This is a genomic window from uncultured Microbacterium sp., assembly GCF_947489255.1.
GTDB classification, from domain to species: Bacteria; Actinomycetota; Actinomycetes; order Actinomycetales; family Microbacteriaceae; genus Microbacterium; species Microbacterium phycohabitans.
Genome location: NZ_CANLCY010000003.1, coordinates 396996 through 453220, shown reverse-complemented (window position 1 = coordinate 453220; position 56225 = coordinate 396996). Strand labels below are relative to the sequence as shown.

Below are 56225 nucleotides of genomic sequence, written 5' to 3'. Positions count from 1 at the left end.
TGCCCCCGGGAATCGTCTTCGGCTACGCCGAGCCGTCGACGCCGGCGCTGATGGATGCCGTGGCCCAGATCAGTGCGCTCGCGCGGGGCCTCTAGCCCTCCAGGATCTCCAGCGCCGCCATCGCCGCGTTCTGCCCGCCGATGCCGCTGACCGCGCCGCCGCGCTGCGCGCCGGAGCCGCACAGCAGCACCCGCGGGTGCGGCGTCGCGACGCCCCACCGCCCGGCGGGCGTGAAGGCGGGCGCGTCGAGCCAGGGCCACGACAGGGCGCCGTGGAAGATGTCGCCGCCGATCATGTTGAGCGACTCCTCGAGGTCGCGCGTCGTACGCGCCTCGATGCACAGCCGTCCGTCGGGGGCGCGGAGGATGCAGTCGCGCAGCGGCTCGGCGATGACCGACTCGAGAGAGGCCTGCGCGGCCGCGAGCAGCTTCGCCCCCGCGGCGACGGGGTCCATGTCGGCGATGAGTCGGTGCGGCACCTGCAGCCCGAACATCGTCAGGGTCTGGGCCCCGTCGGCGACGAGGTGGTCGCCCAGGATCGACGGATCGGTCAGCGAGTGGCAGTAGATCTCGACGGGGAGCGGCTCGGGGATGAGTCCTCCGGATGCCGCCGCGTACGCGGCATCCACCTGGGTCATCGTCTCGTTGACGTGAAAGGTGCCCGAGAAGGCGGCCTCGGGGGTGACGGACTCGTCGCGCAGGCGGGGCAGCCGCGAGAGGAGCATGTTCACCTTGACCTGGGCGCCCTCGGGCGTCTGGGCGCCAGTCGTCGCGCCCCCGCCCGCGGACAGCAGACGGTCGAGAGCGGCGCGCCCGACACCGCTGAGCACGAGCTCTCCGTGGAACACCTCCGACCGGTCGGTCATGGTGTGCACGTCGCCGTCGGGCGAGATCGAGATGACCTCCACACCGGTGAAGATCTCCGCACCCGCCTCGAGCGCGACCCGTTCGAGTTCTTTCGTGATCGCGCCCATGCCGCCGACCGGCACGTCCCAATCGCCGGTCCCGCCGCCGATCACGTGGTACAGGAAGCAGCGGTTCTGCGCGAGCGAGGGGTCGTCGGAGGTGGCGAACGTGCCGATGAGCCCGTCGGTGAGGGCGATGCCGCGGACGAGATCGCTCTCGAACGACCGCCTCAGCAGATCGCCGAGCGGCCGGGTCGTGAGCGCGTCCCACAGGTCGTCGTCGCCCACCCGGGTGCGCAGCTCGTCCGCCGTCGGCAGGGGATCCGTCATCGTCGGGAACACCGCCTCGGCCAGCGGGGCGAGACGCTCGCCGAAGGCCGAGAACCGCTCCGCCTCCGCGGCGCCCTCGTCGCCGAGGGTCCGCACGAACGACGCGGCCGTCGCCTCGGCATCCTGGGTGTCGATCAGGATCCCGCGCGAGGGGTCGCGTGGATCCGGCGTGTACGAGGAGTACCGGCGCCTCTTGAGGGTGATCCGCAGGCCCAGGTCGTCGATGATCTTCTGCGGCAGCAGGCTCACCAGATAGGAGTAGCGCGACAGGCGGGCGTCGACGCCGAACCACGGGCGTTCCGACACGGCCGCCCCGCCCACGGCCTCGGCTCTCTCGATCACCGCCACGCGGCGCCCGGCCCGGGCGAGGTAGGCCGCGGCGACCAGGGCGTTGTGCCCGCCCCCCGCGATGACGACGTCGTACCGGCGAGAATCCGAAGCGGTCATGCCCCCACGTTAACCAGCTCGACGAATTCCGCGCAGGGGGTGGCGCACTAGCGTGGATGCCATGACCCTTCCCGCAGAACTGCTCGACATCGCCGCGCGCATCGCCCGTGAGGCCGGCGACCTCGCCCACCGCCGTCGGCAGGAGGGGGTGACGGTGGCCGCGACCAAGTCGGCCGCCGCCGACATCGTCACCGCCGCCGACCGCGAGGTGGAGGCGTTCATCCGCGCGGAGCTCGCGCGCGAGCGGCCCGACGACGGATTCTTCGGCGAGGAGTCCGGTGCCGAGGAGGGCACGAGCGGGATCACCTGGGTCGTCGACCCGATCGACGGCACCGTCAACTACGCCTACGGCATCCCGGCGTGGGCCGTGAGCATCGCCGCGGTCGAGGGCACCGCCGAGACGGCGACGTGGACAGCGCTCGCCGGAGCCGTCTTCAACCCCGTCACGGGCGAGCTGTTCACGGCCTCGCGCGGTGGGGGAGCCTGGCTCGGCGACCAGCGCCTCACGGTGAGCGAGGTGGGCCCGGCCGGCGGACTCGTGGCGACCGGCTTCGGCTACAACCCCGAGACCCACGGACCGGCGCTGGCGCAGCTGGCGCGGGTCATGCCGATCGCGCGCGACGTGCGCCGTATCGGCGCGGCCTCGCTCGATCTCGCCTCGGTCGCCGCGGGACGCGTCGACGCCTACTACGAGCGCGGCACGCAGCCGTGGGATCACGCGGCCGGATCGCTGCTCGTGCAGGAGGCGGGCGGCACGGTGGGCGGAGCCCCCGGCGGACGACCCGGCAACGGCATGGTCATCGCGGCAGGACCGGCGTTCTTCGACCGTCTGGAGCCCCTGCTCGATTACGACAGGTGAAAAGGCGGGGCGTTCATGGCATTCCCAGACCGCCCGGGGTAGGGTGTTTACCAGTTCGTTATTTTTCGTGACCCGAATCCACGGAAAACGGCCAAGCCCCCAAAGCCCGAAGCCGTCGCGCCTGCGACACGACACGAGAGCCCCCGCGCGTTGCCGTCAGAAGCCCCCGAGACTGAGCCCGCCCCGACCCGGCGGTCTCGTCGCCCCCTCACCACGCCTGCCGCTGAGTCCGCTCCGCGATTGACCCGCGCCGAGATGCGCCGTCTCTCCGCGAGCGAAGCGCCCACCGCCGTTGTCGATGAGCCCGCCCCGAAGCCCGCCGATCCCGCTCCGGTCGACGCCGAGTCCGCCTCTCAGCCCGAGCTGATCGAGAACGTCGCGGTCGCCGTCATGGAGACCGTGATCGCCGCGACGATCGAGCCGACGCTGCCCGACCGTGAGGCGGCCGTCGACGCCCCGGCCGTCGAAGCCCCGGCCGACGACGCCCCGGCCGACGAAGCCCCGGCCGACGAGGCGTCCGACGCCCTCGAGGTCACCGTCGTCGAGGAGCGCCGCTCCGACGACGTCGCCGTCATCCTGCAGAGCGCCGACAGCGACGTGGCCACCACGCCCGTCTCGCTGCCGACCTCGCCCATCACCCTCCCGGTCTCGCGTCGCTCGCGTCGCCGTCCGGCATCCTCGGTCATCATCGACTCGACCGTCGACGACGCCGTCGCCGCCGAGCAGATCGACGAGACCCCCGATGCCGCGATCCCCGCGCCCGCGGCATCCGTCGACTCCGCGTCCGTCGCTGCCGAGTCCGCCGCGTCGGCCTCGACCGATGAGGCCGACGAGTTCGCCACCGCCGCGCGCCTCTTCTCCTTCACGGGCGAGACGGCCATCCAGGCGCCCGTCGTCGCCCCGCGCGAGCCCGTCGCCGAGGGGCTGCCCGCGGCCGCGGCCGCTCCCCGCACTCGCCGCAACGTGCGTCGCATCGCGACGACGTCGTTCTCGGTGGGCGTCATGGGCGTCGTCGGACTGCTCACCGTCGGCATGACCATGCCCGTCAACGCCCTCGCCTCGGCGAGCGGCACCGACAGCGTCACGGCCCCCGCCGCTTCCGCCACGACCCGCCTCGCGGTCGGCGGTAGCGACGTCGCCGCGGGCGACGGCGAGATCCAGGCGTACGTCGCCCCCGCGCAGGCATCGGCCGGCGTGGTCGACCGCACCGACGACGGCTACAGCGCCACCACCTACGCGAAGATGGCGCTCGATTCGGGCATCACCCGCCCGTCCGACTTCTACGTGAACGACCCGACGTCGCCCATCCAGTGGCCCTTCGCGGTGGGAGTGTCGATCTCGTACGGCTTCGGCATGCGCGACGGCGGCTTCCACGAGGGTGCCGACTTCGTGCCCGGCGAGGGCTCGCCCGTGCAGGCCATCGCCGACGGCACCGTGCGCATCGCGACCGAGCAGGGCGGCGCCTTCGGCGTCACCGTGCTGATCGACCACGAGATCGACGGACAGCTCGTCTCGAGCCGTTACGGTCACATGCAGTACGGCTCGCTGCAGGTCACCCAGGGCGAGAAGGTGCACGTGGGTCAGTTCCTCGGCCGCACCGGGAACACCGGTCGCTCCTTCGGTGCCCACACCCACGTCGAGATCCTCCAGAACGGCACGACGCCGATCGACCCGATCGCGTGGCTGCGCCAGCACGCCGGAGGATGACCCTCGATTCGTAAGAGAGTGTCTCGGTCTGATATTCTCTTCTAGTTGCCCGGAGCGATCCGGGTACGCCCCGATAGCTCAGTGGCAGAGCACTTCCATGGTAAGGAAGGGGTCGTCAGTTCAATCCTGACTCGGGGCTCAAGCATCCTTCCGGATGCCGCGCGGCGGGGTAGCTCAGTTGGTGAGAGCGCACGACTCATAATCGTGAGGTCGCGGGTTCAAGCCCCGCTCCCGCTACAGTTCTGCAGGATCAGCCCCGGTCTCACCGGGGCTTTTCTTTTTCTCTCATGCGGCCGCGCACGTCGCTCCCGACGAGTGCAAGCGGAGGCCGGGAATCGGCGGAGGTCCCGCCGCGAGGTGACCGCGCACAACGGCGGAACTTCTCGTCGACACGCCGTGGCGGTCGATCGGGCGCCGGCGTGTCGGTGATGATCTCCGCCGTACGGCAGGGGCCGCCGCTCGACGGCGTCCCGAACCGGTGGGCCCGGCGCAGGCGTGTCGGTGACGATCTCCGTCGTACGGCACGGGCCGCCGGTCGACCGGCGCCCCGCGCCGGTGGGCCCGCGCGCCGGCGTGTCGGCGAAGATCTCCGTCGTACGGCACGGGCCGCCGATCGAGGACGCCCCGCGCCGGTGGGCCCGCGCGCCAGCGTATCGGTGACGATCTCCGTCGTACGGCACGGGCCGCCGCTCGACGGCGTCCCGCGCCGGTATGCCCGCGCGCCGGGTCACTTCATCGTGTCGAGGATCCCCACGAGGTCGTCGAACGTCGTGCGGGGGTTCAGGATCGCGAAGCGGGCGTTGACGCGTCCGGCGTGGCTCGACGGGGTGACGAAGGCATGCTGGCCGTCGAGCAGCTGCGCCGACCAGCGGTCGTAGTCCGCCTTCTCCCAGCCGACGCGCTCGAAGACGACGACCCCGAGCTGGGGGCGGCGCACGAGCGTCAGCTCGGGGCGGCCGTCGATCTCTTCGGCGATGCGCTCTGCGAGATCGATGGCCACCGTGATGGCTTCGCGGTAGACCGCGGCGCCGTAGGTGGCGAGGGAGAACCACAGCGGCAGTCCGCGGGCGCGGCGAGTGAGGTGGGCGGCGAAGTCCGAGGGGCTCCAGTCGCTGGTCTCGGTGAGGGTGTCGAGGTACTCGGCGTGCTGCGTGTGGGCGCGGCGACCCAGCTCGGGATCGCGGTAGATGAGTGCGCACGCGTCGAAGGGGGCGAACAACCACTTGTGCGGGTCGACGACGAGAGAGTCGGCGTGCTCGACTCCGGCGAACCGGTGTCGGGTGCGGGGCGACAGCATGCCGGTCAGCCCGTAGGCGCCGTCGACGTGCAACCACGCGTCGGTACCCTCGATCGCCCGGGCGATGTCGGCGATGTCGTCGACGATGCCGAAATTGGTGGAGCCCGCCGTGGCGACCACGGCGAAGACGCTGTCGCCGTGCTCGTCGAGCGCGGCGCGCACGGCGTCGCCGCGCAGCACGCCGTCCTCTCCCACGGGCACGCCGACGACCTCGACGTCCATCACCCGCGCCGCCGAGGCGATCGAGGAATGCGCCTCGACGCTGCAGACCACGCGCCACGCGTCGGGACGCGGTGTGCCGGCATCCGCGAATCGATCGCGCGCCGCCTCGCGCGCGGCGACGAGGGCCGACAGATTGCCGAGCGTCCCGCCCTGCACGAAGACGCCCCCGGCGCCCTCGGGGAGCCCGAACTCGGCGGCGAGCCAGCGGAGCACCTCGTTCTCGGCGTGCACGGCACCCGCGCCCTCGAGCCAGGAGCCGCCGTAGAGCGCGCTGGCGGAGACGACGAGGTCGAACGCCGCGGCGGCCTTGGTGGGAGCGCTCGGGATGAAGGAGAGGTAGCGAGGATCGTCGGTGGTGATGCACGCGGGGGCGAGCACGTGCTCGAAGATCCCGAGCGCCTTGCGCGCGCCGATACCGTTCTCGTCGATGGTGCGACCCGCGAGGCGGCGCAGTTCGGCGGCCGGCAGCGGCTTGTCGAGCGGGGTGTCCTCCGAGGTGAGACGACCCCGCGAGTACTCGAGCACCATGTCGACGATGGCGCGGGTCTCGTCGCTGACCTCGTGCATGCGCGCGGCGGGGGAGTGGGTCATCGAAACCTCCGGGATCAGGATGCCGATCGCGGCCGCGACGGGAGGCGGCGTCGGCGTCGACAGGGGTGGGGGAGCGCGGGGCGGGTGGCGATCGGCTCGTGGGAGTCAGCTTATTCGCCGCCGTCGCCGACGGCGCGACGAGGCCTGTAGGGGAGGACCGGGTGCGGCCTCGGGCAGCGGGGATCGTCTCGCCCGGGCGTCGCGGCACAGGCTCACGCCGCGGTGAGCTGCGGCGCGACGCGGGCGATGCGCGTGCGGAGCTCGGCGACGGTGCGGTCGAATTCCTCGGCGTTGCCGATCTGCGCGGGATCGCGGATCGACCAGTGCACGTCGTCGCGACCGCCGAGGGTCTCGTGCGCGTGATCGCACACACTGATGACGAAATCCCCGGGCCGGGCGACCTCGTCGAGCGACCGGGGGCGGGCCGTGTCGTCGAGGTGCAGACCGTGCCGGGCCGCGGCGGCGATGGCGCCGGCGTGCACGTGCGCGCCGGGGTCGGTCCCGGCCGACTCCGCCGGGATCGCGCTGTGGGCGTCCCAGATGGCGCGGGCCAGTTGCGAGCGGGCGGAATTCGCCGTGCAGACGAAGAGCACGCGGCCCTCGACCTTGCGCGGGGCGAGGGTGAGGTCGGAGAACGCCTCGGGAACCAGCTGCAGGTAGCTGCGGCGGCCGTCCGACTCGGACCGCACACGCCTGGCGATCCCGCGGTCTTCGAGCACGTTGGCGTGGAAGGCGACGAGGTTCGACTTCATCCCGAGCACGGAGGCGATCTCGCTCGACGACATGTCGCCCATCGCGAGCAGGTCGACGATGCGCAGGCGGCCGGGGTCTCCGAGGGCGGCGAACGCCTCGGCGCGTCGGTGAAGGTCGCTCATTATGCCCCCGTCCGCTCGTTCTGTCATCCGTCAGCGGAAATCGCTATTGCTCAGTAAAGTTTGAGCGACCGCAACGGGCGGGCGCCCCCCAATAGTGCGCCCGTTGCGGTCTCTCACAGCCTCGGGCTAGAGGAGTTTCTCATGCGGCAGCGGCTCATCGGGTGCCGGATCACGGCGTGTGTCGGGAGCCCGCGATGACGGCGGCCGTCCCCCGGGAGGGTGGGCGACGAGCACTCCGGGCGCAGCGCGTGCCGGATGCCACGGCGCCCTCCGTGCCGGACCTGGGCGCGGTCTTCGCCGGTCGCTACCGCCTCCTGCAGCCGCTGGGTCGCCGGGGGACGGAGGGCCACGTCTTCCGCGCGCGCGACGACATCCTCGCGCGAGACGTCGTGCTGAAGGTCTTCCCCCTCGAACCGGCGGCCGACAGCGAGCCGCCGCGTCGTCTCGAGGGGGCCCGCGTTCTCGCCGCCCTCGACCACCCGTCGCTCGTCACCCTTTACGACGCGCAGCTCGCGCGCGACGGCCGCGGCTACCTCGTGACGGAGTTCATCGACGGACCCACGTTGCGCGAGCGCCTCGACAGCGAGGGACCACTTCCGGCATCGTCCGCGGCCACGCTGGTCGAGGACCTGGCGCGCGGACTCGCCGCCGTGCACGCGGTGGGCATCGTCCACCACCACCTCACGTCGTCGCACATCGTGCTGCGCCCCGTACGTCATCCGAATCGCCCGTTCGTGGGGATCCTGGCCGACTTCGGGGTGGCCCACCTGCTCGCCGGCGGTGCGGGCACGACCGTCGGCGACACCGTCGCGGAGGACGAGGACTACCTGCCTCCCGAGCAGCTGCGCGGAGACGTGCCCGGCGCCGCCGCAGACATCTACGCCCTGGGCCTCCTCGCCGTCGAGGCTCTGACGGGCGAGAGTCCGGTGCTCGGTGGAGAGGTGCAACACGTCGTCCTCGCCCCGCTCGACTTCGACCCCGTCATCCCCTCGCGTTTCGGCTACGGGTGGGAGGTCCTGCTGACCGCGATGACCGAACCCGACCCCGACCGCCGACCCTCGGCCGCGGAGGTCGCCGCCGTCGCGGCCGAACTGCGGGAGGGGACCGAGAGTCGCGACGGGGTCCTCGACCCGGATGCCCCGCTCGAGTCGGAGTCCGAGCCGGTATCCGCTCTCCACGCCGTCGCCCAGTCACGCGAATCGGCGACGCGTCGGCGGCGTCCGCCCATCTGGGCGTGGGTCAGGCACGCGCGATGACCGCCTCCGGGCGGGTGGACCTGGCAATCACCTGACCTTCCCCTCCGCGTGTTCGTCGCAAACCGCGTGTTTCCGCATATTCGGAGGAGAGAACATACGTCGTGGCGCATATGCGCCCCGTAACGTCGACACCAGTCCTCGGCATCCGCCTTTGGCTTTCGGCCTACGCGGTCACCCCGAACCGAGGAGCATCCCATGGCTGCACCCGTCATCGAGTCCCGGATGGGGCCGATCCGCCAAACGTACAAGGGGACCACCGAGTTCCCCCCGATGGCCAAGGCCTACACCGAGCTGTCGCAGGTCGTGCGCGAGACGGGACTGCTCACGCGGGCCCGCCGCTTCTACGCCCTGGTGGGCACGGTCCTCGCCCTCGGCTTCGGCGGCGCGATCACCGGATTCGTGCTGCTCGGCGACAGCTGGTTCCAGCTGCTCATCGCCGCAGCGCTCGGCATCCTGTTCACGCAGGTCGCGTTCCTCGCCCACGAAGCGGCGCACAAGCAGATCTTCGCCTCGGGCAAGGCCAACGAGCGTCTCGCCCTGTGGCTCGCCTCAGGCGTCGTGGGCATGAGCGTGTCGTGGTGGAGTGCGAAGCACACCCGCCACCACGCCAACCCGAACCGTGTGGGCAAAGACCCCGACATCGAGATCGACACGATCTCGTTCCTCGACGTCGACGCCGCCAAGGCGCGCGGCCTGCAGCGGTGGATCACGCAGCGTCAGGGGTGGGCGTTCTTCCCCCTGCTCACGCTCGAGGGTGCCAACCTGCACGTCATCGGGCTGCGTCACCTGCTCTCGCGCGAGCCGGTCAAGGGTCGCTGGACCGAGCTGTCGCTCATCGCCCTGCGCTTCGCGATCTTCGTCGCCCCTGTCTTCGTCTTCCTGCCCCTCGGCATGGCCTTCGCCTTCCTGGGTGTGCAGCTCGCCGTATTCGGCGTCTACATGGGCGCCTCGTTCGCCCCGAACCACAAGGGCATGGCCGTCATCGCCCCGGATGCCAAGCTCGACTTCTTCAGCAAGCAGGTGCGCACCTCGCGCAACATCACCGGCGGCTGGTGGGCGACCTGGCTCATGGGCGGCCTGAACTACCAGATCGAGCACCACCTGTTCCCGAACATGCCGCGCCCGCACCTCAGCAAGGCCCGCGCCATCGTCAAAGAGCACAGCGCCACGCTGAACGTGCCCTACGTCGAGACGACGCTGCTGCAGTCGTACGGCATCGTCATCCGGTATCTGAACCGCGTGGGCCTGGCCGCCCGCGACCCGTTCGAATGCCCGATGACCTCGGCGGCCGCGCGCGCCTGACCGCGTCACCGACCCTTCCGACGGCCTCGGCCGGCGTCCTCACGCCGACCGGGGCCGCGGTGTGTCCGCGGGTGAAGGGGACGTAGCCTGGAGAGACAACCCGGGAGGTCTGGATGGCGCATCGACGGATCTGCGCGTCGGCGGGCCCGACCCGACGTCGGCCCGGTCGACGACTCTGACCGATGGACGCTTCCCCCGATCCGCGCCGGTGGCGCGCGCTCTCCGTCCTGCTGATGGGGCAGTTCGCGTCGCTCCTCGACCTCAGCGTCACCAACGTCGCCCTCCCCTCGATCGGTCGGTCGACGGGCGCCGGAGCGAGCGAGTTGCAGTGGGTGATCACGGGCTACGTCCTGGCCTTCGGGCTCGTGCCGGTGATCGGCGGCCGGCTCGGCGACGGTCGCGGACGCCGACGCATGTTCGTCGTGTCGATGCTCGGCTTCGTGGTCGCCAGTGCCGCGGTGGGTCTCGCCCCGACCCCCGAGGTGCTCATCGCCGCTCGCGTGGTGCAGGGGATCTTCGGCGGCATGATCGGGCCGCAGGTGTCGAGCTTCATCCAGAACGCGTTCCCTCCGCTCGAGCGGGGCAAGGCGTTCGGGCGGCTCGGTCTCACCGTGGGTGCCGGCACCGCGCTGGGCCCCGTCGTGGCGGGACTGCTCATCGCGGTGGGCGGCGAAGCCGACGGCTGGCGTCTGGTGTTCTTCATCAACGTCCCGATCGGCATCGCGGCGGTGCTGCTCGCGCGCCGGTGGGTCGCGGCCGACGCTCCCGTCGCACACGGAGCGGGGCGTCGGCTCGACCTGCTCGGCGTCGTCCTGCTCGGGGCGGGGCTGCTGTGCCTGCTGTTCCCGATCGTCGAGACCGGTCAGGCCGGCGGACCCGTGACGCTCTTGCTGCTCATCCCCGCGGCCGGGCTCCTCACCGCCTTCGTCCGGCACGAAGCCCGTCTCACGCGAGAGGATGCCGCGCCCCTGGTGGATCTGCGCCTGTTCCGCACGCGATCGTTCGTCATCGGGGTGGTGTTCGCGGTGGTGTTCTTCTGCAGCAACACCGGAATCCCCCTCGTGCTCGCGCTCTACTACCAGGACGGCCTCGGCTTCACGGCCTTGCAGTCGGCACTGGGGGTCACCGCCTACGCCGTGGGCACGGTCTTCGGCGCCCCCATCGCCGGCCGTTTCGTGTCGCGCGTCGGTCGGCCGCTGCTGCTGGGCGCGGTGTCGGTCTTCACGCTCGTCACGATCGTCCTCGGCCTCGTCGTCCGGGTCGCGCCCGAGGCCACCGATCCGACGAGCGTGATCCTGCGCCTGTGCCTGCCGTTGTTCGTCCTCGGCATCGCCGGCGGGTCGATCGTGACGCCGAACCAGACGCTGACCCTCGCCGAGGTCGACCCCGCGCGGGGCGGCGTCGCCGGCGGGGTCGTGCAGACCGCGCAGCGGGTGGGTGCCTCGATCGGTCAGACGGTGCTCGGCACGAGCTTCGTCCTCGTGCTGGCGGGAACCGCGCGCGCGGCCGAGCCGGGTTCGCCCGCGCCCGACCCGAGTGCCTTCGCCGATGCCCTCACGGTGGCGCTCGCGGTGTCGGTCGTCTTCTCGGCGGCCGCGGCCGTCCTCAGCGGCGTCGAGGTGCGGCGCTCGCGGACGCGGTAGCGCTCAGCCCTCGTCGTCCCAGCGAGAGCGGGGGCGTTCGTCGTCGTCCCAGCGCGAGCGGGGGCGTTCATCGTCGTCCTCGTCGCTGCGCGCGACACGTCGCGGTTCCGGCCACTCGAGCTGGAATCCGCACTCCCGGCACGCGTCGGCATCCTCGCCCTCGTCGAGCAGCGGGTGCATCGTGATGCCGCAGGCCGGGCAGATCGGCTGGCGGTCGTCGGCGGTGGTGTCGAGGAAGGTCATGGCGCGTCGCTTTCGGATGCACCGCCGACACCCGTCGACGGCGGACCTTGGAGGCAACAGGCGCCGGCGTCCCGATGTTCCCGCCCCGCTCCCGTCCGTCCCCGCTACCGTCGGATCATGAGCGTCCCCGTTCCCCTCGGCCTCGGCCTCGCCGCCGTCGGCCGCCCCGCCTACATCACCACCGCGCGCGACGCCGACCTCGGCGACCCCGGCGAACGGTCGATCGACGCCCTGCGCACGCGCGCGCACGAGCTGCTCGACGAAGCGTGGCGACTCGGCATCCGGTACGTCGACGCGGCGCGGTCCTACGGTCTCGCCGAGGAGTTCCTCGGATCGTGGCTCACCGCCCATCCCGAGCGCCGCGCGCAGCTCACGATCGGCTCGAAGTGGGGCTACGCGTACGTCGGCGACTGGAGGATGGATGCCACGGTCCACGAGCGCAAGGAGCACTCGGCCGCGATGTTCGACCGGCAGTGGCCCGAGACGCTCGCGGCGCTCGGTACGGCACCGGATCTGTACCTGATCCACTCCGTCACCCCCGAGAGCCCGGTGCTGGCGGATGCCGAGGTGCTCGAGCGGATGCGCCGGCTGCGCGGTGAGGGAGTGCGCGTCGGGCTGTCGACGAGCGGACCGCGGCAGGGCGACGTGCTGCGCGCCGCGCTGACGCTCGCGGACACGCCCTTCTCCGCCGTGCAGTCGACCTGGAACCTGCGCGAGGCCTCGGCAGGCGACGCGCTCGCCGCGGCGCACGACGCCGGCTGGACGGTGGTGCTCAAGGAGGTGCTCGCCAACGGCGCGCTCGCGGCGGCCGAACCGGACGGCGACCTCGAGCGGGCGGCATCCGGCATCGATGCCGATGTCTTCGCGATCGGGGTCGCGCGGGCGCGGAGCTTCGCCGATGTCGTGCTGATCGGCGCGACCACGCGTGAGCACCTGCGGCGCGGCGCCGGAGCGCCGTCGCGGTCGATCGAGAGGGCCGAGCTCGATGCGCTGGCCGTCGACCCGGAGGTCTACTGGAGGGAACGCGCGGAGCGCCCCTGGCGCTGACGCCGCGGGCTCACGACACGCAGCGCACGTCGGCGACCGCGCCCGAGACGTTCGCCGACGACCCCGCGATCGCCGTCGCCAGCACCGATCCCGAGGACGAGCGCGCCTGAGCGTAACCCGCCGAACGGGCATTGGCGATCGAACGCACGGTGATACCCGGCGCATAGGTGCCGCACGTCGACCACGACACGCGGGTTCCCGACAGGCCCGAGCCGCTGAACGCGCACACGTTGCCGGTCGCGCAACTGCCCACGGCCTTGTCGTCCTCGGCGGGCACGTCGATGCTCATCCCGAGCTCGGGCCACACCGCATGGCGGGCGTCGATGACCACGCCGCCGGGGACCTCGGCGAGGGCCGCGGCGACGTCGGGGTGCAGCTCGGCGGACGGATCGTCGGTGCGGCTCATCGGGGGGCATCCTCTCTGTCCTGCGCGTCCCACAGGGCGTATTCGGTCAGCGACCCGGCGGGCAGGTCGAGGTCGGTGTTCGCATCGATCAACGCCGACTCGAACCCGATGATGCGCCCGGTCTCGGTCGACAGCAGGAGAGTCACCTCGGTGTTGGCGGTCACCGATGGGATGCCCGCCAGGCCCACGACCGCGCGACCGAGACGGTCCTCGGTCGTCCCGAGTGCCCGCAGGCCGGGGGAGGCGGCGACGACGTCGAGGAGCGCGGACTGCTGGGCGTTGCTGAGCGTCCATTCGCCCTGCACGCTGCGCACACCGACCAGGGCGTCACCGGCGTTCAGGTCCTCCGCCGCGCCGGTGGCCGTCGTCAGGAGCGCGCGCATGGCCTCGGCCGACGCATCCGGCGGCGTCGGCGACAGCGGCCGGAACTGATTGCGTACGTAGCGCATCTCGCTGACGACGGTCCCGGGGGCGGGGTCGACGTTCGGCACGGTGTCGCCGTCGGCGTTCGTGGCCTCGGCCGCGGTGGTCACCACCGATCCGGAGAAGTCCTCGTTCCAGCGCAGGTCCACCCATTCGCGCCGGAACACCGTCGCCTCGGCCCCGTCGGGAGAGGCGCTGAAGTACCAGCCGAGCGACAGCGAGCGGCGCTCCGCGGCCACCTCGCCGTCTCCGGCGGCGAGCCGTTCCTGCGCCTGCGCGATCACCTCCGCGGCACCGGTTCCGCTGGGCACGGCGGTGTAGACGAGGGGCTTGGGGGTGAGGGCGGATGCCGAGGTCCCCGGCATCCACAGGACTCCCGTGACGATGGTCAGGATCACGACGACGGCGGCGGCCGCCGAGGTCCACGCCAGGGCGGGGCGGCGACGCCGGACGGGCGGACGGTCGAGGATCTGCCGCAGCCGGCGTTCGGCGTCGAGGGGGAGGGGCGCGTCGAGCGGGGTCTCGGCGGGGTCCATCCGGCGCAGCGCGCGCGCGAGGTCATCGTCGGTCATCGCTCACCCCATCCGCGTGGACGACGGCGCCGTCGAGCAGCGGTCGCAGACGCGCCCGCGCGCGATTGAGTCGCGTCCACACCGCGCCGGTGTTCATCTCCATGACCAGGGCCACCTCGGCGGCCGACAGCTCCTCCCAGTATGTGAGCCAGAGGATCTCGCGTTCGCGCTCGGGAAGATTGCGGATCGCGTCGACGAGGCGTTGCGCCATCGCGGGTTCGGCTTCGCTCGCCAGAGCGCGCACGTGGTCTTCGATGTGCGTCCACAATGCCCCCTCCCGGTCGCGTCGCCGATATTCGTTCGCGATGAGGTTGCGCGCGGTGCGGTACAACCACGGCAATCCGAATGGATCACGCGGATCGCGTTTGCGCCACGCGATCTCGAAGCAGTCCATCGTGAGGTCGGCGGCGGCCTCGCGATCCGATACGCGCCGTTCGATGAACCGCCGAACGGCGTTGTGGTGCTCGCGGAAGAGCGCCGCGAATTCCGTCTCGTCGATCACCGGCGTGCATCTCCGTGCGTTCGAAGAGGCTGTGTCGCAACGCGCGCGATCCTTACGTGGCGGCGGGAGGAAAAAGATCTGCGGCCCCGTGTAAGGAATGCCGACCGATCGACACCACATAGATGGGGGTGGGTGTCGTCTCCGGCTTCGAGACGACGCCCATACGCCCGTCGAGAGATGTTCGGGACTGAATTCGACGGGCGAGGGAGTGCACTGCATGGGGGCGGTGCACTCCCTCGGATCCTCGTCATGTCACCCAGGATGCCAGAGCCCGGTGCCCGGACCCTTTCCGCGCTCGCGGTGCGCTCGTGGGAGACGACGCCGCAGCGACCCCGTCCGCTGCGCGGATCGTGACCACCGCCGGCATCCCGGGGCGTGCTGCGCGGGCCGTGGCTGCTCCGCGAGGCCGCCGCGCTCACTCCGGATCGACGAGCAGGTTCGTGATGCGCGCCGTCGCGACGAGCCGGCCCTCGTCGTCGCTCACGCGCACGTCGTAGGTCGCGATGCGACGCCCGCGGTGGGCGGCGGTGGCGACGGCGTGGATGCGACCCTCGCGCGCGCCGCGGTGGTGGGTGATGTTGAGATCGACACCGACGCACACCTTGCCGAAGGTCGAGGCGTGGATCATCGCCGCCCAGGATCCCGTCGCCTCGCAGAGCGCGGCGGTGGCTCCGCCGTGCAGCCGACCCAGCGACTGGGTGTTGCCGTCGACGGGCATCGAGGCGCTCACGCCGTCGACGGATTGCTCCGTCACGACGATGCCGAGACGCTCGTCGAGGGCGCCGGGGACGATGGTCCAGGGTGTCATGACGGCTCCTTCCGCCGTCCTCTTGTCGGACGGGCGCGCCTCTGACACTATTACTGAACGCTCGGTCGGTAACAGGTGCCGCCGAGATTCCCCTGCCCACAGAACGACGGAGTTCTCATGGCCTCGCAGACAGCGGCATCCACCCGTGCCACCACGACCGGCATCTCGCGAGAGGAGCGGCGCGTGCTCGCCGGCACCCTCGTGGGCACCTCGATCGAGTGGTACGACTTCTTCATCTACGCCCAGGCGGCCGGCCTCGTGCTCGCGCCGCTGTTCCTCGCCCCACTCGCGCAGTCCGACCCGGCCATCGCCCAGGTGCTGTCGTTCGCGACGATCGGCATCTCGTTCCTCTTCCGCCCGCTCGGCGCGATCGTGGCCGGCTACCTGGGCGACCGCCTCGGCCGCAAGAAGATGCTCGTCCTCACGCTCATCATGATGGGCGTGTCGACGGCCCTCATCGGCGTGCTGCCGACCTACGCCGCGATCGGTGTGGCCGCCCCCGTCCTGCTCATCCTCCTGCGCGTCTTGCAGGGCTTCTCGGCCGGCGGCGAGTGGGGCGGGGCGGCGCTGCTCTCGGTCGAGCACGCCCCCGTCAACCGTCGCGGCTACTTCGGCGCGTACCCGCAGATCGGTGTTCCGGTCGGCATGATCCTGGCCACCGCGACGCTGTGGATCCTCACCTCGTCGATGTCGGCCGAGGCTTTCCTCGCCTGGGGCTGGCGCGTGCCGTTCCTCTTCTCGATCGTGCTCATCGTCGTCGGCTACGTCATCCGGCGCGCGGTGGAGGAGAGCCCCGTCTTCGAAGACCTCGTGCGTCGCCGCAAGGAGTCGTCGGCGCCGCTCGGCCAGCTCTTCCGCAAGAACTGGCGCCAGGTCGTGCTGACCGCTCTGGTGTTCATCGGCAACAACGCCGCGGGGTACCTGCTCATCGCGTTCTTCGCCACCTACACGGTCACCGTCCTCGGGCTCGAGCGCCCCACCGTCCTGCTCGCCACGACGCTGGCATCCTTCGGCTGGCTCGGGTTCACCCTGTGGGGCGGACGTCTGTCCGACACCCTCGGCCGCGTGCGGACGTTCCAGCTCGGCTACCTGCTGCTCGCGATCTGGGCCGTGCCGATGTGGTTCCTCATCGACACGGGGAACATCGTCTGGTACTTCGTCGCCCTGTTCGTCATGACCCTCGGCCTCGGCCTGTCGTACGGACCGCAGGCGGCGCTGTACGCCGAGATGTTCCCCGCGAACGTGCGCTACTCGGGGGTGTCGATCGGCTACGCCCTCGGCGCGATCCTCGGCGGCGCCTTCGCCCCCATGATCGCCGAGGCGCTGCTGCGCACCACCGGCGCCTCGTGGACGATCGGCGCGTACATCGCCGTCGCCGCTCTCGTGTCGCTGGTCGCGGTCTCGCTCATCAAGGAGCCGAAGGGCGTCGACCTCCGGGCCTGACTCCGGATGCCACGACGGGGCCCTGCGCGATCGCGCGGGGCCCCGTTCTGCTGCCGAGACCTCACGATCGTGACCAGATCGCTCGTCTCGAATCGCACGGATCGGGTGATCTCGCCCCGATCGTGCCGCTTCCCGGCGGGACGCCCGTGGCGGGACCCCGCGCCAGGACGCCCGCGGCAGGACGCCCGCGCGGTCAGGACGTGCGCAGGCCCTCGAGGGCGATCCGCACGATGTCGGCGCCGAGCCGGTCGCCGTCGACGCCGCCCCCGGGCCGGTACCACTCCACGACGGAGTTGATCATGCCGAACAGCAGACGCGCGGCGACGGCGGCGTCGACGTCGTCGCGCACGTCGCCCTCGGCCTGGGCCGCCGCGACGAGGGCGGTGACGCGGTGGTCGAAGACGCGTCGGCGCTCCAGGGCGGCCTGCTCGACGGGGCTGTTGCCGCGCACGCGCAGCAGCAGGGTGACCGCCGGCAGCTGCGCCACGAGCACGTCGGTCGCGCCCGTGAGCACGTGACGCAGGCGATCGGATGCCGAGCCCTCGGCCGCGCGGGGGTCGTCGAGCACCGCCTCGAGCCCGCCGAGGGCCGCCTCGAGGGCGACCGAGAGCAGCTCCTCCTTCGAGGAGAAGTGGTGGTAGAGCGCCGATTTCGCCAGCCCCAGGCGGCGCGCGAGGTCGGACACGCTCGTGGCGTCGTAGCCCTGCTCGTTGAACAGCTGGACGGCGACGGAGAGGATGCCCTCGCGGTCGTAGCCGGGTCGACCGCGCCGGGCGGGCGCGTCGGCGGCGGAGCTCGTGGCGGGATTCGCGGCGGTCACGGTGTCAGTGTGTCACTCCAGCAGCGCCGGGGTGTCGGCGTGCAGCAGGGCGCGCGCGGCGTTTCCGATCACGGCGCTGTAGGTGGGGTAGGCGAAGCGCACGCCCGCCAGCGTCGACACGTCGATGCCGGCGGCCATCGCGGTGGTGACCGACTGGATCACCTCGACCGCATTCTCGCCGACCGCGTGCGCACCCAGCACGAGCTCGCGGCGCCGGTCGGCGATCAGCATCAGGAACCCGTTCTCGCGATCGTCGATGACGGCGCGATCGAGGTCGGCGAAACGCACCGTGGCGACCACGCACGCCGGGTCGCGGTCACGTGCCTGCTCCTCGGTGAGGCCGACGCCGGCGTAGTCGGGGTCGGTGAACCCGCCCGCGGGCAGCAGGTGATGGGGCGTGCGGCGATTAGCCCCCAGGACGGCGTTCTCGGCCGCGGCTTCACCCTCGAACTGCGCCGCCTGCACGAGCATGTCGCGGCCGTTCGCGTCGCCGACCGCGAGGATGTGCGGAACGATCGTGCGGAAGTACCGGTCGACGGGGATCGCCGAGCGCTCCACCTCCACGCCCGCGTTCGACAGGCCGAGATCCTCGACGTCGGCGGGCCATCCGGTGGCCATCACGACGACGTCGACGTCGACGCTCCGGCCGGCGTCGTCCTGCCGCCAGGTCAGGCGGATCGACCCGTCGTCCTGCCGGTCGAGACGCTCGACGGTGTCGATCCCGGTGCGCACGTCGACGCCGTTGCGGGTGAGCGCGTCGGCAATGGCGCGCGAGATCGCGGCGTCGGAGGCCATGAGCACCCGCGGGGCGACGTCGAGCAGCGTCACCTCCGCGCCGAACGAACGGAACACCGTCACCAGCTGCGCGCCGGTGTTGCCCGCGCCGATCACGGCGACGCGGCCCGGCAGCTCGGTGAGCGAAAGCACGTCCTCGGGCACCGTGGCCAGCTCCGCGCCCGGGATGGGCAGGCGACGGGAGTGCCCGCCCACGCAGACCAGGATCGACTCCGCCCGGATGCGCCGGCCGCTGTCGAGCACGAGCGTGTGCTCGTCCGCGAAGCGCGCGCGGCCCTCGTGCACGAGGTCGACACCGGCCTCCGCGAAGCGTTCGGCCTCCCGCTTGATCGAGCGCACGGCATCCACGCGCTCGTGCACCCGCGCCACGACCGCCGACCAGTCGACGCGCGGTTCGTCGACGACGATGCCGTAGTCGTCGGCGGAGCGGGTCTCGCGCATGAGGCGCGCGGCCTTGGCCAGCACGCGGGTGGGGACGCAGCCCGTGTTCACGCACGTCCCGCCGACGCGGCCGGCCTCCAGCACGACGACGCGCGCACCCAGTTCCGCGGCCCGCAGGGCGGCAGCGGTGCCGGCGGGCCCCGCGCCGATGACGGCCACGTCGTAGCCGTCGGCTGCGTCCGTGGTGGGCTCGGGCGTCGAGGCGGGGTGCGCGGTGTCGGTCACGGTGGTCCTCCCGAAGGTCGAGGACCCCAGTCAACCGGCCGCGCGCCGACCGGCGGCGGGGCTTGTGCTCGCGGTCAGAACCGCTCGTACAGGTCGGTGGCGGTGAGGTCGGTGCCCCCGATGGCGTGCACACCGGGAGCAGGGTGCAGCGCGAACGTGTTCCCGTCGTGCAGCAGCGTCGCGGTGTAGTCGCCGCGGGTGTCGAGCTTGACCTCGAACCGCCCGGTGTCGATGAGGCGGAGGATGACTACCGCTCCGCTTCGCGCGAGGAACTTCGTCTCCTTCTCCTGCGCCGTCGGCAGCGGGATCACCGGTTCCCCTGCGGCGGGCGCGGGCGGTGCCGGTGGGGGCGTGGTCGGCTCATCGGCATCCATTCGCCGAGTCTGTCACGCCCCCACGGGCCGCGGGTCAGCGCCCGTCGCGCCAGGAGTGCTGGGGGTCGTACCCCAGCAGGCGCCGCGCCTTGTCGATCGAGAGCAGGGTCGTGTTCTCGCCGAGCTCGCGCGTCTCGACACCCGGGAACACCTCGGCGACGAGTTCGACGTTGGGGCGGGTCATGACCGTGTCGGCCGCGGCGATGATGAACGTCTCGAAGCCCGCCGGGGCGACCTCGAGGGCGCGTTCGATCGCCTGAGCGCCGTCGCGCGCGTCGATGTACCCCCACAGGTTCCACTTGCGGGTGCGGGCGTCGGCGTCGAAGGGGAACTCGGCGTAGTCCTCGGGCACCATGACGTTCGAGAAGCGCAGGGCCGTCACCGACAGGTCGGGGTTCCAGCGCACGAGCTCGGTGGCCATGCGCTCCTCGAGCGTCTTGACGAGCGAATAGACCGACTCCGGCCGCGGCGCGTACTCCTCGTCGACGGGGATGTAGGGCGGCGGCACGTCGAAGGGCAGACCCAGCACCGTCTCGCTGGAGGCGTAGACGATCTTCCGGATGCCGAGACGCACGGCGGCCCAGAACACGTTGAACGTGCTCGTCATGTTGTTGTGGAAGGTCGCGACATCGGAGCGGATGCCGGGGGCCGGGATCGCGCCGAGATGGACCAGGGCGTCGACACCGCTGTGCTGATCGTTCACGCCGGCGAGGGCGTCGATGACCTGGCCGTAGTCGGTGAGATCGACCTGGACGAACCCGGGGCCGCGCTCGCCGCGGACGTCGAGACCGATCACGTCGTGGCCGGCGGAGCGGAGCTCGCCGGCGACGACGGTGCCGAGTTTGCCGGACGAGCCGGTGAGGGCGATGCGCATGGGACTCCTGGGTGTCGGGGTGGGGTGTGGCCGACGATAGCGGTCGGGTCCGACACGGGGGGCTCTCTTGACGCCGCCCGCCGAACGGCTCGCCTCGACGGCAGAGGAAAGGCCCGCGAGCGAGGTGCTCGCGGGCCCGGACGGCACGTCAGTGGACGCGTGCCTCCTCCTGCTCGTCGTCGTCGCTCGGGATGTAGACGTCGACCACGGTCACGTTGATCTCCACGGCCTTCATGCCCACGATCTCGGTGATCGCGCGACGCACGGCCGAGCGGACGTCGTCCGCGACGCGCTGGATGCGCTCGGGGTAGTCGACCTGGATCGCGATGTCGGCGGCGACCTCGGTCTCGCCGACCTCGACGCTCACGCCCTGCGCGTAGTCCTTCGCGCCGACGGCCTGGCGGATGTTGCCGATCACGCGCGCGGCGCCGCCGCCGAGCGCGTGGACACCGGGGACCTCGGCCGCGGCGATGCCGGCGACCTTGGCGACCACGGGGTCGACGATGACGGTCTTGCCGCCGCTGGTACGGGCGTCGGCCGAGAGAGAGGAGTTCTGTGCCATGAGGAGCGTCCTTTCGTCAAGATCCCCGACAGCGGAGGGTGCGGGGTGTTTCGCTATGGGGACGAACCGGATTCGCGAAACGTCACGGTTCGACGCTGAGAATTCGCTGACAGGAAAACGATGCCCTCTTTGTCCACCGCCACCGACGCCTTCCTCGCGTCGCGCGCGGCCGACGGCGACCAGATGGCCTTCGGAGTGCTGGTGCGTCGACACGCGCCGTTCCTCGTCGCCTTCGCCACGCGCCTCACCGGATCACGGGCCGACGCCGACGACTGCGTGCAGGAGGCCCTCATCACGGCGTGGCGTCGCCTTCCAGATCTCACCGATCCGGAGAAGGTGCGAAGCTGGCTGACGACCATCGTGTCGCGCAAAGCCACGGACCGCCTTCGTTCGCGCAAGATCTCTGATCAGATCGACGAGGAGATGGTCTCGGCGGCCGACGACCCGGAGCGCTCGGCCGTGGCGTCGTCGCAGATGGACGCGTTGAAGAGAGTGCTGGCGGAACTGCCCGAGGAGCTCCGTGTGGTGTGGGTGCTGCGCGAGGTCGGTGGGCACAGCTACGACGAGATCGCCGTCGAGGTGGGGGAGTCGGCCGCCACCGTCCGCGGCAGGCTCGCCCGGGCGCGCAAGACCGTGTTGGAACGCATGCAGGAGTGGAGGTGATCGGATTGAGCGAGCACAACGACGACATCGGCGGCTCCGGCTACTCGCTGGAGGATCTCTCCGCGTATCTCGACCGCGGGCGTACCCCCCGCATCTCCGCGATCGAGCGCAACGCCGAGTGCCAGGCGATCCTCGCCTCGATGGAGCGCATGGGCCGGCTGTCCCGCGAGATCGTGGAGGAGCAGGCCGCCGAGCCGCTCGCGGACTCCTGGTACGACAGCATCATGCGGGAGGTGATGCGCGAATTCCGCTCCGGCCGTGACATCCCCCTGGCACGCACCGAGGACGGCACCGAGATCGTCGTCACCGAGGGCGCGCTCTACGAGCTCATCCGTACGGTGGGCGACGGCATCGAGGGCCTGCTCGTCGGTCGGGTGCGGCTGAATCAGCCCGAGCCCGACGCGCCGCTCGACGTGCGCGTGACGGTCAGCGTGCGTTTCGGGCGCGCGATCGCCGCCGCCGTCGACGAGATGCGCGACGGCATCCGTCTGGCGATCGAGCGTCACGGCGATCTGAAGGTGGGCCGGGTCGACGTGACCGTCGGCGACGTGCATCTGGACGAGGGGGAAGACCGATGACCCGCATCACCGCAGCCGAGTTGGCGCCGCGCATCGACCTGGCCGTCACGGCGGTCGAGGGCGTGCGCGAGTGCTATTCCGCGCGGCCCGTGGTCGCTCGGGCGTTCGAACACGTCGCCGACGTCGAGGGATCGCTCTCCGCGGTCGATGACGTGCCGGGAGCGCGGGCCATCACGGTCTGCATCGGCGTCTCCGCGCACGACGACAGCGCCGCCGTGGCCGCGGCGGTCGCGGCGGCGGCCCGGGGTGCCGGCGACGACGACGAGACGGCGACGGTGCGCGTCCGCGTGGCACGTCTGGTGGCGCCCGCGACCTGACGCAGCTCCCCGGCGGCGCGAAGCTCCATCGGTGAGGCAATTCCCGGCCGGGGGAGTGCGCGGCGCAATACGCTGGAGGCACCGCTCACCCCCGGAGGCCGTATGTCCATGCCGCCCGTCATCGCCGTCACCGGATCCACCGGCGCCGTGGGAGGCCGCGTCGCCCGCGACCTCGCCGCCCGCGGCATCCCGCAGCGTCTTCTCGTGCGCGATGCGTCGCGCGCCCCGCGTCTCGACGGCGCCGAGGTCCACGTCGCCCGCTACTCCGACACGGATGCCGCCCGCTCCGCGCTGCAGGGCGTCGAGACCTTGTTGATGGTCTCGGCGTCGGAGACGGCCGACCGCGTGGAGCACCACCGCACGTTCGTCGAGGCCGCAGCCGCCGCCGGCGTGCGCTCGATCGTCTACACGTCGTTTTTGGCCGCCGCACCCGACGCGGTGTTCACCCTCGGGCGCGACCACGCGGCGACCGAGGACATCATCCGCGCGTCGGGGATGAGCTTCACGTTCCTGCGCGACAACTTCTACATGGACATGATGGAGCTCTTCGCCGGTGACGACGGGGTGATCCGCGGTCCCGCAGGCGAGGGGCGCTGCTCGCTCGTCTCGCGGTCCGACGTCGCCGCCACCGCCGTGGCGGTCCTGCGCGATCCGTCCGCCCACGCCGACGTCTCGTACGACCTCACCGGCCCCGAGGCGTTGACCATGGCCGAGGTGGCCGAGAAGATCTCGGCCGTGCGGGGCCATCCCGTCCGCTTCCTCGACGAGACCGTCGACGAGGCGTACGCGTCGCGAGCCGCTTTCGGCGCGCCACGGTGGCAGGTCGACGCCTGGGTCAGCACTTACACCTCCATCGCCAGCGGCGACCTCGCCGGGGTCTCCGACGACGTCGAGCGCGTCACGGGTCGTCCCGCGCAGAGCTTCGACGAATTCCTCGGCGCGGTCTCTTGACGGCGGTCTCGTCGTCGTACCGGTCCCGACGGCATCCGGCTCCGGTGACGCCGCGTGACGCATCCGTATCGCCGCGCTCCCCGCTCGGGTATGCTGACCGCGTGCTGACCTGTCGCTGTTGTCGCTGAACGCCCCCGCGTTCTCTTTCGACGACCCCGTCAGCCGCGCCCGCCTCGGGCGCCCCCAACCCCTCAGGATGCCATCGTGCGTTACGCCCAGAGCGTCGCCGACCTCGTCGGCAACACCCCCCTCGTCCGCCTGTCCCGCGTCACCGACGGCATCGCCGCCACGGTGCTCGCCAAGATCGAGTACTTCAACCCCGGTGGCTCCGCCAAGGACCGCATCGCGGCCAACATCGTGGATGCCGCCGAGCGCGACGGTCTGCTGCAACCGGGCGGCGTGATCGTCGAGCCCACCAGCGGCAACACCGGCGTGGGCCTCGCCCTCGTGGCGCAGCAGCGCGGATACCGGTGCGTGTTCGTCGTCCCCGACAAGGTCGCGGAGGACAAGCGCGCGGTGCTGCGCGCCTACGGCGCCGAGGTCGTCGTCACGCCGACGAACGTCGAGCCCGACGACCCCGACTCGTACTACAGCGTCTCGGACCGTCTCGTGCGCGAGATCCCCGGGGCGTTCAAGCCCAACCAGTACGCCAACCCGAACGGACCGCGCAGTCACTACGAGACGACCGGTCCCGAGATCTGGCGCGACACCGACGGCGCCCTCACGCACTTCGTCGCCGGCGTCGGCACCGGCGGCACCATCACCGGAACCGGACGCTACCTGCGCGAGGTCGCCGGCTCCTCCGTGCGCATCGTCGGGGTCGATCCCGTCGGCTCGATCTACTCGGGCGGCGACATCCACGGCTACGACGTCGAGGGCGTCGGCGAAGATTTCTGGCCCCCCGCCTTCGACCCCACCCTCGTCGACGGGTACGAGCGCGTCTCGGATGCCGAGTCCTTCGCCATGACGCGTCGCCTGGCCCGCGAGGAGGGCCTGCTCGTCGGCGGTTCGAGCGGCATGGCCGTCGTGGGCGCCCTGCGCGTCGCCCGCGACCTCCCGGCCGAGGCCGTGGTGGTCGTTGTCCTGCCCGACCACGGCCGCGGCTACCTCAGCAAGATCTTCGACGACGACTGGATGACCGCCCGCGGTTACGAGGTCGAGCCGTCGGCATCCGTCCTTCCCCCGACCTCCCAGGAGCACTCCGCATGAGCACCCACGACGCCGCCCGCGGTTTCGACAGCCTCGCCGTCCACGCGGGCCAGGCGCCCGACGAGACCACCGGCGCGGTCATCCCGCCGATCCACGTCTCGACGACGTACGCGCAAGACGGCATCGGGGGCCTGCGCGGCGGGTACGAGTACGGCCGCAGCGGCAACCCCACGCGCACCGCGCTCGAGACGCAGATCGCCGCCCTCGAGGGCGGCGCCCGCGCGCTGTCCTTCGCCTCGGGTCTCGCCGGCGAGGACGCCCTGCTGCGCGCCGCCCTCGTCCCGGGCGACGAGGTGCTCCTCGGCAACGACGTCTACGGCGGCACCTACCGCCTGCTCGCGCGCGTGCTCGGCCCCTGGGGCGTGAAGCTGCGCGTCGTCGACATGAGCGACCTGGATGCCGTGACCGCGGCCATCGAGGAACGCGCGCCGAAGATGGTCTGGGTCGAGACGCCCAGCAACCCGATGCTGCGCATCACCGACATCGCCGGTCTCGCGCGACTCGGTCACGCGGCCGGGTCCATCGTCGTCGTCGACAACACCTTCGCCTCGCCCGCCCTGCAGCGCCCGCTCTCGCTCGGCGCCGACGTGGTGGTGCACTCCGCGACGAAGTACCTCGGCGGGCACAGCGACGTGGTGGGCGGCGCCCTCGCGTTCGCCGACGCCGCGCTGGCCGAGAAGGTGCAGTTCCTGCAGTTCGCCGCGGGCGCCGTCTCGGGCCCGTTCGACGCCTACCTGACCACGCGCGGAATCAAGACCCTCGCCGTGCGCATGCAGCGTCACAGCTCCAACGCGCAGGCCGTCGCCGAGCACCTGCTCGCCCACGACCGCGTCGCGAAGGTCTACTACCCCGGGCTTCCCACGCACCCCGGGCACGCGCTCGCCGCGGCGCAGATGAGCGGCTTCGGCGGCATCGTGTCGCTCGAGTTGGCCGACGGCGCGGCCGCGCGCCGCTTCGCCGAGTCCACCCGCCTGTTCACCCTCGCCGAGTCCCTCGGCGGCGTCGAGTCGCTGGTGAACTACCCGGATGCCATGACCCACGCCTCGGTCCGCGGCACCGAGCTGGCCGTTCCCGAGACCATCGTGCGCCTGTCGGTCGGCATCGAGTCGGTCGACGACCTCATCGCCGACGTGGACCAGGCCCTCGCGGCCCTCTGACCGCGCCCGGAAACGACGAAACCCGGCCCTCGCGATTTGCGGGGCCGGGTTCGTTCATTTCTCAGGTGAGTCGGCGGGATTCGTCGCTCCGGGGCCTCCCCGGGAGACGAATTCCGACGCCTCGCGCGAGGGGAGAGGGTCAGCGTTCGGCGCGGGCCAGGTTCTGCTCGAGCTCGGTGCGGGTCTGACGCACGACGTACGCGGGCTGGTCGCGCTCGACGCGCCAGCTCTCGGCGAGCGGGCCGACGTTCACCGTGTCGAAACCGAACTGGTCGTAGATGCGGGTGACGAGGTCGACGGCCTCGTCGGAGTCGCTCGACGTCGCGAGCGCGCGGCGGTCCGCGCTACCGGCGGGGGCACCGTCGGTGAGGATGTCGGCGGCGGGGATGTGGTTGAACGCCTTCACGACGACCGACTGGGGGAGGCGCTCCTGCAGCATCTGCGAGGTGGTGGTCTCCTTCTCATCGAGAGCCGCGATGCGACCGTCGCGCTCGAAGTAGTAGTTGTTGGTGTCGAGAACGGTCTTGCCGGCGAGCGGGGCGACGGGGAGGTCGTCGATCGCCTTCAGGGGCACGGTCACCACGACGATGTCGCCGGCCTCGGCGGCCTCCTCGGCGGTGGCGGCGCGAGCGCGGTCGCCCACCGAGGCGACCAGGTCGCCCAGGGTCTCCGGCCCACGGGAGTTCGCGATGACCACGTCGTAACCGTGATCCGCGAAGCCCTGTGCGAGAGCCGAACCGATGTTTCCTGCGCCGATGATTCCTACGGTTGTCATGCCCGAGGACAACCGCGACGGAACCGGACCCATTCCCGGGAGCGCTACCAAGAGATCAGTGGTCTAAATAGTTAGCAGCTCTAGTAATCAGTGTCAATGGGTCGAATCGCGGCGATCGGGCTCTCTATCGTCATTCCTGTCGCACCCTCACGCGAGTGGTCGCAGTCCGGTGTTCGGGTCACCGTCCTGCTTTGACCTGTGAGGGCGACGGCCCCCGGTGGACGCGGCTTCGGACCACCGGGGGCCGCTTTCGTTTCCGGGTCCGTCCGCGACGACCGGTCGTCGGCGGCGACGGCGCGGAGGAGTGGAAGACTGGGGCGTCGGCGAGACGCGCTCGCCCCCCACGACCCCGAGGACCCCCGTGACGCTCGAGACCCGCCCGCCCCGCACCGCCCGCCTCTACGTCGTCTGCGTCGGAGTCGGACTGCTCGCGGGGCTGATGTCGGGCCTGTTCGGTGTCGGCGGCGGGACCGTCATCGTGCCGCTGCTCGTCCTGCTGCTCGGCTTCGACCAGCGCCTCGCCGCCGGCACCTCCCTCGCGGCGATCGTGCCCACGGCATCCGTCGGAGTCATCACCTACGCCGTCGACGGGCACGTCGCCTGGCTCCCGGCGCTGATCCTCGCGGCCGGCGCGGTCGGCGGGGCGCAGATCGGCACGTGGCTGCTGCCCAAGCTCTCGCAGACCGCCCTGCGATGGGCGTTCGTCGCCTTCCTCGTCGCGGTCATCGTGAGCCTCTACTTCGTCATCCCCTCGCGCGACGCCGACCTCGTGCTCACCTGGGTCACCGGGCCCGGCCTCGCCGTGCTGGGGGTGGTCACCGGCATCCTGGCGGGACTGCTCGGCGTGGGCGGCGGCATCATCGTCGTCCCGGCGCTGCTGCTGCTGTTCGGGACGAGCGACCTCGTCGCCAAGGGCACGTCGCTGCTGATGATGATCCCGACCGCCGTGTCGGGCACGGTCGGCAACCTGCGCCGGAAGAACGTCGATCTCGTCGCGGCCGTGTGCGTCGGCGTCGCCGCGTGCGCGACGACGGCCCTCGGCGCCCAGATCGCCAAGGCGGTCGATCCGTTCGTGGCCAACGTGCTCTTCTCGATCTTCCTCGTCTTCATCGCCTCGCAGATCGCGGTGAAGGCCGTTCGCGGCCGCCACCAGCGCTGACGCCCTGGCGCACCGCGGCGTCGCGCGGTTCGCGGGGGCCCGTCGGTCTCTGCGCACCCTCCCGAGACGGCGGACGGGGAGACGGATGCCACGGGCACAGCCCCACCAGAGCCTCTCGGTAGACTGACCCGGTGCCCGTGAACCCCGAATTGGTCGGCCGAGCCTTCCCGCCGACCGCGCCGTACCTCGTCGGTCGCGAGAAGGTGCGCGAGTTCGCGCGCGCCGTCTTCGCCGCCGCCCCGCAGCACTCCGACCCCGAGGCTGCGCGCGCCCTCGGCTACGACGACGTCGTGGCCCCGCCGACCTTCGCGATGGTCGTGCAAGACCTCACTCTCCAGCAGCTGCTCGGCGACCCCGAGTCCGGCATCGAGCTCTCGCGTCTCGTGCACGCCGAACAGCGTTTCCGCTACACGCGTCCGATCGTCGCCGGCGACGAGCTCGTCGCGACGCTGTCGGTCACCGGCATCCGTTCGATGGGTGGCAACGCCATGATCACCAGCGAAGCGGAGATCGTGGATGCCACCGGCGCCCACGTCGTGACGACGACGAGCGTCCTGCTCGCGGGGGAGGCCGGCGCATGAGCGAGTTCACCGTGGGCGAGGTCATCGCCGAACGCTCGGTCCACCTCACGCGCGAGTCGCTCGTGCGCTACGCCGGCGCGTCGGGGGACTTCAACCCCATCCACTATCGCGACGACGTCGCCGCTGCCGTCGGGCTCCCGGGCGTCCTCGCCCACGGGATGCTCACGATGGGCATCGCCGTCGGCACCCTCGCCGAGGCGCTCGGCGACAGCGGTCGCATCGCCGAGTACGGCGTGCGTTTCACGCGCCCGGTCGTCGTCGACCCCGAAACGGGCGCGGATCTGCACGTGAGCGCCAAGGTCGGCGTCGTCGACGACGAGACCGCGCGCATCGACCTCACCGTGACCTTCGCCGAGACCACCGTCCTGGGCAAGGCGCAGGTGCGGGTGCGGCTGCGCTGATGCCCGAGGTCGCTCCGGTTCCGCTCTCGCAGCTCACGACGCTGCGCACCGGCGGGGCGCCCGCGCGCCTCGTCGAGGCGGCGACGACGGACGAGCTCGTCGCGGCGCTGCGCGAGGCGTGGGCCGACGGCGAGCCGTGGTTCGTCCTCGGCGGGGGATCCAATCTCTTCGTCGGCGATGAGCCGTTCGAGGGCACGGTGATCCGCGTGCGCACCTCCGGCATCGAGGAGCTCCCCGGCTCGCGGCCCGACACCGTGCGTCTGCGCGTGCAGGCCGGACACGACTGGGACGCCTTCGTCGCCGAGACGGTCGCCCGCGGTTACGCCGGAGTCGAGGCGATGTCGGGCATCCCGGGCACCGTCGGCGCGGCACCGGTGCAGAACGTGGGCGCCTACGGGCAGGAGATCGTGCAGACGCTCGTCGAGGTCGAGCTGATCGACGAGTCCACCGGCGAGGTGGCGCGCGTCTCGGCATCCGATCTCGGTCTCGGTTTCCGCACATCGGTCCTGAAGCACCACTACGGCTCCGTGCCGGAGCGGCCCGCCGTCATCCTGTCGGTCACGCTTGAGCTCGAGCGCGTCGGCACGGACGAGCGTCCGATCGCCGGGGAGCAGTTGCGCGGCGCCCTGGGGCTGGATGCCGAGCAGTCCGTGTCGTTGCGATGGATCCGCGACCACGTGCTCGCCACGCGCGCCCGCAAGGGCATGGTGCTCGACGCCGAAGACCCCGACACGTGGAGCGCCGGCTCGTTCTTCCAGAACGCGATCGTCTCGGAGGCGTTCGCGCGCACCCTGCCCGACGCGTGCCCGAAGTGGCCGATGGGCCCGGCCCTCGACCCGGTGACCGTGATCCCGCTCGCCGCGTTCGACGGCATCCTTCCCCCGCCGCCGGTCGAGAACCGCCAGGTCAAGGTGAGCGCCGCGTGGCTCATCGAGAACGCCGGGCTCTCGCGCGGCTTCCGCTTCCCGCGCTCGCGCGCCGGTCTGTCGACCAAGCACACGCTCGCGTTGACCAATCGCGGCGAGGCGACCGCGGCCGAGATCGCCCAGCTCGCCCGCTTCGTGCAGAACCGCGTCGCGGCCGAGTTCGGCCTCGTTCTGCAGCCCGAGCCCGTCCTGGTGAACGTCGAGCTGTAGCCCGTCCCCTCCCGCGCGAGTCGCCAAGATTTGTCGCCTACGTGATCTCTGAAGCGACAAATTCTGGCAGCTCACGCGGGTGCCGCGAGAAGGCGACGGATGCGGGAGATGAGGGCGGCGGGGGCGTCGAAGTCGCGGCGGGTCACGACCGTCATGCGGTACCCGAGAGACTCCAGTTCTGCCCTCCGAATCTGGTCGCGGCTCCACTGGTCGGGATCGCGATGATGATCGCCGTCGTATTCGATGATCTGCCGCGCGGACCGGTAGAGCAGATCCACCCGCGCGACGAAACGTGAACCGTCGTAGATCTCGACGTTGGTCTCCGGTGCGGGCAGCCCCGCCATGATCAGCAGCACCCTCAATTCGGATTCCTTCGGCGACTCCGCCGCCTCGTCGGCGAAGTCGACCGCGAGGCGACGGCGCTTCGATCCGCGACCGCCGAGAAACCGTCGATGGGTTCTCTCGAGGTCCTCGCGAGTGGCCATCGGATGTCGACGTGAGATGAGCCGGTCGGAGACAGCGGTCAGCTGCGCGACGCTGAGCGTCTCGGCGAGCTCTGCCCACGTGCGCAGCGGCGAGGTGCACCGGATGCCGTCCACCTCGACGAGATCGCCCGGGGCGACCAGGAGCGAGCGGCCGACGACGCCCGGACGGCGGATCCGGTTCGACCCGGCGGGCACGCCGATGACGGGGCACTCCCTCGCCCGCACCTCCACCGGTCCGGGTAGGGGAAGGCCGTGAAGGATCGCTGCGGACGGACCGCAGACGAACGAGCGACCCGGCACGGCTCGCAGCAACGCGGCCAGGCTCTCGCGTCCCGAAGCCTCAGGGGCGATCCGGATGCCGCTGTGCGCCGCTGCCCACGCTCTCGAGCGCAAGGTACTCGGTGTGAGCCCGTGCGCGGCGCCCTCGGCGATGGTGAAAGCGGCAGCGGGTCCTTCGGGTCGCGAGTTCGACGGCATCCGTCGATCGTGCCGCGCCGTCCGAGAACGCGGTCGGACTTATCCCCAGCCCCGCGTGAGTCGCCAAGAATTGTCGCTTGAGGTTCCCCGAAGGCGACAATTCTTGGCGACTCGCGCGAGGGAGCTCAGGCGAACAGGCGCTGGAGGCGCTGGACGCCCTCGAGCAGCTGGTCGTCGCCGAGGGCGTACGACAGGCGCAGGTAGCCGCTCGGGCCGAAGGCCTCGCCGGGGACCACGGCGACCTCGGCCTTCTCGAGGATGAGGTCGGCGAGCTCGAGCGAGGTCGTGGGCGTCACGCCCTCCCACGTGCGGTTCAGCAGGCCTTGCACGTCGGGGTAGACGTAGAACGCGCCGAGCGGGTTGGGCACCTCGACGCCGTCGATCTTCGACAGCTCCGAGACGATCAGCTTCCGCCGGCGGTCGAAGGCGAGACGGAACTGCTCGGCCTCGTCCTGCGGTCCGTTCAGGGCGGCCGCGGCGGCGAGCTGGGCGACGTTGTTGACGTTGCTCGACAAGTGCGACTGCAGGTTGCCGGCGAGCTTCATGGCATCCGCCGGTCCCACCATCCAGCCCACGCGCCATCCGGTCATGGCGTACGTCTTCGCGACACCGTTGACGAGGATGGTCTGCTGCGCAAGCTCGGGCACGGCCTCGACGATCGAGACGGCGCGCACGCCCTCGTAGGTGAGGTTCTGGTAGATCTCGTCGGTGATGACCCAGATGCCGTGCTCGAGCGCCCAGCGGCCGATCTCGGCGGTCTCCTCGGGCGTGTAGACCGAACCGGTCGGGTTCGAGGGGGACACGAACACGAGCACCGTCGTCTTGTCGGTGCGAGCCGCCTCGAGCTGGGCGACGGTGACCTTGTAGTCCTGATCAGCGCCGGCGAAGACCTCGACGGGCGTGCCGTCGGCGAGGGCGATGGCCTCGGGGTAGGTGGTCCAGTACGGCGCGGGAAGCAGCACCTCGTCGCCGGGGTTCACCACGGTCTGGAACGCCTGGTACACCGACTGCTTGCCGCCGTTCGTCACGATGACCTGCGAGGGGGCGACCTCGAGACCCGAGTCGCGCAGCGTCTTGGCGGCGATCGCCTCGCGCAGCACGGGGAGTCCGGCCGCGGGGGTGTAGCGGTAGTTCTTGGGATCCTGCAGCGCCTTCGCCGCGGCATCCACGATGAACGACGGGGTGGCGAAGTCGGGCTCGCCGGCCGCGTACGAGATGACGGGGCGACCGGCGGCCTGGAGGGCCTTGGCCTTGGCGTCGACCTTCAGGGTCGCGGACTCGGCGATGGCGGAGAGCTTGCGGGAGAGCGGAGCGCGGGAAGTCACGAGTCCGAGCCTAGTGTTTCCGCGCTTTCGGCCCCAGGGTCATGACGACCAGGGCCCCCAGATCAACGCCGCCGGAACGAGCATCAGGATGCCGAGACCCAGCGCCACGATCGACCACGCGCGCCGACCCTCCCGGCGGGCGGCGACGATCAGGCCGATCACCGAGAGCAGGATCACGACGACGCCGTCGAGCACGAGAAGCGGAAGCAGCACGATGCCGAGCCACCAGATCGCGTTCATCTCGGGGACGAGGCCGATGAGGAAGACGGCGAGGGTCGGCACGATCACGACGGCGGCGATGCACGCGGCGATGATGCCGAGCACGTCGGCGGGGCGGCGGGCGGCGACCGGCGGGGGCGTCATGCGGTCAGGCTACCGCCGGTCGGAACACGAAACATGGGTCGATTAGCGTGGCGGGGTGACCGCTCAGACCGCCACGCCCCTCCGCTCCCGTCGACGCGGATTCGCCTCCCTCACCCGGCTGGGGATCGCGACCCTCGTCGTGGGCGTGACCACGGGGCTCGCCGTGCTGCTGCTCGTGTGGATCGTGCACAGCCTCGAGCACCTGGTGTGGGGCCATGAAGAGGGTCCGTTCCTCGACGGCCTCGCGTACCCGTCGGTGTGGTGGCTCCCGATCGTCACGGTCGGCGGCGCGGGCGTCGTCGCGGCGCTCGGCTGGTACCTGCTCCGCCGCTTCGGGCGAAAGCTCGCCACGGTCGAGCAGGGCGTCGACGGAGCCCGGATGCCGTGGTGGGAGACGCTCGCCGACACCGTCATCCAGGTGGGGTCGGTGGCGATGGGCGCCTCGATCGGCAAGGAGGTGGCCCCACGGGAGCTGTCGGCGATGGCGGGCTCGAAGGTCGTGCGGTGGTTGGGCCTCGACGCACGATGGTGCCGCATCCTCATCGCCTCGGCCGCGGGGGCGGGCCTTGCCGCCGTGTACAACGTGCCCCTCGCCGGGGCCCTGTTCGCGGTGGAGATCCTGCTCGCGCAGTTCAGCGTGGGCGCGGCGGTGGTGGCGCTGACCGTCAGCACCATCGCCACGCTCGTCGCGCGTCCGCTCGTGGGGGACGGGTCGCTCTACTCGGTCGGCTCGGTCGAGGTGAACGCGTCGCTCATCGTCGCCGCGATCCTCATCGGCCCGCTCATGGGATGGGGAGCGACGAGCTTCGCCACGGTGACGAAGAAGCTCGCGCGTTTCCGTCCCGAGGGGTGGAAGCTCCTGGTCGTCCTGCCGCTGACGTTCACGGCCGTCGGGGCGGTCGGGGCGGCCTTCCCGCTGATCCTCGGCAACGGCCGCGCCCTGGCGACCGCCGGTTTCGACCTCTCGCAGCCCGCGCTGCTGCTCATCGCGCTCGCCGTGCTGAAGTACGTCGCGACCGCCCTGTCGCTGGGGTCGGGGGCCATCGGCGGCACCCTGCAGCCCTCGGTCGCCATCGGCGCGGCCCTCGGCGCCGCCGCGGCGGCGGGGTGGGCGTTCGTCTGGCCCGGAGCAGACGGCACGGCGCTGGCGATCGTCGCGGCGGCTGCGTTCCTGGCATCCAACATGAGGGCTCCGTTCACCGCGATCGCCCTCGTCATCGAGTTCACGAACACCGGGTTCGACCTGCTGCTGCCGATCTTCCTCGCCGTCGCGGGATCGCTCGCCGCGTCCAAGCTCACGTCGCGCGAGAGCCTGCGCCCGTTCGCGCCGATCGACCCGGCGCGGCCCTGACGGGTGCGGCCCTGACGGGTGTTGGCCTTGACGGACGTTCGGCTCGGGGCGCCTCGCCGAGCGCGGGGCCCGGCCGGCACGGGTGAGGGGCCGAGGCTCGTGGCCCCGGCCCCTCGGCATCCGGTCAGTCCAGGTGCTTCGCGTACGCCGGCAGGGTGAGGAAGGCCGGGAACTCCTCGCGCAGTGCCACCTCGCGGAACACCGCGGCGGCGTCGTCGAACCGGTCGCCGGCCGCGCGGGGCGCATCGGCCATCACGTCCCGCACCATCGACTCGACGTACTCGCGGGTGATCGGGGTGCCCTCGGCGGTGCGGTGGTCCTGGTGGATCCACTGCCAGATCTGCGAGCGCGAGATCTCGGCGGTCGCGGCGTCTTCCATGAGGTCGTCGATGGCGACGGCGCCCAGGCCCCGCAGCCACGCCTCGATGTAGCGGATCGCCACCGACACGTTGCCGCGCACGCCCGCGGCGGTCACGGGGCGTCCGATGCGCACGTCGAGCAGGTCGGCCGGCTCGACCGACACCTCCTCGCGTGTCCGCCCGAGCTGGTTCGGTTCGTCGCCGAGCACCGCGTCGAACTCGGCGCGCGCCACGGGGATGAGGTCGGGGTGGGCCACCCAGGTGCCGTCGAACCCGTCGCCGGCCTCGCGACGCTTGTCGGCGGCGACCTTCTCGAACGCCGCCTCGGTCACCTCGGGGCGCCGGCGGTTCGGAATGAAGGCGCTCATGCCGCCGATCGCGTAGGCGCCGCGCTTGTGGCACGTCTGCACGAGCAGCTCGGTGTAGGCCCGCATGAAGGGGACCGTCATCGTCACCTCGCTGCGGTCGGGGAGGACGAAGCGGGCCCCCCGGCCGCGGTAGGTCTTGATGATCGAGAAGATGTAGTCCCAGCGTCCGGCGTTCAGGCCCGCGCAGTGGTCGCGGAGGGCGAAGAGGATCTCCTCCATCTCGAACGCGGCCGGCAGCGTCTCGATCAGCACCGTGGCGCGGATCGTGCCGTGCGCGAGCCCCAGACGCTCCTCGGTGAACGAGAACACGTCGTCCCACAGGCGGGCTTCCTCGGCCGACTCGATCTTGGGGAGGTAGAAGTACGGTCCTCGGCCCGCCGCGATCAGGGCGTGCGCGTTGTGGAACACGTACAGGCCGTAGTCGACGAGCGACCCGGATGCCGGCAGCTCCCGACCCGAGCGATCGATGAAGCTCACGTGCTTCTCGGGCAGGTGCCAGCCGCGCGGGCGCATCACGATCGTCGGGGTGCGCTCGGCGGTGACCTCGTAGCGCTTGCCCTCGGGGCTCGTGAACGACAGCTGGCCGCGGATCGCGTCGAACAGCGACAGCTGCCCGCCGATCACGTTGCGCCAGGTGGGGGAGGTGGCATCCTCCTGGTCGGCCAGCCACACCCGCGCTCCGGAGTTGAGCGCGTTGATCGTCATCTTCGGGTCGGTGGGGCCGGTGATCTCGACGCGGCGGTCCTCCAGCCCGGGGCCGGCGCCGGCCACGCGCCACGACGGATCCTCGCGGATGTGCGCGGTGTCGGCTCGGAAGTGCGGGTCGTCGCCCGTGCCGATCTCGAAGCGGCGACGCAGCCGCGCGGCGAGCCGGTCGTGCCGGCGGCGGGCGAAGCGGTCGTGCAGGTCCGTCAGGAACGCGATCGCGGCGGGGGTGAGGATCTCGGCATCCCGGCCCTCGAGGGGGCGTTCGAGACGCAGGTGGGGGGTGGATGCCGGAGCGCTCGGCATCCGGGATCCCTCGGCCGTGCGGTCCGTCGGGGTGCTCGGCGCGAGGCGTCCGTCGCTGCGGGTACCGGTGGGCGGGGGAGAGGTGATGAGGGTCATGGTCCTGGCTTTCTGTCTGTATCGCGCTCCGCCCCTCTCCCGCAGACCATGTCCCGAAAATGGCTACTCGGGGGCGGCCCGAGTGGCCATATGTGGGACATGGTCCGCGATAAGTGGGACGAGGTGGCGGTGCGCAGCGGAGAGGGGCGCGGCGGGGTGGAGCGCAGCGGAGAGGGGCGCGGCGGGGTGGGCCGCGTGCAGACCGTGTCCCGAAGATGGCTCCTCGGGGGCGGCCCGAGTGGCCATGTGTGGGACGAGGTCCGCCATAAGTGGGACGAGGTTCGAGGGAAGGGGCGAGGGCGTCGCCCGGATCAGTGGAACTGGGCGGTCTCGGTCGAGCCGGCCAGGGCGAGGGTCGCGCTGTCGGGGTTGAGCGCGGTGGAGACGACGTCGAAGTAGCCGGTGCCCGCTTCGCGCTGGTGGCGCGTGGCGGTGTAGCCGTCGGCTTCGGCGGCGAACTCGGCCTCCTGCAGCTCGACGTACGCGCTCATGGCGCGCTCGGCGTAACCGCGGGCGAGGTCGAACATCGAGTGGTTGACGGCGTGGAATCCGGCCAGGGTGATGAACTGGAAGGCGTAGCCGAGGGCGGCCAGGTCGGCCTGGAACGTGGCGATCTGCTCATCGTCGAGGTGGCGCTTCCAGTTGAAGCTCGGCGAGCAGTTGTAGGCGAGCTTCTTGCCCGGGTAGCGGGCGTGGATCGCCTCGGCGAAGGCGCGGGCGAGTTCGATGTCGGGCTCGCCGGTCTCCACCCACAGCAGGTCGGCGTAGGGGGCGAAGGCCAGGCCGCGCGCGATGACCGAGTCGAGCCCCGGTCGCACGCGGTAGAAGCCCTCGGTCGTGCGCTCGCCGGTGAGGAACTCGGCATCCCTCGGGTCGACGTCGCTGGTGAGCAGGTCGGCGGCCAGCGCATCGGTGCGGGCGATGATCACCGTCGACACCCCCGCGACGTCGGCGGCGAGGCGCGCGGCGTTGAGGGTGCGGATGTGCTGCTGGATCGGAACGAGCACCTTGCCGCCGAGGTGGCCGCACTTCTTCTCGCTCGCGAGCTGGTCCTCCCAGTGGATGCCGGCGGCCCCGGCCGCGATCAGCGACTGCGCCAGCTCGTAGGCGTTGAGCGGTCCGCCGAAGCCGGCCTCGGCATCCGCGACGATCGGGGCGAGCCAGTCCTGCGTGATCTCACCCTCGGCGCGCTCGATCTGGTCCTGACGCAGGAGGGCGTTGTTGATGCGGCGGACGACCGCGGGCACGCTGTTGGCGGGGTAGAGGCTCTGGTCGGGGTAGGTCTGGCCCGCGAGGTTGCCGTCGGCGGCGACCTGCCAGCCGCTGAGGTAGATGGCCTTCAGCCCCGCGCGTACCTGCTGCACGGCCTGACCCCCGGTGTAGGCGCCGAGGGCCCGGATGTACTCCTCGGTGTGGAGGAGGTTCCAGAGGTTCTCGGCCCCGCGGCGGGCGAGGGTGGACTCCTCCCGGACGCTGCCGCGCAGGCGGACGACGTCCTCGGCCGAGTACGTGCGCTCGATGCCGTCCCACCGCGGATCGTTCTCCCACGCGGCGCGGATCTCATCGGCGGTCTCGGTCTGGTCGCCGGGGCGCAGGGGCTGCTGGGCGGGGGTGGCCTGGATCGTCATGTCGTCCTCCTTCGGGTGGCGGGGCGGCGGTGCCCCGTGACGACCACTGTGAGCGAAGAAACGCGTACGGAACCGGTGTTCATGCGGTGAAGATCGCGCGATCTTCTGTTTTCGTGAGAACCTCGCATATGGACACCGGCGTCACCGCTTCCTCGGCATCCCTCCCGCTCGACGATGGGGAGGTGGACACCCTCACCATCGGCCGCCGCATCCGGCAGCTGCGCACCGCGCGGGGCATGACGCTCGACGACCTCGCCGCCGCGGTCGGGCGCGCCCCCAGCCAGATGTCGATGATCGAGAACGGCCGCCGCGAGGCGAAGCTCACGCAGCTGCAGGCGATCGCCCGCGCGCTGGCGTGCCGACTCGATCAGCTGCTGGATGCCGAGCCCCTCGACGCCCGCGCCACCCTGGAGCTCTCGGTCGAGCGGGCGATGCGCGGTCAGACCTTCCAGGCGCTCGGCATCGCTCCCTTCCGCGTGGGGCGGTCGGTGCCCGACGAAGCACTCACAGCCATGCTCGCGCTGCAGGCCGAGATCGAACGCCTCCGCGAGGAGCGCTCCGCCACGCCCGAAGAGGCCCGGCGCGCCAATGTCGCCCTGCGCCGCCTGATGCGCACGCAGGACAACCACTTCCCGGAGCTCGAGCGCGTGGCATCCGGAATTCTCGAGGCGATCGAGCACCCCGGCGGGCCCCTGACGCAGCGCGGGGCGAGCGACATCGCGGCGCACCTCGGCTTCACCCTGCACTACGTGCCGGACCTGCCGTCGTCGACGCGGAGCATCGCGGATGCCAGGAACGGCCGCCTCTACCTCTCGACCACCGTCGCGAAGGGCGATCCCCGCGCCGCGGTGCTGCAGGCATTGTCGAGCCGCATCCTCGGCCACGGGGAGCCGACCAGCTACGACGAATTCCTGCGCCAGCGCGTCGAGACGAACTACCTCACCGGGGCCCTGCTCATGCCCGAGGCGCACGTCGTCCCGACGCTTCGCGAGGCGAAGGAGCGGCGCACGCTCAGCATCGAAGACCTGCGCGACGCGTATTCGGTGTCGTACGAGACGGCCGCGCACCGTTTCACGAACCTCGCGACAGTGCACCTCGGCATCCCCGTGCACTTCCTGAAGGTGCACGAGTCGGGGACGATCACGAAGGCGTACGAGAACGACGACGTGAACTTCCCGACCGATCGCCTGGGCTCGATCGAGGGCCAGATGTGCTGCCGGCGGTGGACGAGCCGCGTCGTCTTCGACGAGCACGACCGGTTCAACCCGTACTACCAGTACACCGACACCGGCAACGGCACCTACTGGTGCACCGCCCGCGTTGAGCAGTCCAGCGAGGGCGCGCACTCGGTGAGCGTGGGCGTGCGCTTCGACGACACGCGCTGGTTCCGCGGCCGAGACACCCCGAACCGCGGCGTCTCGCGGCACGCCGTCGAGACGTGCTGCCGTCGGCCGCCGGCCTCGCTCGAGAACGCGTGGCGCGGACAGGCATGGCCGAACGTGCGCACGCCGCGGACGCTGCTCGCGACGCTGCCGACGGGGTCGTTCCCGGGGGTCGACACGACCGAGCTGTACGAGTTCCTGGAGGCGCACGCCCCGTTGGAGTGACCGGCGTCGCGGACGTGCGGACCCGTGTCGTCGTGGGGTGTGCGGCTGTGCACAACGGCGGGCCTTCGCCCGGACACGCCGGGGGTGGATGCCGTGCGGCGGCGTGTCGGGGAGATTCCCCGCCGTTGTGCTGCGTCGGGCTCCCAAGGTCGGGGTGCCCGCTGTCGGCGGGCCGTATGCACAGCGGCGGGCCTTCGCCCGGACACGCCGGGGGTGGATGCCGTGCGGCGGCGTGTCGGGGGATCTCCCGCCGCTTCGCCCGGCCGCCCCGCATCGAGTTCGGTCGGTGCGTTTCTCACCGTCGAGCTCGGCCTCCCGTGGGTCTCGTCGCCCGGAGGCCCGTCAAGGAGAACCGCCCGGTGGCGTGTCGGCGCTCGGCTCAGCGAGAGCGGTGCAGTCCGCGATCGACGTAGGCGAGGATGGCCAGCTCGACCGTCGGCCAGTCGTGCACGATGAGCGCGTAGTCGAACCGGAGGGTGACGTAGCCCCACGCGGCCGCGTGCGCGTCGCGGCGCAGGTCGCGGTGTCGCTGGCTCGCGCCGTCGTGGAAGGGCGCTCCATCGGCCTCGATGATGAGGCAGTCGCCGATGAGGAGGTCGACGCGCCCGACCGAGATCACACGCACCTGCGTACGGACGTCGAGCTGGTGGTTGCGCAGTCGCCATCGCACGAGGGACTCGAGGCCGCTGTCGGCATCCGACCGTGCGAATGCCAGCGCCTCACGCCCGAGGTCGTTCACGTTCTCGTGAAGCCACGTGCGGTCGGCGGCGGTGAGAAGGAGCTGACGCAACGACGACTCGAGCGCCACGAAGAACTCCTCCACACCGCGGCACCGCAGGATCTGGCGGAGCACGACCGCGATCGCAGGAGGGGCGAAACCGCGGGCGGTCGACACGTCATCCCAATGCGGTCGACAAGCGCAGGGGTCGTGCGCGCGCACGTGTCCCGCGCCGTGCATCCATACATGGACGTCGTCGGTGGCTTCCAGCACCCACAGCCCGAGGTGTCGTGCCGCCGTCACGCAGGCGAGCGCGCCGCCGTGCCGAGCCGCTGCGACGACGGGCGGACAGGCTCCCGCCTCGGCATACACGCCGCGACGGAGGTGCAACAGTGCGCCGGACGACACCGCAGCCGCGATGGCGCGTCGGGAGAGCCCGTCCGAACGCAGCTCGGCATACCTCCGGATCGGGGTCTGTCGCGTGCACATCCCTCGACGATGCCGCCTCCGACCGCCGCGCACCGGGGCTCGACCACCGGTCGTGGAGAACTCGGCCCTGGGGAGGACAGGTCCGAAACCCCTCGCCCCGTGCACATCGGCGGGGCGTTCAGTCGACACGCCGCGCGACGTCGCAGGGTGGCCGGCGTGTCGGAGATTCCCCCGCCGTTGTGCACGCCGCATCACGTGCCGCCGCCGCCCCGCCCACCGCATCCCGCCCCGCCCACCGCATCCCGCCCCGCGGGCGCCGCGCCCCGTCTACCCCGCGAGCCGCAGCGCCGTCCACAGCTCCGCGCGGGCGGCGAACGACGACAGGTCGCGCCCCAACACGCGCTGCGCGAGGGCGACACGCGCCCGGACGGTATGGCGATGGATGCCGAGCGCTGCCGCCGTCGCCTCGTGCGAGCAGTCGTGCGCGAGCCACGCGTCGAGGGTGTCGACCAACGACGAGCCCTCCCTCTCGTCATGCTGACGCAGCGGAGCCAGCGCGCCGGCGGCGACCGTCCGCGCCGCCTCCGAATCCAGTGCCGGCAGGAGCCCGGCCCGTGCGGTGTCGGAGAAGTCGGCCAGGCCGACATCGTCCGAACGGTCGCGCGCGGTCCGGGCCTGGGTCAGCGCGCGGGAGAACGCGTCGTATCCCGTCGGGGCCGAGCACCCCACGACCATTTCGAAGCGTTCGGCGATCGCCTCCAGCGGCGACCGCGCCGACGCGGGCACCACCAGCACGACCCCGTCGTCGCCGCGACCGAAGAACAGCTCGCCGCGCTGCTCGTGCGCGCGGGTCTCGAGCCACTCGGTCAGCGCGGTCGACCGGAGAGCCGAGGGCGGCGTCAGTGCCACCACGACCGGAGCCGTCGGCAGCGGGCCGAACAGATCGCGTGTCGAGCGGCGGGCGAGGGTGGGGTCGCCGGTCGTCAGGGACTGCACGAGACCCGCGCGGAAGGTGCCGATCGCCCGACCCAGGCCGTCCTGCTGCTCCAGCGCGAGGGCCGCCATGGCGACGACGGCGGTCACGACGCTCCGGGCTTCGTGGTCGAGATCGGAGGCTTCGATGGCCAGCGCGCCGCGCAGGTGCCCGCCGCGTCCCAACGTCTGCACGCTCACGGCGCGACCGCCGGCGTCGAGCGATCCCGCGGCGCGCGTGCCGCGGCGGAGCATGGTCGTGACCTCCGCGGCGAGGGCGTCGGCGGCGGCTGCGGGCAGGGCGCCCGCGGGGAAGGCGGTGCGCAGCGCCCCCGCCGCGTCGTACAGCCCCACCCAGCAGTCGAGCTGTCGCGAGAGCTCGGCGAGCGTGGCCGAGAGACCGTCGGGGCGCAGCGCGGCGAGCGACACCGCGCGTTGAGCGGCGAGCGACCAGCTGCGACGCGCGTACGCGTCGGCGGCGATCGCCTCGGCACCCGCCCGCGCCACGGCGATGAAGGGCGTGCGGTACGGCACCTCGAACAGCGGCATCCCGGCCCGCCGGCACGCATCGACGAGGGGAGCGGGGATGCCGTCGCGCACGACCTCCGTGCCGAAGCCCAGGCCCTGCACGCCGCGCGCGATCAGACGGCCGACGTAGGCGTCGTAGTCGGCGGCGGTGGCCTCGCCGAACTGGGTGCCGGTGGTCAGCAGCACGAGACCCTCGCTGAGGAAGGGCGTCGGATCGGCGAGGTCGCTCGAGTGCACCCATCGCACGGGGCGATCCAGGATGCCGGGAGCCAGGTCGTCGTCGGCCACCAGCCGCAGGTGCAGGTCGCGGCGGGACAGGAGCGCGCGCAGGCTGGGCGGGGCGGGGGTGGTGTCGGCCATGACAGCTCCTGTACGACTCGTATACGACGGCGCCTGCGACTGTACAGGCAGGAGAGTGCGGCTCGCGGCGCGGCGTCCGTAGCATCACCGCCATGAGCCTCGACACCCTTCCCCTCGTCGGCGGTCCGTCCCTCGCCCAGGAGCGCCGCATCGTCACCGCCATCCCCGGCCCGCGTTCGCAGGAGCTGCTGGAGCGAAAGGCCGCCGCCGTGGCATCCGGTGTCGGTCACACCGTCCCGATCCAGGCGGTCGCCGCCGGAGGGGGAGTGGTCGTCGACGCCGACGGCAACTCGCTCATCGACCTCGGCTCGGGCATCGCCGTGACCAGCGTCGGCAACGCCCACCCCGCGGTCGTGAAGGCCGTGCAGGAGCAGGTCGCCGCCTTCACCCACACCTGCTTCATGATCTCGCCGTACGACTCCTACGTGTCGGTGGCCGAGGCCCTCAACCGCCTCACCCCGGGCGATCACGCCAAGAAGAGCGCGCTGTTCAACTCGGGCGCCGAGGCGGTCGAGAACGCCGTCAAGATCGCGCGCAAGTACACCAAGCGCCAGGCGGTCGTCGCGTTCGACCACGGCTACCACGGCCGTACCAACCTGACCATGGCGCTCACGGCGAAGAACATGCCGTACAAGAGCGGATTCGGCCCGTTCGCGGCCGAGGTCTACCGCGCTCCGCTGTCGTACCCCTTCCGCGACGGTCTGACCGGTCCCGAGGCCGCGGCCAAGGCGATCGCGGTCATCGAGAAGCAGGTCGGCGCCGAGAACCTCGCCGCCGTCATCATCGAGCCCATCCAGGGCGAGGGCGGCTTCATCGTCCCCGCCGACGGCTTCCTCAACGCGATCGTCGACTGGTGCCGTGACAACGGTGTGGTCTTCATCGCGGATGAGGTGCAGTCGGGCTTCGCCCGCACCGGCGCGATGTTCGCCAGCGAGCACTTCGGCATCGTCCCCGACCTCGTCACCACCGCCAAGGGCATCGCGGGCGGCCTCCCGCTCGCGGCCGTCACCGGCCGTGCCGAGATCATGGATGCCACCCACACGGGCGGTCTGGGCGGCACCTACGGCGGGAACCCGATCGCGTGCGCCGCGGCTCTGGCATCCATCGACGCCTTCGAGAACGAGGGGTTCGTGGAGCGCGCCCGCGAGATCGGCGACGTGCTGAAGGGGCGCCTGCACGCCCTGCAGCAGAGCGATCCGCGCATCGGCGACGTCCGCGGACACGGGGCGATGATCGCCGCCGAGTTCGTCGACCCGACCACGGGAGCGCCCGACGCCGCTCTCACCTCCGCGGTGGCCAAGGCCGCCATCGCCGAGGGCGTGATCGTGCTCACGTGCGGCACGTACGGCAACGTCATCCGATTCCTCCCGCCGCTGTCGATCGGCGACGACCTGCTGAACGAGGGCCTCGACGTCGTCGCGGCCGCTCTCGCCCGCAGCTGACACGCGTCCCGGCGGCGGCGTCGACCCGAACTCCGCCGCCGTCGGGGCCACCCACGAAGACGTGAACGACACAACGAAGGAAGTGCCCATGGACGACATCACCCGTGACGTGGTCGTGATCGGGGCCGGCGCCGCCGGTCTCACCGCGGCCAACGACCTGCGCAAGGCCGGCCTGTCGGTCGCCGTCCTGGAGGCCCGCGATCGCGTGGGCGGACGCCTGTGGACCGACGTCGTCGACGGCGCGATGCTCGAGCTCGGCGGTCAGTGGGTCTCTCCCGACCAGACCGCGCTCATCGACACCGTCGCAGACCTCGGCCTGTCCACCTACAGCCGCTACCGCGAGGGCGACAGCGTGTACGTCGGCCCCGACGGCGAGGCCAAGCGCTTCACGGGGGAGATGTTCCCCGTCGCGCCCGAGACCGAGAAGGTCATCGACGAGATCACCGCGCGCCTGGATGCCATGGTCGCCGAGATCGACCCCGACAAGCCGTGGGAGCACCCGAAAGCCGCCGAGTGGGACAAGATCTCGTGGGACGCCTGGCTGCGTCAGCAGACCGACGACGACGAGGCCGTGCGCAACCTCGCGTTCGCGACGGGCTCGGCGATGCTCACCAAGCCCACGCACACGTTCTCGCTCCTGCAGTCGCTGCTCATGGCGGCATCCGCGGGCTCGTACTCCCACCTCGTCGACGCCGACTTCATCCTCGACAAGCGCGTCACGGGGGGACTCCAGCAGGTGCCCGAGCTGCTCGCCGAGCGTCTGGGCGATGACGTCCTGCTGAATCAGCCGGTGCGCCGCATCGTCTGGGGCGACGCCTCCGCCGCCCCCGAGCGCGTCGCGAACGCGGCGACGGGTCAGCGGGTCGACGACCTGCGCGCCCTGACCGCTCGCGTCGAGGCGGCGACCGCCTCCTCCACGGGCGTCACCGTGATCGCCGACGGCGTGACCGTGCGCGCGCGCTTCGCGATCCTCGCCCTCGCCCCCGTGCTCTACTCGCGCATCTCGTTCGAGCCGCCGATGCCGCGCCTGCAGCACCAGATGCACCAGCACATCTCGATGGGCTTCGTGATCAAGGTGCACGCCGTCTACGAGACGCCGTTCTGGCGCGACAAGGGCCTGTCGGGCACCGTCTTCAGCCCCTACGAGCTGTGCCACGAGGCGTACGACAACACCAACCACGGCGACGAGCGCGGCACCCTGGTGGGTTTCGTGTCCGACCAGAACGCCGACGACCTGTTCCGCCTCAACGCCGCGGAGCGCAAGGAGCGCATCCTCGAGTCGCTCTCGCACTACTACGGTCCCGAGGCGAAGAACCCGGTCGTCTACTACGAGAGCGACTGGGGCACCGAGGAGTGGACCCGCGGGGCGTACGCCGCGAGCTTCGACCTGGGCGGGCTCCACCGCTACGGCGCCGATCAGCGTCAGCCCGTCGGGCCGATCCACCTCGCGTGCAGCGACATGGCCGGCGCCGGGTACCAGCACGTCGACGGCGCGATCCGTCAGGGCCACCGCGCCGCCGACGAGATCCTCGAACGGACGCGCGGGTGACCGGCGACCGCGTCGTCGTCGGGTACACCGCGACCGACGCCGGCGCGGATGCGCTCGCCCTCGGCGCGCGTCTCGGGGCGGCGCTCGGCGCTCCCGTGCACGCGGTGGTCGTGCTGCCCTCGCCCGAGAACAACGTCTCGATCCCCTCCGCCGCGAGCTACGACCGCCTCGTCGCCGACACCGCCCGCGGCTGGCTCCGCGACGCCCTCGCGCAACTCGGCGACCCGTCCGGCATCCGGGGTCACGTCCGCTACGCGCAGGCCGTGTCCGATGGGCTCGTCGCGGCGGCGGAGGAGTTCGACGCCGGCGTGATCGTCGTGGGGACCGGCGCCGGTGGGCCCCGCGGTCGTCACCGCCTGGGCACCACCGCCGAGGAGCTCGTCCACTCCGCGCCCGTCCCGGTCGCGCTGGCGCCCGAGGGGGCGCGGAAGATCGATCCGGCCGCGGGGCTGCCGCGCATCACCGCCGCCATCGGCACCCGACCGGGGGCCCAGGCGCTGCTCGACACCGCGATCGGCGTCGCGCGGCGCTCCCACGCGCCGCTGCGGCTGCTCTCCCTCGCGGGCGTCGACCTCCCGGACCGTGTTGACGCGGGCCTGACGCGACTGACCGGGCAGACCCACGCCGCGGGCGTCCTCGACACCGTGCGCGCCTCGCTTCCCGACGAGATCGCGGCCGAGGCCGTCGTCGGCACCGGCGACGACATCGAAGACGCCGTCTCGCGCCTCGAGTGGCAGCCGGGCGAGATCGCCCTCGTCGGCTCCAGCCGCCTCGCCCAGCCGCGGCGTCTGTTCCTCGGCTCCACCGCGGGCCGCATCCTGCGCGCCCTGCCCGTCCCCATGATCGTGGTGCCCCGCACCTCGGAGGCCTCCTCATGACCAGCCCTCGCAACGACGCGAGCCCCGCACCCGACGCCGCCGTCACCACCGGCATCTCGAACAAGGGCCTGCGCGTCGGCTCGATCGGCATGATCGGCGCCGTCGTCATCGGCATCTCGACCATCGCCCCGGCGTACACGCTCACCGGCGCCCTCGGCCCCACCGTCTCGGCGGTGGGCTTCCAGGTGCCGGCGATCATCCTCGTCGGCTTCATCCCGATGCTCCTGGTGGCGCTCGGCTACCGCGAGCTGAACTCCCGGATGCCGGATGCCGGCACCTCGTTCACCTGGGCGGCTCGCGCCTTCGGGCCCTGGGTCGGCTGGATGGCCGGGTGGGGGCTGGTGGCGGCGACCGTCATCGTGCTGTCGAACCTCGCCGGCATCGCGGTGGACTTCCTGTTCCTGCTCATCGCCCAGATCTCCGGCAACCCGGACATCGCCGAGATCACGCGGATCGTGCCCGTCAACGTCGCCGTCTGCCTGCTCTTCATGCTGCTGGCCACGATCGTGTCGTACCGCGACCTGCAGACCACGCAGCGTCTGCAGTACGGCCTGGTCGGGTTCCAGATCCTCGTGCTGCTCGTGTTCGCGGGCGCGGCCGTGATCGAGATGATGAACGGCAACGCCTTCGACGCGAGTCCCGTCCAGGCGTCGTGGTTCAACCCGTTCGAGGTCGACTCCTTCAGCGCGTTCGCCGCCGGACTCTCGCTGTCGATCTTCATCTTCTGGGGGTGGGACGTCATCCTCACGATGAACGAGGAGACGAAGGACCCCGACAAGACGCCCGGGCGCGCGGCCACCGTCACCGTGTTCCTGATCGTCGCCCTGTACCTGTTCATCGCCGTCGCGCTGCTGATGTTCGCCGGCAACGGCACGGGGGAGCTGGGGCTCGGCAACGAAGACATCCAGGAGAACGTGTTCTTCCACCTCTCCGGCCCGATCCTCGGGCCCCTGGCGTTCCTCGTCTCGCTCGCCGTGCTGACCAGTTCCGCGTCGTCGCTGCAGGCCACGTTCGTCGGTCCCGCGCGCACGCTGCTCGCGATGGCCCACTACGACGCCCTGCCCCGGAAATTCGCGAAGGTCAGCCCGCGCTTCTTCACCCCGGGGTACGCCACGATCGTGTCGGCGATCGTCGCATCGGCCTTCTACGCGATCATGCGCGTGCTGAGCGAGAACGTGCTGACCGACACCATCACGGCGCTCGGGGCGATGATCTGCTTCTACTACGGCCTGACCGCGTTCGCCTGCGTCTGGTACTTCCGCAAGCAGTGGTTCGACTCGGTGCGCAACGTCTTCCTCACCCTCCTCGCGCCGCTCGTGGGTGGCGTCATCCTGGCCGTGCTGTTCGTGACGACCCTCATCGACAGCGCGAACCCCGATTACGGATCCGGTTCGCAGATCGGGGGAGTGGGTCTGGTGTTCGTCATCACGGTCGTGATCATCGTCGTCGGCATCGTGCTGATGATCGCGCAGCGCATCGCGAGCCCCGCCTTCTTCCGCGGTGAGACCCTGGGACGGGAAGCGCCCGCCAGCGCCCGCCGCCGCCGCACGGTCTGACCGCACCAGCTGACAACGAAACGAAAAGGAGCATCATGAGCGACTACGCCGTCGTCAATCCCGCCACCGGCGAGACCCTCGCCGAGTACGACACCCTGACCGACGCCGGGGTGGAGAGCGCGATCGCCTCCGCTCACGACGGGTACCGCGTGTGGTCGCGCACCGCGCCCGCTGACCGCGCCGCCGCGATCCGGCGCGTGGCCGAGCTGCACCGCGAACGCCGCGAGGAGCTCGCCGCGATCATCGTGCGCGAGATGGGCAAGCCGCTGGAGGCGGCCCTCGGCGAGGTCGACTTCGCCGCCGACATCACCGAGTACTACGCCGACAACATCGACAAGATCACCGGTGACACCCCGCTCGACATCCTGGGCGAGGGCACCGCGGTCATCCGCCGCTCGCCGCTGGGCGTGCTGCTGGGCATCATGCCGTGGAACTTCCCCTACTACCAGGTCGCGCGATTCGCCGCCCCGAACCTCGCGGTCGGCAACACGATCCTGCTCAAGCACGCACCCCAGTGCCCCGAGTCGGCCGAGGCGCTGCAGGCGATCTACCGTGATGCGGGACTTCCCGACGGCGCCTACGTCAACATCCGCGCCACCAACGACCAGGCGGCGACCATCATCGCCGATCGCCGCGTGCAGGGCGTGTCGGTGACCGGCTCCGAGCGCGCCGGTGCCGCGGTCGCCGAGATCGCCGGCCGCAACCTCAAGAAGGTCGCCCTCGAGCTCGGCGGGTCCGACCCGTTCATCCTGCTGTCGACCGACGACCTGGATGCCGCGGTGCAGGCCGCCGTCGACGCGCGCCTCGACAACAACGGCCAGTCGTGCAACGCCGCGAAGCGCTTCATCGTCGCCGACGACCTCTACGACGGCTTCCTGTCGAAGTTCACCGCCGCGCTCGGCGAGGCGAAGGTCGGCGACCCGTTCGCCGATGACACGGTGCTGGGCCCGCTGTCTTCGCTCACCGCGGCCGAGCGCCTCGACGAGCAGGTGCAGCGCGCGGTCGCGCAGGGCGCCACCGTCGAGGTCGGCGGCACGCGCGACGGCGCCTTCTACCCCGGCACGGTGCTCACCGGCGTCACGAAGGACATGGACGCGTACGGCGAGGAGTTCTTCGGCCCCGTCGGCACGGTCTACCGCGTCTCGAGCGAAGACGAGGCCGTCGAGCTCGCCAACGACACCGGCTACGGACTGGGGTCCTACGTCTTCACGACGGATGCCGAGCAGGCCCAGCGCATCGCCGACAAGATCGAGGCCGGAATGGTCTACGTCAACGTCGTGCTCGCCGACTCTCCCGAACTGCCGTTCGGCGGCGTGAAGCGCAGCGGCACCTCGCGCGAGATGGGACTGCTCGCCGCGGACGAGTTCGTGAACAAGAAGCTCATCCGCACGATCTGATCGCTCTGACGTCCCCCGGTCCGGTTCGCCGGGCCGGGGGACGTCTGCGCGCGGGCCTCGCCATCCTCGGTCGTGAGGTCGAGGTGAGGCATCGGGCGGGTCGTGGGGTGCACCACGGGTGAGATCGGCGGGCGTCCACCGCGACTTTCCGGACGTGGCGCGGGGATCGGCCGCCCGCGGGTCGGGAGGGCGTCATCCGCGACTGGAACACTTCGGGCGCTGTCGACTCGGGCAGCCTTTCCCGAAGGAGTATCCGTTGCATCCGTCCTCCGTCCGGCTGTCGCCGCAGCGTGCCCTACGTCTGCTGGCGCTCGTCCTGTCCGTGCTCTTCGTCGCCGGTCTGGCCGTCGCGTCACCGGCTCAGGCGACGTCGCTCCCGTCGCCCCCGCCCTTGCCGTCGAGCTCTCCCTCGCCATCGGTCCCCGCTCAGCCCACGCCGTCGACCCCGTGCGGTTACGACATCTGCGGCGTGCGGCTTCCCAACGTCAACGGACGGGACTATCTCACCTCGCGCGGTTCCTCGGAGTCATCCGCGCCGGTCGGGATGGAGCCGCTGGACACTCCCGAGAAGGCGACGTTCAACATCCAGGATGCCGGCGACGGCTCGGTCTACATCCGTGACTACCGCGACCAGTGCCTCGTCTGGGAGCCGATCCCCGAGACGACCGTCCCCGTGTGGCTCGGGACCGGCCCGTGCACGGGCTCCGTGGCCGAGCGGTGGTACTTCCAGAACCAGGACTACGCCAATTCCTGGGCCATCCGCAAGGTGGGGTGGTCGGACGGATCGAAGGACGATCGCTGTATGGACGTCTCGATGGGCGAGACGGGCCCGCGGAGCAAGATCCTTCCGCGGGGCTGCAAGAAGTCGTCGTCGAATTGGCAGAAGTTCATGGCCTTCGCGGTCGACCCGTCGCAGGCTCAGGCCGTTAAGGACGCCATCCAGGACCGCGCAACCCGCTTCGCCGCGACGCAGTGCGAGGAGGCGAAGATCGTCACCTGCGGGTTCCTGCTGGGCGGCGTCTCGGGAGGGACGCTGAGCACTCCCGAGCTCGTCGGGCTGACGGGGTTCAACTACGACCAGATCGACCAACCGGAGGAGATGAAGGTCCAGCACATCAAGTCGGCCACCGTGAGCTTCGGTTGGGGCTCGCGGTTCTCGTTGAAGGTCGAGGCCGGGGCCCTCGGCTTCGCCAAGACCGAGTGGACCGTCGAGATGTCGTGGAATGCCAACAAGAGCTGGACCGACACGCAGTCGATCGATCAGACCTTCCACATCACCACGCCCGCCGGAGGGTACGCGTGGGCCGCCTACGCGCAGACCATCCGCACGGTCACGGGCACAGTCACCTACACCGTCAAGGACACGGGAAAGTCCTGGACGGCTCCGTCGACGGTCACGCTGCCCTCCCAGGAGAACGGTCCGATCCGCAGCGCGATCATCCTGTGCAACAGCCGGTCGACGAACAAGTTCTGCATCCAGACGGCCCCCGTGATGAACGGACTCACCAATCGCAGCGCGAGCACCGCGAAGCCGGCCGGGGTCGACTGGCTCACCGCGGTCGAGGACGACGAGCAGATGTGCTCGGGGACCGCGATCAGCGAGTCGTGGGTGCTGACGTCGAAGAGCTGCCCGACGGCCCGCGTGCGGTTCGTCGGGGCCGAGGGTGCCGACGCCCCCGCGATCGCGGTCGACAGGACGGTGGATGCCGCCTCCGGCAACATCCGTCTGCTCCACCTCTCCACGCCCCGGCCGCTGAGCGCGTACCCCTCGCTCGATCTCACGGGCGCACCCACGGAGGGCGACACCGCGACCGCTTACACCGTCGGCACTCCGGGGGCACTCTCGCCGTCTCGTTCGCAGGTGAGCGTGTCGACGGTGGGAGCCGACGCGCGACGCGGAGGGGACGTCATCCAGGTCGGCACGAAGGATGCTCCCGCCCTGCAATCGGATGCCGGGGGACCGCTTCTCGTGGGCGGACGACTGGTGGGCATCGGCTCGTGGCAAGCAACGGCAGGAGCGTCTCCGACCGGCGGCTACGCCGCTCTGCGCTCGGCTGCGGCGGCGATCGCCCCCGAGGTGATCGGAGACGTCGTCGCGAAGGACGGCGTCGCCAAGATCACGATCGGCAAGAACCTCTTCGGCTCGAAGACCCGCGTCATGGTGTGGGCCGACGGGCGATACGTTGCGGAGACCTACGACGGCACCAACTACTACGCGGGCATCGGCGAGAACGCGGACGGCACCATGACCCTTTACGCCAACGTCCCCCGCGGGGCTCTCGTGCAGGTCGGCATCAGCGACGGGGCGCCCGGCGGGGGAGCCTCGGCCGCGACCACCCGCGTCCAGCAGGCCGTGCTGGCCGACACCGCCGCGACGCTCTCGCTCGACGATCAGGGGCACCTGACGTACGCGGCGTCGCGGAACCTGACCGACGGAGACCGGCGCGTCATGGTGTTCGTGAACGATCGCTACATCGGGGAGACCTACCGGGGCGTCAGTTACTACATGGGGTACGCGAAGGATGCCACGAACACCACGATGTACCCCGGCGGCACGTTCGCACGCGGCGACGAGGTCGAGATCCGTCTGGTCCAGGGCGCTCCGGGGGAGCCGACCGGCACCGCCTCCGTGCTGAGCCAGCGCATCCTCTGAACGGGTCGCGGCGGCACCCGTGACGTGCCGTGTCCCCCGGTCCGGTTCGCCAGGCCGGGGGACATGGCATAGACTGGGGAGTGCAGTCGAAATCTGCATTCTTTCGCTGTGCCCTCGGGTACGCGGCATCCCTCCCCGAGGAATTCCAGGCGGAAGCGCGCCGGTTTCGCATCCTGGATCCCTCGGGATCTTAGGGCGGTAGCTCAATTGGCAGAGCAGCGGTCTCCAAAACCGCAGGTTGCAGGTTCGATTCCTGTCCGCCCTGCGCACAGCGCACGCTGGCACAGACAGAGACCTAGGTGGTTCGATGACGCAGGACGAGGCGAAGGGCGAGGTCGTCGCAGACCGCGGCGCGCCCCGCGAGAAGAAGCTCAACTTCTTCGCGCGGATCGCCCTCTTCATTCGTCAGGTCTTCGCGGAACTGCGCAAGGTCGTCACCCCCACGCGGCAGGAACTGATCAAGTTCACCGCCGTCGTCCTCGGGTTCGTCGTCGTGATGATGGCGATCGTCTACGGCCTCGACGTGTTGTTCGTGTGGATCACCACCGCCGTCTTCGGCGTCCCCGGTACCGCCGGCGCCTGACCGGCGTCTGGGCGGACGCGCGGCGCCAAGAGCGGCCGCCTCTGAACGGAAGAGATCACAGTGTCTGAAAGATATGTCGACGACGCCGACTGGGCCACGGCCGCCGAGCAGTCCAGCGAGGACGACGAGGCCCAGGAGGGCAACGTGCTCGAGTCCCAGGAGCGCGCCTCCGACTCGGCCGAGCACACCGCGGTCCACATCGTCGACGACGAGACCGACACAGACGACGCCGATCTCGGCGACCTCGACATCACCGACCCGGAGGCGGACGCGATCGTGAACGACGCTCTCGAGATCGACGAGACCAGCGAGGCCGAGGCCGCAGCCGAGGTGCTCACCGATTCCCTGGCCGAGGAGCAGGCCGAAGAGGCCGCCGAGGCCGCCGACGAGGTCACCCCCTACGACGGTCCCGACGTCAACGGCGAGCCCGACGCGCCCGTGCTCGACGAGGACTTCGTCGACGAGGTCAACGCGGCCGCCGGTGTGGTCGACGAGGCCGAGGCGTCCGAGTCGCCCGCCGACGCCGCGGAGGCGCCGGAAGACGCCGACTCCGCCGACGACGAAGACGTCGACCCCTACGACGCGTTCCGCGCCGAGCTGCGATCGCTCCCGGGCAAGTGGTACGTCATCCACTCCTACGCCGGCTTCGAGCGCAAGGTGAAGGCCAACATCGAGCAGCGCAAGTCGACGCTCGAGGTCGAGGACGACATCTACCAGGTCGAGGTCCCGATGGAGGACGTCGTCGAGATCAAGAACGGCCAGCGCAAGATGGTCAACCGCGTGCGCATCCCCGGCTACGTGCTGGTGCGCATGGACCTCAACGAAGACACCTGGTCGGTCGTGCGTCACACCCCCGGTGTCACCGGCTTCGTGGGCAACGCCCACAACCCGACCCCGCTGCGCTTCGAGGAGGCCTTCACCATGCTGAAGAGCCTGGTCGAGGTCAAGGAGTCCGCTCCCGCCAAGGCCGGAGCGGCCAAGGGCGCCCCGACCGCTCAGCGCGTCATCCCCGCCGAGGTCGACTTCGAGGCCGGCGAGACGATCACGATCAAGGAGGGCTCGTTCGCGGGTCTTCCCGGCACGATCAGCGAGATCAAGCCCGAGAGCGGCAAGCTCACGGTCCTCGTCTCGCTCTTCGAGCGCGAGACCCCGGTCGAGCTGTCGTTCGACCAGGTCACCAAGATGGTCTGACGCCCCGCGCGTCCCGCGAACGCCCCGCCCGGCCCCGGCCGCGCGGGGCGTTCGCCGTTCCGCGCCGCGATCTCGCGCCTGGCGTCGCGCCGTGTCTCGGCACGCACGGCGTTTATCGGCACATGGGGCCGGGCGCGCACGGGCGACGACGCACGCTGGGGGAGGGGAGGGCGCGGGATGCCGGAAGGCGCCGCGTCGCGTATGATGGCAAGGTTGCGTGCTTCGGCGCGCGACGACCGCTGCCCGGAACCGCCGGGCGTGCGGGAGAGAGGGAACCGCGAGGGTCCCGCTCGAGAGAGGAAAAGGATATGGCACCCAAGAAAAAGGTGACCGGCCTGATCAAGCTCCAGATCAAGGCGGGCGCGGCCAACCCCGCGCCGCCGATCGGTCCGGCGCTCGGTCAGCACGGCGTCAACATCATGGAGTTCTGCAAGGCGTACAACGCGGCGACCGAGGCCCAGCGCGGCAACGTCATCCCCGTCGAGATCACCGTCTACGAGGACCGCAGCTTCACGTTCATCCTGAAGACGCCCCCGGCTGCAGAGCTCATCAAGAAGGCCGCCGGCCTCGCGAAGGGCTCCTCGACGCCCCACACGGTCAAGGTGGGCAAGCTCACCAAGGACCAGGTCCGCGAGATCGCCACCACGAAGCAGCCCGACCTGAACGCGAACGACATCGAGGCCGCCTCGAAGATCATCGCCGGCACCGCCCGTTCCATGGGCATCACGGTCGAGGACTGAGGGAGATAACAATGGCTACCAAGTCCAAGGCATTCCGCGCCGCTGCTGAGAAGATCGCGGCCGACACGTTCTACACCCCGACCGAGGCCGTCGCCCTCGCGAAGGAGACCGGCTCGAAGAAGTTCGACTCGACCGTCGAGGTCGCACTGAAGCTCTCGGTCGACCCCCGTAAGGCCGACCAGATGGTCCGCGGCACGGTCATCCTGCCCCACGGCACGGGTAAGACCGCGCGCGTCATCGTCTTCGCCAACGGCCCCGCGGCCGAGGCGGCCCTCGCCGCCGGCGCCGACGAGGTCGGTGGCACCGAGCTGATCGAGAAGGTCGCGGGCGGGTACACCTCGTTCGACGCCGCCGTCGCCACGCCCGAGCTCATGGGCCAGGTCGGACGCCTCGGTAAGGTCCTCGGACCCCGCGGGCTCATGCCGAACCCCAAGACCGGCACCGTGACCCCCAACCCGGCCAAGGCCGTCGAGGAGATCAAGGGCGGAAAGATCGAGTTCCGCGTCGACAAGCACGCCAACGTGCACTTCGTCGTCGGCAAGGCCTCGTTCTCGGCCGAGCAGCTCGACGAGAACCTGAAGGCCGCGCTTGAGGAGATCGTCCGCCTCAAGCCGTCCAGCTCGAAGGGCCGTTACATCCAGAAGGGCGCCGTCTCGACCACCTTCGGTCCCGGCATCCCGCTGGACGTCAACGCCATCGTCTGACGTTCGTCTCACGGAAGCCCCGCCGCGCCTCGTGCCGGCGGGGCTTCTGCGTGCGCGCCGTGCACGAACGTGCAACACAACGTCATCCAGGAAGACGATCACACGCCGACGTGTTGTGCTGGAGGGTCGCGGTCGTCCTGGCCCGCACCCCCTGAACGTCATCCCCACATCACACATGTCTGGAACAGCTATGCCCCGTCGTCGTCTGACCGTCCTCGCCGCCACCCTGGGCCTGAGCGCCCTCGCGCTGACCGCCTGCAGCGGTGGAACCACCTCGGGCGCCTCGTCCGACGCCGGCTCCGAGTACGACCTCGTCTCGGGCGGCACCCTCACGGTCGCCACTGAGGGCACCTACCGCCCGTTCTCGTACCACGAGGGTGCGGGCGAGCTCACCGGCTTCGACGTCGAGATCGCCAAGGCCGTCGCCGACAAGCTCGGCCTGGAGGTGAAGTTCCAGGAGACCCAGTGGGATGCCATCTTCGCGGGCCTGGACGCCGGTCGTTTCGACGTGATCGCCAACCAGGTGTCCATCAACCCGGAGCGCCAGGAGAAGTACACCTTCAGCTCGCCCTACACCGTCTCGCGTGGAGTGGTCGTGACCACCGAGGACGACGACTCGATCTCGAGCTTCGCCGACCTGTCGGGCAAGACCACCGCGCAGTCGCTCACGAGCAACTGGTACGAGCTGGCCACCTCCAGCGGAGCCCAGGTCGAGGCCGTCGAGGGCTGGGCGCAGGCCGTGGCGCTGCTCAAGCAGGGCCGCGTGGATGCCACGATCAACGACCAGCTCACCTACCTCGACTACGAGAAGACCAACAGCCCCACGGGCCTGAAGATCGCCGCCGAGACCGAGGACACCTCCGAGAGCGCCTTCGCCTTCAAGAAGGGGCAGGACGAGCTCGCGGATGCCGTGAACTCGGCCCTCGAGGAGCTGCGCGCCGACGGTACGCTGACCCAGATCAGCGAGAAGTACTTCGGCGCCGACGTCACCCAGTGACACCCCCGGCGCATCCACGCGCTGTAAACCCCACGGATCATCCGCCTCGCACCCCCTAGCGTGAGAGGCGGATGATCCGTGCTCGCGTGAGACGCGCGCCCCGAACGAAGAAGGAGGCCCATGAACGACCTGTGGACGTTGTTGCTCGACTCGTTCTGGCCGATGGTGGTGGCCGGGATCACGGGCACGATCCCGCTGTCGCTGGCCTCCTTCGCGATCGGTCTCGTGATCGCGCTGCTCATGGCGCTCCTGCGGCTGTCGCCGAACGTGGTGCTGTCGGGATTCGCCCGCTTCTACATCTCGATCATCCGCGGCACGCCGTTGCTGGTGCAGCTGTTCGTGATCTTCTACGGTCTGCCGGCGGTCGGCGTCGTGATCGACCCGTTCCCCGCCGCCGTCATCGCCTTCTCCCTCAACGTCGGCGGGTACGCGGCGGAGGTCATCCGGGCGGCGATCCTCTCCGTCCCGCGCGGACAGTGGGAGGCAGCCCACACCGTCGGGCTGTCGCCGGCGAAGACGCTGACGCGCATCATCCTCCCGCAGGCCGCGCGGGTGTCGGTGCC

53 protein-coding genes and 3 tRNA genes (2 of these 56 cut by a window edge) are annotated in these 56225 nt (G+C 71.0%); 35 read left to right on the top strand and 21 right to left on the bottom strand.

All coding sequences use genetic code 11. The features are described 5' to 3' along the window. Positions 1-95, top strand: the 3' end of a protein-coding gene (locus Q0818_RS09465; protein WP_298873865.1) for a PLP-dependent aminotransferase family protein. Its footprint begins 1309 nt before the window's first position; the window shows 95 of its 1404 coding nt (coding positions 1310-1404); the start codon falls outside the window, past its left edge; the stop codon is at positions 93-95. Here Q0818_RS09465 and Q0818_RS09460 read toward each other — a convergent pair. Further along, positions 92-1681 (bottom strand): NAD(P)/FAD-dependent oxidoreductase, encoded by a 1590-nt coding sequence (locus tag Q0818_RS09460; protein ID WP_298873863.1) that lies wholly within the window; start codon positions 1679-1681, stop codon positions 92-94. The two genes, Q0818_RS09465 and Q0818_RS09460, sit on opposite strands and share 4 nt — an antisense overlap. A 61-nt stretch (positions 1682-1742) precedes the next feature. On the opposite strand from Q0818_RS09460, the gene Q0818_RS09455 reads away from it, so the two are divergent. From Q0818_RS09455 to Q0818_RS09440, 4 genes are all read left to right on the top strand, one after another. Continuing rightward, a complete protein-coding gene (locus Q0818_RS09455) occupies positions 1743-2540 on the top strand; it encodes an inositol monophosphatase family protein (protein WP_298873861.1) in 798 nt (265 codons plus the stop codon). 255 nt (positions 2541-2795) lie between these two features. Then, the gene (locus Q0818_RS09450) at positions 2796-4247 is read left to right on the top strand and encodes a peptidoglycan DD-metalloendopeptidase family protein (RefSeq protein WP_298873859.1); all 1452 of its coding nucleotides are present in this window, start codon (positions 2796-2798) and stop codon (positions 4245-4247) included. A 67-nt stretch (positions 4248-4314) separates the two neighbouring features. Beyond that, positions 4315-4386, top strand: a tRNA-Thr gene (locus Q0818_RS09445). A 24-nt stretch (positions 4387-4410) separates the two neighbouring features. After that, positions 4411-4484 (top strand) — tRNA-Met (locus Q0818_RS09440). 490 nt (positions 4485-4974) lie between these two features. Here Q0818_RS09440 and Q0818_RS09435 read toward each other — a convergent pair. Together Q0818_RS09435 and Q0818_RS09430 are read right to left on the bottom strand one after the other, a co-directional pair. Beyond that, positions 4975-6357 carry an aminotransferase class V-fold PLP-dependent enzyme gene (locus tag Q0818_RS09435; protein WP_298873857.1) on the bottom strand — a complete coding sequence of 461 codons (1383 nt, stop codon included), beginning with the start codon at positions 6355-6357 and terminating at the stop codon, positions 4975-4977. A 212-nt stretch (positions 6358-6569) separates the two neighbouring features. Continuing rightward, a complete protein-coding gene (locus tag Q0818_RS09430) occupies positions 6570-7232 on the bottom strand; it encodes an ArsR family transcriptional regulator (protein WP_298873855.1) in 663 nt (220 codons plus the stop codon). Between the two features lie 194 nt (positions 7233-7426). On the opposite strand from Q0818_RS09430, the gene Q0818_RS09425 reads away from it, so the two are divergent. The 3 genes from Q0818_RS09425 (at position 7427) to Q0818_RS09415 (ending at position 11433) form a co-directional block, all read left to right on the top strand. Next, positions 7427-8488: a serine/threonine-protein kinase gene (locus tag Q0818_RS09425; protein ID WP_298873853.1), complete on the top strand. Its 1062-nt coding sequence runs from the start codon at positions 7427-7429 to the stop codon at positions 8486-8488. 195 nt (positions 8489-8683) lie between these two features. After that, positions 8684-9790 carry an acyl-CoA desaturase gene (locus Q0818_RS09420; protein ID WP_298873852.1) on the top strand — a complete coding sequence of 369 codons (1107 nt, stop codon included), beginning with the start codon at positions 8684-8686 and terminating at the stop codon, positions 9788-9790. Positions 9791-9972: 182 nt separating this feature from the next. Continuing rightward, the gene (locus tag Q0818_RS09415) at positions 9973-11433 is read left to right on the top strand and encodes an MFS transporter (protein ID WP_298873851.1); all 1461 of its coding nucleotides are present in this window, start codon (positions 9973-9975) and stop codon (positions 11431-11433) included. 3 nt (positions 11434-11436) lie between these two features. Here the strand turns inward: Q0818_RS09415 and Q0818_RS09410 are convergent, their stop codons facing one another. Beyond that, the gene (locus Q0818_RS09410) at positions 11437-11676 is read right to left on the bottom strand and encodes a hypothetical protein (RefSeq protein ID WP_298873850.1); all 240 of its coding nucleotides are present in this window, start codon (positions 11674-11676) and stop codon (positions 11437-11439) included. A 117-nt stretch (positions 11677-11793) separates the two neighbouring features. On the opposite strand from Q0818_RS09410, the gene Q0818_RS09405 reads away from it, so the two are divergent. Continuing rightward, positions 11794-12723 (top strand): aldo/keto reductase, encoded by a 930-nt coding sequence (locus tag Q0818_RS09405; protein WP_298873848.1) that lies wholly within the window; start codon positions 11794-11796, stop codon positions 12721-12723. Between the two features lie 10 nt (positions 12724-12733). Here the strand turns inward: Q0818_RS09405 and Q0818_RS09400 are convergent, their stop codons facing one another. The 4 genes from Q0818_RS09400 to Q0818_RS09385 form a co-directional block, all read right to left on the bottom strand. Continuing rightward, positions 12734-13129 carry a peptidase inhibitor family I36 protein gene (locus tag Q0818_RS09400; RefSeq protein ID WP_298873846.1) on the bottom strand — a complete coding sequence of 132 codons (396 nt, stop codon included), beginning with the start codon at positions 13127-13129 and terminating at the stop codon, positions 12734-12736. Continuing rightward, positions 13126-14124, bottom strand: a complete 999-nt coding sequence (locus tag Q0818_RS09395; protein WP_298873844.1) for a hypothetical protein — start codon at positions 14122-14124, stop codon at positions 13126-13128. Before Q0818_RS09395 ends, Q0818_RS09400 begins: the two co-directional genes overlap by 4 nt. Then, complete coding sequence (locus tag Q0818_RS09390; protein ID WP_298873842.1) at positions 14111-14626, bottom strand: sigma-70 family RNA polymerase sigma factor; 516 nt, start codon at positions 14624-14626, stop codon at positions 14111-14113. Before Q0818_RS09390 ends, Q0818_RS09395 begins: the two co-directional genes overlap by 14 nt. 415 nt (positions 14627-15041) lie before the next feature. Next, positions 15042-15434, bottom strand: coding sequence for a PaaI family thioesterase (locus Q0818_RS09385; RefSeq protein ID WP_298873840.1), 393 nt, complete (start codon positions 15432-15434; stop codon positions 15042-15044). 117 nt (positions 15435-15551) lie between these two features. Between Q0818_RS09385 and Q0818_RS09380 the strand changes: the two genes are divergently transcribed. Beyond that, the gene (locus tag Q0818_RS09380; protein WP_298873838.1) at positions 15552-16877 is read left to right on the top strand and encodes an MFS transporter; all 1326 of its coding nucleotides are present in this window, start codon (positions 15552-15554) and stop codon (positions 16875-16877) included. A 193-nt stretch (positions 16878-17070) separates the two neighbouring features. On the opposite strand, the gene Q0818_RS09375 is transcribed toward Q0818_RS09380, so the two are convergent. The 5 genes from Q0818_RS09375 to Q0818_RS09355 form a co-directional block, all read right to left on the bottom strand. Continuing rightward, complete coding sequence (locus Q0818_RS09375; RefSeq protein WP_298873836.1) at positions 17071-17697, bottom strand: TetR/AcrR family transcriptional regulator; 627 nt, start codon at positions 17695-17697, stop codon at positions 17071-17073. A 12-nt stretch (positions 17698-17709) separates the two neighbouring features. Then, positions 17710-19158, bottom strand: coding sequence for an NAD(P)/FAD-dependent oxidoreductase (locus Q0818_RS09370; RefSeq protein ID WP_298873834.1), 1449 nt, complete (start codon positions 19156-19158; stop codon positions 17710-17712). Between the two features lie 74 nt (positions 19159-19232). Beyond that, entirely contained in the window at positions 19233-19532 is a 300-nt protein-coding gene (locus tag Q0818_RS09365; RefSeq protein WP_298873831.1) for a hypothetical protein, read from the bottom strand. A 34-nt stretch (positions 19533-19566) separates the two neighbouring features. After that, positions 19567-20406 carry an NAD(P)-dependent oxidoreductase gene (locus tag Q0818_RS09360; RefSeq protein ID WP_298873829.1) on the bottom strand — a complete coding sequence of 280 codons (840 nt, stop codon included), beginning with the start codon at positions 20404-20406 and terminating at the stop codon, positions 19567-19569. Between the two features lie 148 nt (positions 20407-20554). After that, positions 20555-20968 carry an Asp23/Gls24 family envelope stress response protein gene (locus Q0818_RS09355; RefSeq protein WP_298873827.1) on the bottom strand — a complete coding sequence of 138 codons (414 nt, stop codon included), beginning with the start codon at positions 20966-20968 and terminating at the stop codon, positions 20555-20557. 120 nt (positions 20969-21088) lie between these two features. Between Q0818_RS09355 and Q0818_RS09350 the strand changes: the two genes are divergently transcribed. The 6 genes from Q0818_RS09350 to Q0818_RS09325 all read left to right on the top strand — a co-directional run bounded on the left by Q0818_RS09350 (position 21089) and on the right by Q0818_RS09325 (position 25843). After that, positions 21089-21631, top strand: a complete 543-nt coding sequence (locus Q0818_RS09350) for a sigma-70 family RNA polymerase sigma factor (RefSeq protein WP_298873826.1) — start codon at positions 21089-21091, stop codon at positions 21629-21631. A gap of 5 nt (positions 21632-21636) precedes the next feature. Beyond that, positions 21637-22209: a hypothetical protein gene (locus Q0818_RS09345; protein WP_298873824.1), complete on the top strand. Its 573-nt coding sequence runs from the start codon at positions 21637-21639 to the stop codon at positions 22207-22209. Continuing rightward, positions 22206-22526 (top strand): hypothetical protein, encoded by a 321-nt coding sequence (locus Q0818_RS09340; protein ID WP_298873822.1) that lies wholly within the window; start codon positions 22206-22208, stop codon positions 22524-22526. Before Q0818_RS09345 ends, Q0818_RS09340 begins: the two co-directional genes overlap by 4 nt. Before the next feature lie 102 nt (positions 22527-22628). After that, positions 22629-23477, top strand: coding sequence for an SDR family oxidoreductase (locus Q0818_RS09335; RefSeq protein ID WP_298873821.1), 849 nt, complete (start codon positions 22629-22631; stop codon positions 23475-23477). Positions 23478-23681: 204 nt separating this feature from the next. Continuing rightward, positions 23682-24686, top strand: a complete 1005-nt coding sequence (locus Q0818_RS09330; protein ID WP_298873819.1) for a pyridoxal-phosphate dependent enzyme — start codon at positions 23682-23684, stop codon at positions 24684-24686. Then, positions 24683-25843 carry a cystathionine gamma-synthase gene (locus tag Q0818_RS09325; protein WP_298873817.1) on the top strand — a complete coding sequence of 387 codons (1161 nt, stop codon included), beginning with the start codon at positions 24683-24685 and terminating at the stop codon, positions 25841-25843. The genes Q0818_RS09330 and Q0818_RS09325 overlap by 4 nt, the downstream gene beginning before the upstream one ends. Before the next feature lie 139 nt (positions 25844-25982). Here Q0818_RS09325 and Q0818_RS09320 read toward each other — a convergent pair whose 3' ends face one another. Beyond that, positions 25983-26618 (bottom strand): NAD(P)-binding domain-containing protein, encoded by a 636-nt coding sequence (locus Q0818_RS09320; protein WP_298873814.1) that lies wholly within the window; start codon positions 26616-26618, stop codon positions 25983-25985. 361 nt (positions 26619-26979) lie between these two features. Here Q0818_RS09320 and Q0818_RS09315 point away from each other — a divergent pair, with 361 nt between their 5' ends. The 4 genes from Q0818_RS09315 to Q0818_RS09300 all read left to right on the top strand — a co-directional run bounded on the left by Q0818_RS09315 (position 26980) and on the right by Q0818_RS09300 (position 29895). Then, positions 26980-27777, top strand: a complete 798-nt coding sequence (locus Q0818_RS09315; protein ID WP_298873812.1) for a sulfite exporter TauE/SafE family protein — start codon at positions 26980-26982, stop codon at positions 27775-27777. Between the two features lie 131 nt (positions 27778-27908). Continuing rightward, a complete protein-coding gene (locus Q0818_RS09310; protein ID WP_298873811.1) occupies positions 27909-28358 on the top strand; it encodes a MaoC family dehydratase N-terminal domain-containing protein in 450 nt (149 codons plus the stop codon). Further along, entirely contained in the window at positions 28355-28759 is a 405-nt protein-coding gene (locus tag Q0818_RS09305) for a MaoC/PaaZ C-terminal domain-containing protein (RefSeq protein WP_298873810.1), read from the top strand. Before Q0818_RS09310 ends, Q0818_RS09305 begins: the two co-directional genes overlap by 4 nt. Beyond that, the gene (locus Q0818_RS09300; RefSeq protein WP_298873808.1) at positions 28759-29895 is read left to right on the top strand and encodes a UDP-N-acetylmuramate dehydrogenase; all 1137 of its coding nucleotides are present in this window, start codon (positions 28759-28761) and stop codon (positions 29893-29895) included. Before Q0818_RS09305 ends, Q0818_RS09300 begins: the two co-directional genes overlap by 1 nt. Positions 29896-29966: 71 nt before the next feature. Here the strand turns inward: Q0818_RS09300 and Q0818_RS09295 are convergent, their stop codons facing one another. The 3 genes from Q0818_RS09295 to Q0818_RS09285 form a co-directional block, all read right to left on the bottom strand. Further along, positions 29967-30692, bottom strand: coding sequence for a hypothetical protein (locus tag Q0818_RS09295; protein ID WP_298873806.1), 726 nt, complete (start codon positions 30690-30692; stop codon positions 29967-29969). A 290-nt stretch (positions 30693-30982) separates the two neighbouring features. Beyond that, on the bottom strand, positions 30983-32182 hold the full coding sequence (locus Q0818_RS09290) for a pyridoxal phosphate-dependent aminotransferase (protein ID WP_298873804.1): 1200 nt from the start codon (positions 32180-32182) through the stop codon (positions 30983-30985). Positions 32183-32221: 39 nt separating this feature from the next. After that, positions 32222-32545 carry a hypothetical protein gene (locus Q0818_RS09285; protein WP_298873802.1) on the bottom strand — a complete coding sequence of 108 codons (324 nt, stop codon included), beginning with the start codon at positions 32543-32545 and terminating at the stop codon, positions 32222-32224. Positions 32546-32600: 55 nt separating this feature from the next. On the opposite strand from Q0818_RS09285, the gene Q0818_RS09280 reads away from it, so the two are divergent. Then, positions 32601-33896 carry a chloride channel protein gene (locus Q0818_RS09280; RefSeq protein WP_298873800.1) on the top strand — a complete coding sequence of 432 codons (1296 nt, stop codon included), beginning with the start codon at positions 32601-32603 and terminating at the stop codon, positions 33894-33896. A gap of 124 nt (positions 33897-34020) precedes the next feature. Here Q0818_RS09280 and aceB read toward each other — a convergent pair whose 3' ends face one another. Together aceB and aceA are read right to left on the bottom strand one after the other, a co-directional pair. Then, a complete protein-coding gene (gene aceB, locus Q0818_RS09275; protein WP_298874245.1) occupies positions 34021-35634 on the bottom strand; it encodes a malate synthase A in 1614 nt (537 codons plus the stop codon). A gap of 407 nt (positions 35635-36041) precedes the next feature. Further along, positions 36042-37358 (bottom strand): isocitrate lyase, encoded by a 1317-nt coding sequence (aceA, locus tag Q0818_RS09270; protein WP_298873798.1) that lies wholly within the window; start codon positions 37356-37358, stop codon positions 36042-36044. Positions 37359-37486: 128 nt separating this feature from the next. Here aceA and Q0818_RS09265 point away from each other — a divergent pair, with 128 nt between their 5' ends. Beyond that, positions 37487-38965 carry a helix-turn-helix transcriptional regulator gene (locus tag Q0818_RS09265; RefSeq protein WP_298874243.1) on the top strand — a complete coding sequence of 493 codons (1479 nt, stop codon included), beginning with the start codon at positions 37487-37489 and terminating at the stop codon, positions 38963-38965. Positions 38966-39344: 379 nt separating this feature from the next. On the opposite strand, the gene Q0818_RS09260 is transcribed toward Q0818_RS09265, so the two are convergent. Both Q0818_RS09260 and Q0818_RS09255 read right to left on the bottom strand, forming a co-directional pair. Next, on the bottom strand, positions 39345-40172 hold the full coding sequence (locus Q0818_RS09260; RefSeq protein ID WP_298873796.1) for an endonuclease domain-containing protein: 828 nt from the start codon (positions 40170-40172) through the stop codon (positions 39345-39347). A 267-nt stretch (positions 40173-40439) separates the two neighbouring features. Next, positions 40440-41972 carry a PucR family transcriptional regulator gene (locus Q0818_RS09255; RefSeq protein ID WP_298873794.1) on the bottom strand — a complete coding sequence of 511 codons (1533 nt, stop codon included), beginning with the start codon at positions 41970-41972 and terminating at the stop codon, positions 40440-40442. A 92-nt stretch (positions 41973-42064) separates the two neighbouring features. Here Q0818_RS09255 and gabT point away from each other — a divergent pair, with 92 nt between their 5' ends. The 13 genes from gabT to Q0818_RS09190 all read left to right on the top strand — a co-directional run. Then, positions 42065-43414 (top strand): 4-aminobutyrate--2-oxoglutarate transaminase, encoded by a 1350-nt coding sequence (gene gabT, locus Q0818_RS09250; protein ID WP_298873792.1) that lies wholly within the window; start codon positions 42065-42067, stop codon positions 43412-43414. Between the two features lie 88 nt (positions 43415-43502). Continuing rightward, entirely contained in the window at positions 43503-44963 is a 1461-nt protein-coding gene (locus Q0818_RS09245; protein ID WP_298873790.1) for an NAD(P)/FAD-dependent oxidoreductase, read from the top strand. Next, positions 44960-45841, top strand: coding sequence for a universal stress protein (locus Q0818_RS09240; RefSeq protein ID WP_298873788.1), 882 nt, complete (start codon positions 44960-44962; stop codon positions 45839-45841). Before Q0818_RS09245 ends, Q0818_RS09240 begins: the two co-directional genes overlap by 4 nt. Next, positions 45838-47397 (top strand): APC family permease, encoded by a 1560-nt coding sequence (locus tag Q0818_RS09235; RefSeq protein WP_298873786.1) that lies wholly within the window; start codon positions 45838-45840, stop codon positions 47395-47397. Before Q0818_RS09240 ends, Q0818_RS09235 begins: the two co-directional genes overlap by 4 nt. Positions 47398-47432: 35 nt before the next feature. Next, the gene (locus Q0818_RS09230) at positions 47433-48794 is read left to right on the top strand and encodes an NAD-dependent succinate-semialdehyde dehydrogenase (protein WP_298873784.1); all 1362 of its coding nucleotides are present in this window, start codon (positions 47433-47435) and stop codon (positions 48792-48794) included. A gap of 256 nt (positions 48795-49050) precedes the next feature. After that, positions 49051-51447: a trypsin-like serine protease gene (locus Q0818_RS09225; protein WP_298873782.1), complete on the top strand. Its 2397-nt coding sequence runs from the start codon at positions 49051-49053 to the stop codon at positions 51445-51447. 192 nt (positions 51448-51639) lie between these two features. Then, positions 51640-51712, top strand: a tRNA-Trp gene (locus Q0818_RS09220). Positions 51713-51754: 42 nt separating this feature from the next. Next, a complete protein-coding gene (gene secE, locus Q0818_RS09215; protein ID WP_298873780.1) occupies positions 51755-52030 on the top strand; it encodes a preprotein translocase subunit SecE in 276 nt (91 codons plus the stop codon). Between the two features lie 60 nt (positions 52031-52090). Continuing rightward, complete coding sequence (nusG, locus tag Q0818_RS09210; protein ID WP_298873777.1) at positions 52091-53221, top strand: transcription termination/antitermination protein NusG; 1131 nt, start codon at positions 52091-52093, stop codon at positions 53219-53221. Positions 53222-53529: 308 nt separating this feature from the next. Beyond that, positions 53530-53961, top strand: a complete 432-nt coding sequence (rplK, locus tag Q0818_RS09205; RefSeq protein WP_013585556.1) for a 50S ribosomal protein L11 — start codon at positions 53530-53532, stop codon at positions 53959-53961. 11 nt (positions 53962-53972) lie between these two features. After that, positions 53973-54665, top strand: coding sequence for a 50S ribosomal protein L1 (rplA, locus tag Q0818_RS09200; protein WP_298873776.1), 693 nt, complete (start codon positions 53973-53975; stop codon positions 54663-54665). Between the two features lie 190 nt (positions 54666-54855). After that, complete coding sequence (locus tag Q0818_RS09195) at positions 54856-55662, top strand: amino acid ABC transporter substrate-binding protein (protein WP_298873775.1); 807 nt, start codon at positions 54856-54858, stop codon at positions 55660-55662. 120 nt (positions 55663-55782) lie between these two features. Beyond that, positions 55783-56225, top strand: the 5' portion of a protein-coding gene (locus Q0818_RS09190) for an amino acid ABC transporter permease (protein WP_298873774.1). Its footprint extends 223 nt past the window's final position; only the first 443 of its 666 coding nucleotides appear in the window; its start codon is at positions 55783-55785; its stop codon lies beyond the right edge, outside the window.

Bases quoted from the DNA above. Each gene is read 5' to 3' on its own strand.
- Q0818_RS09460 (WP_298873863.1), bottom strand. From the start codon at position 1,681: ATGACCGCTTCGGATTCTCGCCGGTACGACGTCGTCATCGCGGGGGGC.
- Q0818_RS09455 (WP_298873861.1), top strand. From the start codon at position 1,743: ATGACCCTTCCCGCAGAACTGCTCGACATCGCCGCGCGCATCGCCCGT.
- Q0818_RS09450 (WP_298873859.1), top strand. From the start codon at position 2,796: ATGCGCCGTCTCTCCGCGAGCGAAGCGCCCACCGCCGTTGTCGATGAG.
- Q0818_RS09435 (WP_298873857.1), bottom strand. From the start codon at position 6,357: ATGACCCACTCCCCCGCCGCGCGCATGCACGAGGTCAGCGACGAGACC.
- Q0818_RS09430 (WP_298873855.1), bottom strand. From the start codon at position 7,232: ATGAGCGACCTTCACCGACGCGCCGAGGCGTTCGCCGCCCTCGGAGAC.
- Q0818_RS09425 (WP_298873853.1), top strand. From the start codon at position 7,427: ATGACGGCGGCCGTCCCCCGGGAGGGTGGGCGACGAGCACTCCGGGCG.
- Q0818_RS09420 (WP_298873852.1), top strand. From the start codon at position 8,684: ATGGCTGCACCCGTCATCGAGTCCCGGATGGGGCCGATCCGCCAAACG.
- Q0818_RS09415 (WP_298873851.1), top strand. From the start codon at position 9,973: ATGGACGCTTCCCCCGATCCGCGCCGGTGGCGCGCGCTCTCCGTCCTG.
- Q0818_RS09410 (WP_298873850.1), bottom strand. From the start codon at position 11,676: ATGACCTTCCTCGACACCACCGCCGACGACCGCCAGCCGATCTGCCCG.
- Q0818_RS09405 (WP_298873848.1), top strand. From the start codon at position 11,794: ATGAGCGTCCCCGTTCCCCTCGGCCTCGGCCTCGCCGCCGTCGGCCGC.
- Q0818_RS09400 (WP_298873846.1), bottom strand. From the start codon at position 13,129: ATGAGCCGCACCGACGATCCGTCCGCCGAGCTGCACCCCGACGTCGCC.
- Q0818_RS09395 (WP_298873844.1), bottom strand. From the start codon at position 14,124: ATGACCGACGATGACCTCGCGCGCGCGCTGCGCCGGATGGACCCCGCC.
- Q0818_RS09385 (WP_298873840.1), bottom strand. From the start codon at position 15,434: ATGACACCCTGGACCATCGTCCCCGGCGCCCTCGACGAGCGTCTCGGC.
- Q0818_RS09380 (WP_298873838.1), top strand. From the start codon at position 15,552: ATGGCCTCGCAGACAGCGGCATCCACCCGTGCCACCACGACCGGCATC.
- Q0818_RS09365 (WP_298873831.1), bottom strand. From the start codon at position 19,532: ATGGATGCCGATGAGCCGACCACGCCCCCACCGGCACCGCCCGCGCCC.
- Q0818_RS09360 (WP_298873829.1), bottom strand. From the start codon at position 20,406: ATGCGCATCGCCCTCACCGGCTCGTCCGGCAAACTCGGCACCGTCGTC.
- Q0818_RS09355 (WP_298873827.1), bottom strand. From the start codon at position 20,968: ATGGCACAGAACTCCTCTCTCTCGGCCGACGCCCGTACCAGCGGCGGC.
- Q0818_RS09350 (WP_298873826.1), top strand. From the start codon at position 21,089: ATGCCCTCTTTGTCCACCGCCACCGACGCCTTCCTCGCGTCGCGCGCG.
- Q0818_RS09340 (WP_298873822.1), top strand. From the start codon at position 22,206: ATGACCCGCATCACCGCAGCCGAGTTGGCGCCGCGCATCGACCTGGCC.
- Q0818_RS09335 (WP_298873821.1), top strand. From the start codon at position 22,629: ATGTCCATGCCGCCCGTCATCGCCGTCACCGGATCCACCGGCGCCGTG.
- Q0818_RS09325 (WP_298873817.1), top strand. From the start codon at position 24,683: ATGAGCACCCACGACGCCGCCCGCGGTTTCGACAGCCTCGCCGTCCAC.
- Q0818_RS09320 (WP_298873814.1), bottom strand. From the start codon at position 26,618: ATGACAACCGTAGGAATCATCGGCGCAGGAAACATCGGTTCGGCTCTC.
- Q0818_RS09305 (WP_298873810.1), top strand. From the start codon at position 28,355: ATGAGCGAGTTCACCGTGGGCGAGGTCATCGCCGAACGCTCGGTCCAC.
- Q0818_RS09300 (WP_298873808.1), top strand. From the start codon at position 28,759: ATGCCCGAGGTCGCTCCGGTTCCGCTCTCGCAGCTCACGACGCTGCGC.
- Q0818_RS09285 (WP_298873802.1), bottom strand. From the start codon at position 32,545: ATGACGCCCCCGCCGGTCGCCGCCCGCCGCCCCGCCGACGTGCTCGGC.
- aceB (WP_298874245.1), bottom strand. From the start codon at position 35,634: ATGCCGAGCGCTCCGGCATCCACCCCCCACCTGCGTCTCGAACGCCCC.
- aceA (WP_298873798.1), bottom strand. From the start codon at position 37,358: ATGACGATCCAGGCCACCCCCGCCCAGCAGCCCCTGCGCCCCGGCGAC.
- Q0818_RS09265 (WP_298874243.1), top strand. From the start codon at position 37,487: ATGGACACCGGCGTCACCGCTTCCTCGGCATCCCTCCCGCTCGACGAT.
- Q0818_RS09260 (WP_298873796.1), bottom strand. From the start codon at position 40,172: ATGTGCACGCGACAGACCCCGATCCGGAGGTATGCCGAGCTGCGTTCG.
- Q0818_RS09255 (WP_298873794.1), bottom strand. From the start codon at position 41,972: ATGGCCGACACCACCCCCGCCCCGCCCAGCCTGCGCGCGCTCCTGTCC.
- gabT (WP_298873792.1), top strand. From the start codon at position 42,065: ATGAGCCTCGACACCCTTCCCCTCGTCGGCGGTCCGTCCCTCGCCCAG.
- Q0818_RS09245 (WP_298873790.1), top strand. From the start codon at position 43,503: ATGGACGACATCACCCGTGACGTGGTCGTGATCGGGGCCGGCGCCGCC.
- Q0818_RS09235 (WP_298873786.1), top strand. From the start codon at position 45,838: ATGACCAGCCCTCGCAACGACGCGAGCCCCGCACCCGACGCCGCCGTC.
- Q0818_RS09230 (WP_298873784.1), top strand. From the start codon at position 47,433: ATGAGCGACTACGCCGTCGTCAATCCCGCCACCGGCGAGACCCTCGCC.
- secE (WP_298873780.1), top strand. From the start codon at position 51,755: ATGACGCAGGACGAGGCGAAGGGCGAGGTCGTCGCAGACCGCGGCGCG.
- rplK (WP_013585556.1), top strand. From the start codon at position 53,530: ATGGCACCCAAGAAAAAGGTGACCGGCCTGATCAAGCTCCAGATCAAG.
- rplA (WP_298873776.1), top strand. From the start codon at position 53,973: ATGGCTACCAAGTCCAAGGCATTCCGCGCCGCTGCTGAGAAGATCGCG.
- Q0818_RS09195 (WP_298873775.1), top strand. From the start codon at position 54,856: ATGCCCCGTCGTCGTCTGACCGTCCTCGCCGCCACCCTGGGCCTGAGC.